At 58.7% G+C, this 53507-nt stretch carries 53 protein-coding genes and 1 pseudogene; 41 read left to right on the plus strand and 13 right to left on the minus strand.

The features are described from left to right. The first annotated feature begins 179 nt into the window (after positions 1-179). The 7 genes from KQI17_RS09790 to KQI17_RS09820 all read left to right on the plus strand — a co-directional run bounded on the left by KQI17_RS09790 (position 180) and on the right by KQI17_RS09820 (position 8189). Positions 180-1073, plus strand: a complete 894-nt coding sequence (locus KQI17_RS09790; RefSeq protein ID WP_216495976.1) for a hypothetical protein — start codon at positions 180-182, stop codon at positions 1071-1073. A gap of 22 nt (positions 1074-1095) precedes the next feature. Next, positions 1096-5346 carry a hypothetical protein gene (locus KQI17_RS09795; protein ID WP_216495978.1) on the plus strand — a complete coding sequence of 1417 codons (4251 nt, stop codon included), beginning with the start codon at positions 1096-1098 and terminating at the stop codon, positions 5344-5346. Between the two features lie 124 nt (positions 5347-5470). Continuing rightward, entirely contained in the window at positions 5471-5713 is a 243-nt protein-coding gene (locus KQI17_RS09800) for a type II toxin-antitoxin system Phd/YefM family antitoxin (RefSeq protein WP_216495979.1), read from the plus strand. Then, positions 5710-6093: a type II toxin-antitoxin system death-on-curing family toxin gene (locus KQI17_RS09805; protein WP_216495981.1), complete on the plus strand. Its 384-nt coding sequence runs from the start codon at positions 5710-5712 to the stop codon at positions 6091-6093. The genes KQI17_RS09800 and KQI17_RS09805 overlap by 4 nt, the downstream gene beginning before the upstream one ends. A gap of 205 nt (positions 6094-6298) precedes the next feature. Beyond that, positions 6299-6763: a hypothetical protein gene (locus KQI17_RS09810; protein WP_216495983.1), complete on the plus strand. Its 465-nt coding sequence runs from the start codon at positions 6299-6301 to the stop codon at positions 6761-6763. Between the two features lie 243 nt (positions 6764-7006). Continuing rightward, positions 7007-7453, plus strand: coding sequence for a hypothetical protein (locus KQI17_RS09815; protein WP_216495985.1), 447 nt, complete (start codon positions 7007-7009; stop codon positions 7451-7453). Further along, positions 7419-8189, plus strand: a complete 771-nt coding sequence (locus KQI17_RS09820) for a hypothetical protein (RefSeq protein ID WP_216495986.1) — start codon at positions 7419-7421, stop codon at positions 8187-8189. The genes KQI17_RS09815 and KQI17_RS09820 overlap by 35 nt, the downstream gene beginning before the upstream one ends. 39 nt (positions 8190-8228) lie before the next feature. Here the strand turns inward: KQI17_RS09820 and KQI17_RS09825 are convergent, their stop codons facing one another. The 3 genes from KQI17_RS09825 to KQI17_RS09835 form a co-directional block, all read right to left on the minus strand. Then, the gene (locus KQI17_RS09825; RefSeq protein WP_216495988.1) at positions 8229-8750 is read right to left on the minus strand and encodes an SLOG family protein; all 522 of its coding nucleotides are present in this window, start codon (positions 8748-8750) and stop codon (positions 8229-8231) included. A 148-nt stretch (positions 8751-8898) separates the two neighbouring features. After that, on the minus strand, positions 8899-9231 hold the full coding sequence (locus tag KQI17_RS09830) for a helix-turn-helix domain-containing protein (RefSeq protein ID WP_216495990.1): 333 nt from the start codon (positions 9229-9231) through the stop codon (positions 8899-8901). 175 nt (positions 9232-9406) lie between these two features. After that, on the minus strand, positions 9407-9613 hold the full coding sequence (locus KQI17_RS09835) for a hypothetical protein (RefSeq protein WP_216495992.1): 207 nt from the start codon (positions 9611-9613) through the stop codon (positions 9407-9409). 85 nt (positions 9614-9698) lie between these two features. Between KQI17_RS09835 and KQI17_RS09840 the strand changes: the two genes are divergently transcribed. The 10 genes from KQI17_RS09840 to KQI17_RS09885 all read left to right on the plus strand — a co-directional run bounded on the left by KQI17_RS09840 (position 9699) and on the right by KQI17_RS09885 (position 21336). Next, positions 9699-9893: a hypothetical protein gene (locus KQI17_RS09840; RefSeq protein ID WP_216495994.1), complete on the plus strand. Its 195-nt coding sequence runs from the start codon at positions 9699-9701 to the stop codon at positions 9891-9893. A 174-nt stretch (positions 9894-10067) separates the two neighbouring features. Beyond that, positions 10068-10763, plus strand: a complete 696-nt coding sequence (locus tag KQI17_RS09845; RefSeq protein ID WP_178252767.1) for a polyphosphate polymerase domain-containing protein — start codon at positions 10068-10070, stop codon at positions 10761-10763. Positions 10764-10775: 12 nt separating this feature from the next. Continuing rightward, complete coding sequence (locus KQI17_RS09850; RefSeq protein ID WP_118623185.1) at positions 10776-11453, plus strand: DUF4956 domain-containing protein; 678 nt, start codon at positions 10776-10778, stop codon at positions 11451-11453. A 30-nt stretch (positions 11454-11483) separates the two neighbouring features. Then, positions 11484-12956 (plus strand): CotH kinase family protein, encoded by a 1473-nt coding sequence (locus KQI17_RS09855; protein WP_216495996.1) that lies wholly within the window; start codon positions 11484-11486, stop codon positions 12954-12956. A gap of 18 nt (positions 12957-12974) precedes the next feature. Then, positions 12975-15206, plus strand: coding sequence for a hypothetical protein (locus KQI17_RS09860; RefSeq protein WP_216495998.1), 2232 nt, complete (start codon positions 12975-12977; stop codon positions 15204-15206). 23 nt (positions 15207-15229) lie between these two features. Continuing rightward, on the plus strand, positions 15230-16351 hold the full coding sequence (locus KQI17_RS09865) for a HEAT repeat domain-containing protein (protein WP_216495999.1): 1122 nt from the start codon (positions 15230-15232) through the stop codon (positions 16349-16351). Then, positions 16336-17739, plus strand: a complete 1404-nt coding sequence (locus KQI17_RS09870) for a glycosyltransferase family 2 protein (RefSeq protein WP_216496001.1) — start codon at positions 16336-16338, stop codon at positions 17737-17739. Before KQI17_RS09865 ends, KQI17_RS09870 begins: the two co-directional genes overlap by 16 nt. Positions 17740-17754: 15 nt before the next feature. Next, positions 17755-19647, plus strand: a complete 1893-nt coding sequence (locus KQI17_RS13915) for an EAL domain-containing protein (protein ID WP_216496003.1) — start codon at positions 17755-17757, stop codon at positions 19645-19647. A 10-nt stretch (positions 19648-19657) separates the two neighbouring features. Beyond that, a complete protein-coding gene (locus KQI17_RS09880; protein ID WP_216496004.1) occupies positions 19658-21070 on the plus strand; it encodes a sensor domain-containing diguanylate cyclase in 1413 nt (470 codons plus the stop codon). Positions 21071-21159: 89 nt separating this feature from the next. Then, positions 21160-21336: a hypothetical protein gene (locus tag KQI17_RS09885; protein WP_216496006.1), complete on the plus strand. Its 177-nt coding sequence runs from the start codon at positions 21160-21162 to the stop codon at positions 21334-21336. Positions 21337-21574: 238 nt separating this feature from the next. Here KQI17_RS09885 and pta read toward each other — a convergent pair whose 3' ends face one another. Next, positions 21575-22549, minus strand: coding sequence for a phosphate acetyltransferase (gene pta / locus KQI17_RS09890; protein WP_216496008.1), 975 nt, complete (start codon positions 22547-22549; stop codon positions 21575-21577). A gap of 334 nt (positions 22550-22883) precedes the next feature. On the opposite strand from pta, the gene KQI17_RS09895 reads away from it, so the two are divergent. The 12 genes from KQI17_RS09895 to KQI17_RS09950 all read left to right on the plus strand — a co-directional run bounded on the left by KQI17_RS09895 (position 22884) and on the right by KQI17_RS09950 (position 36137). After that, positions 22884-24611, plus strand: coding sequence for a M23 family metallopeptidase (locus KQI17_RS09895; RefSeq protein ID WP_216496010.1), 1728 nt, complete (start codon positions 22884-22886; stop codon positions 24609-24611). Positions 24612-24839: 228 nt separating this feature from the next. Beyond that, on the plus strand, positions 24840-25295 hold the full coding sequence (gene rimP, locus KQI17_RS09900; RefSeq protein ID WP_216496012.1) for a ribosome maturation factor RimP: 456 nt from the start codon (positions 24840-24842) through the stop codon (positions 25293-25295). A 40-nt stretch (positions 25296-25335) separates the two neighbouring features. After that, positions 25336-26400, plus strand: a complete 1065-nt coding sequence (nusA, locus tag KQI17_RS09905; RefSeq protein ID WP_216496014.1) for a transcription termination factor NusA — start codon at positions 25336-25338, stop codon at positions 26398-26400. Positions 26401-26420: 20 nt separating this feature from the next. Continuing rightward, positions 26421-26693, plus strand: a complete 273-nt coding sequence (gene rnpM, locus KQI17_RS09910; protein WP_022017948.1) for an RNase P modulator RnpM — start codon at positions 26421-26423, stop codon at positions 26691-26693. Next, complete coding sequence (locus KQI17_RS09915; RefSeq protein ID WP_216496015.1) at positions 26686-27348, plus strand: ribosomal L7Ae/L30e/S12e/Gadd45 family protein; 663 nt, start codon at positions 26686-26688, stop codon at positions 27346-27348. Before rnpM ends, KQI17_RS09915 begins: the two co-directional genes overlap by 8 nt. An 84-nt stretch (positions 27349-27432) precedes the next feature. Continuing rightward, the gene (infB, locus tag KQI17_RS09920) at positions 27433-29793 is read left to right on the plus strand and encodes a translation initiation factor IF-2 (protein ID WP_216496042.1); all 2361 of its coding nucleotides are present in this window, start codon (positions 27433-27435) and stop codon (positions 29791-29793) included. A 202-nt stretch (positions 29794-29995) separates the two neighbouring features. Beyond that, positions 29996-30391, plus strand: coding sequence for a 30S ribosome-binding factor RbfA (gene rbfA, locus KQI17_RS09925; RefSeq protein ID WP_022018897.1), 396 nt, complete (start codon positions 29996-29998; stop codon positions 30389-30391). Next, complete coding sequence (locus KQI17_RS09930; RefSeq protein WP_216496016.1) at positions 30388-31332, plus strand: bifunctional oligoribonuclease/PAP phosphatase NrnA; 945 nt, start codon at positions 30388-30390, stop codon at positions 31330-31332. Before rbfA ends, KQI17_RS09930 begins: the two co-directional genes overlap by 4 nt. A gap of 497 nt (positions 31333-31829) precedes the next feature. Continuing rightward, positions 31830-32690: a tRNA pseudouridine(55) synthase TruB gene (gene truB, locus KQI17_RS09935; RefSeq protein ID WP_216496017.1), complete on the plus strand. Its 861-nt coding sequence runs from the start codon at positions 31830-31832 to the stop codon at positions 32688-32690. A gap of 12 nt (positions 32691-32702) precedes the next feature. Beyond that, entirely contained in the window at positions 32703-33626 is a 924-nt protein-coding gene (locus tag KQI17_RS09940; protein ID WP_216496018.1) for a bifunctional riboflavin kinase/FAD synthetase, read from the plus strand. 119 nt (positions 33627-33745) lie between these two features. After that, entirely contained in the window at positions 33746-35803 is a 2058-nt protein-coding gene (locus tag KQI17_RS09945; RefSeq protein ID WP_216496019.1) for a SpoIIE family protein phosphatase, read from the plus strand. Between the two features lie 61 nt (positions 35804-35864). Continuing rightward, positions 35865-36137, plus strand: coding sequence for a hypothetical protein (locus KQI17_RS09950; protein ID WP_022017853.1), 273 nt, complete (start codon positions 35865-35867; stop codon positions 36135-36137). A 299-nt stretch (positions 36138-36436) separates the two neighbouring features. Here the strand turns inward: KQI17_RS09950 and KQI17_RS09955 are convergent, their stop codons facing one another. Then, positions 36437-37819 carry a radical SAM protein gene (locus KQI17_RS09955; RefSeq protein ID WP_216496020.1) on the minus strand — a complete coding sequence of 461 codons (1383 nt, stop codon included), beginning with the start codon at positions 37817-37819 and terminating at the stop codon, positions 36437-36439. Between the two features lie 268 nt (positions 37820-38087). Here KQI17_RS09955 and KQI17_RS09960 point away from each other — a divergent pair, with 268 nt between their 5' ends. Together KQI17_RS09960 and KQI17_RS09965 are read left to right on the plus strand one after the other, a co-directional pair. Then, complete coding sequence (locus tag KQI17_RS09960; protein ID WP_253285766.1) at positions 38088-38420, plus strand: helix-turn-helix domain-containing protein; 333 nt, start codon at positions 38088-38090, stop codon at positions 38418-38420. Position 38421: 1 nt separating this feature from the next. Next, a complete protein-coding gene (locus tag KQI17_RS09965) occupies positions 38422-38976 on the plus strand; it encodes a TetR/AcrR family transcriptional regulator (protein WP_216496022.1) in 555 nt (184 codons plus the stop codon). Positions 38977-39026: 50 nt separating this feature from the next. On the opposite strand, the gene KQI17_RS09970 is transcribed toward KQI17_RS09965, so the two are convergent. Then, complete coding sequence (locus tag KQI17_RS09970; protein WP_216496024.1) at positions 39027-40790, minus strand: Na/Pi cotransporter family protein; 1764 nt, start codon at positions 40788-40790, stop codon at positions 39027-39029. A gap of 157 nt (positions 40791-40947) precedes the next feature. Beyond that, the gene (locus KQI17_RS09975; RefSeq protein WP_216496026.1) at positions 40948-41841 is read right to left on the minus strand and encodes a hypothetical protein; all 894 of its coding nucleotides are present in this window, start codon (positions 41839-41841) and stop codon (positions 40948-40950) included. 217 nt (positions 41842-42058) lie between these two features. Here KQI17_RS09975 and KQI17_RS09980 point away from each other — a divergent pair, with 217 nt between their 5' ends. Genes KQI17_RS09980 through KQI17_RS10000 form a run of 5 tightly spaced genes read left to right on the plus strand, consistent with a single transcriptional unit; the run spans position 42059 to position 45686 of the window. Then, the gene (locus KQI17_RS09980; RefSeq protein ID WP_216496028.1) at positions 42059-43132 is read left to right on the plus strand and encodes an FAD-binding protein; all 1074 of its coding nucleotides are present in this window, start codon (positions 42059-42061) and stop codon (positions 43130-43132) included. Positions 43133-43134: 2 nt separating this feature from the next. Then, on the plus strand, positions 43135-44052 hold the full coding sequence (locus KQI17_RS09985; protein WP_371821984.1) for a PfkB family carbohydrate kinase: 918 nt from the start codon (positions 43135-43137) through the stop codon (positions 44050-44052). Positions 44053-44075: 23 nt separating this feature from the next. After that, on the plus strand, positions 44076-44996 hold the full coding sequence (locus tag KQI17_RS09990) for a pseudouridine-5'-phosphate glycosidase (protein WP_216496029.1): 921 nt from the start codon (positions 44076-44078) through the stop codon (positions 44994-44996). Further along, a complete protein-coding gene (locus KQI17_RS09995; RefSeq protein ID WP_371821985.1) occupies positions 44993-45334 on the plus strand; it encodes a DUF1294 domain-containing protein in 342 nt (113 codons plus the stop codon). The genes KQI17_RS09990 and KQI17_RS09995 overlap by 4 nt, the downstream gene beginning before the upstream one ends. A gap of 19 nt (positions 45335-45353) precedes the next feature. Then, positions 45354-45686: a hypothetical protein gene (locus KQI17_RS10000; RefSeq protein WP_216496031.1), complete on the plus strand. Its 333-nt coding sequence runs from the start codon at positions 45354-45356 to the stop codon at positions 45684-45686. 52 nt (positions 45687-45738) lie between these two features. On the opposite strand, the gene KQI17_RS10005 is transcribed toward KQI17_RS10000, so the two are convergent. Beyond that, positions 45739-46119, minus strand: a complete 381-nt coding sequence (locus KQI17_RS10005) for a metal-dependent transcriptional regulator (protein WP_022017843.1) — start codon at positions 46117-46119, stop codon at positions 45739-45741. Between the two features lie 210 nt (positions 46120-46329). On the opposite strand from KQI17_RS10005, the gene KQI17_RS10010 reads away from it, so the two are divergent. The 5 genes from KQI17_RS10010 to KQI17_RS10030 all read left to right on the plus strand — a co-directional run bounded on the left by KQI17_RS10010 (position 46330) and on the right by KQI17_RS10030 (position 49926). Continuing rightward, the gene (locus KQI17_RS10010) at positions 46330-46542 is read left to right on the plus strand and encodes a FeoA family protein (RefSeq protein WP_253285767.1); all 213 of its coding nucleotides are present in this window, start codon (positions 46330-46332) and stop codon (positions 46540-46542) included. A gap of 35 nt (positions 46543-46577) precedes the next feature. Further along, complete coding sequence (locus KQI17_RS10015; protein WP_022017841.1) at positions 46578-46799, plus strand: FeoA family protein; 222 nt, start codon at positions 46578-46580, stop codon at positions 46797-46799. Between the two features lie 57 nt (positions 46800-46856). Continuing rightward, a complete protein-coding gene (locus tag KQI17_RS10020) occupies positions 46857-49334 on the plus strand; it encodes a ferrous iron transporter B (protein WP_216496033.1) in 2478 nt (825 codons plus the stop codon). Between the two features lie 40 nt (positions 49335-49374). Continuing rightward, on the plus strand, positions 49375-49548 hold the full coding sequence (locus KQI17_RS10025; RefSeq protein WP_022017839.1) for a FeoB-associated Cys-rich membrane protein: 174 nt from the start codon (positions 49375-49377) through the stop codon (positions 49546-49548). 117 nt (positions 49549-49665) lie between these two features. Continuing rightward, a complete protein-coding gene (locus KQI17_RS10030) occupies positions 49666-49926 on the plus strand; it encodes a heavy-metal-associated domain-containing protein (RefSeq protein WP_216496034.1) in 261 nt (86 codons plus the stop codon). A gap of 55 nt (positions 49927-49981) precedes the next feature. On the opposite strand, the gene KQI17_RS10035 is transcribed toward KQI17_RS10030, so the two are convergent. The 5 genes and pseudogenes from KQI17_RS10035 to KQI17_RS10055 all read right to left on the minus strand — a co-directional run. Then, positions 49982-50947, minus strand: coding sequence for a helix-turn-helix transcriptional regulator (locus KQI17_RS10035; protein WP_216496036.1), 966 nt, complete (start codon positions 50945-50947; stop codon positions 49982-49984). A 79-nt stretch (positions 50948-51026) separates the two neighbouring features. Beyond that, positions 51027-51857: an RNA methyltransferase gene (locus tag KQI17_RS10040; RefSeq protein ID WP_216496052.1), complete on the minus strand. Its 831-nt coding sequence runs from the start codon at positions 51855-51857 to the stop codon at positions 51027-51029. Between the two features lie 91 nt (positions 51858-51948). Beyond that, complete coding sequence (locus tag KQI17_RS10045; RefSeq protein WP_216496038.1) at positions 51949-52878, minus strand: nucleoside recognition domain-containing protein; 930 nt, start codon at positions 52876-52878, stop codon at positions 51949-51951. A gap of 96 nt (positions 52879-52974) precedes the next feature. Continuing rightward, positions 52975-53256, minus strand: coding sequence for a Dabb family protein (locus KQI17_RS10050; protein ID WP_216496040.1), 282 nt, complete (start codon positions 53254-53256; stop codon positions 52975-52977). Continuing rightward, positions 53253-53507 (minus strand): annotated as a pseudogene (locus KQI17_RS10055) (pyridoxal phosphate-dependent aminotransferase); the annotation flags it as partial. The gene KQI17_RS10050 and the pseudogene KQI17_RS10055, both read right to left, overlap by 4 nt.

The raw sequence follows: 53507 nt of genomic DNA on the forward strand, positions 1-53507 counted from the left end.
ATGCCCTGGTCCGAAAACCTACCGGATATTTGCAGGAAAGACTCTTAACTGAAGGTCGGCAGCCATCTTTGCGTGGCCGCCGACCTTCTTTGTCAAGGTACGGGTTATTTACCGCTTACTAACTAAATATAAATTTTATAAACTTATTTTGAGATTTTGTATAACGGTGGAATGTAGGCATGAGTAAGAAAAACTATGGGTCGTATGCAGCAGCTGCACTGCTTGCCGGTCTGGCTGTTCAATCATTGTATAATTACTCAAAGACAAGTGAGAAGGCATCTATAAACGTTAATTACTTCTATGAGTGCTTACTTGTTGCTTTAGGGCAGGTAGTTTGGGTGATTATTGCAACTTGCTTTATAGAAGATACACAACAATTAGGTAATGCACTAATTGTGATACTTATTTTTGGCATAGTAGCAATGATAATACTTAATAAGGATAGAAAAAAGCAGATATATAATGCTCTGTATACAAAATGGATAATTGCAGCAATAGGCGTAGTCCTGTTGGCTGTAGTAGCAGGTGCATTGCTTTTTAAGACAATGGCACCTAAGGAAGATGCAAAGTCCAATATTGAAGAGGTACTGCCAGATATGACTGAGCAGGACATTTTGGACATGATGAATGAGAAGCTGCCGGACAGCATGGTTGATGCGATAAACAGTTCAGATGATAGTGTGACAGTTGAGCCTGATAGCATACTTGAGTTCTTGGATGACGGTAGCATTGTTTATTTAGATGAGAATGGTGAGAAGAAAACCATTACTCCAAAAACAACAGAAATGACACCGGAAGAAATTGATGAGTACTATGACAATCTGATCAATAACGGCGGTGAAACAGCAGAGCAGCCGCAACAGCCTGAGCAGCCAAATGTAATCATTCCTGATGATGCAGGTGCTTATGACGAACACTTTACAGAGTTTAACGGTGTGGACGAGCCAACGGGTGAGAATGACCAAACAAAGAAAGATTACTCGGTTGAAGGTATTCTGATTGATGACTCCTTGTGGGATGTTGAGATGCCAGAACAGGAGCACACTACTCAGCACGGCTACACTATTAACTAAGTGGCAATTGGAGGTAAATGGAATGAAGGTAAAGAACATAGTGGCTGCAATGCTTGCAGCCGTAATGATGTTTTCTAGCATGACAGTGTCATTTGCAGCTGTAGATGCAGAGGGGCACGGCGGTTCTGGAGGTTCTGGAGGTGGCACAGCAAAGGGTACATTCTCCACTTCCCTGTCCGGCTACCGTATTTATATATATGATAGCAAGACTGGTGAAATAGTTTCAAACGTAGTTGATTTTGTTAGAACGGCAAACGGTGGAACAAATGAACTAAAGGCTGCTGAGGCTCACCTTGAAACAAAGCTTGGAGTGCCCAGCGCATATAAGAGGATACCTCAGGAGCAAATCAAAGGTACTACCTCTGAGTGGCCGTTGCCAATGGTTTATACCTCAACATTCGTTGGCAATGGTGACTCCGTTAAGTCATGGATGCTGAATGGTGAGGGTAACATTGGATCCTATGTAGCTCCGAGCTGGGGCGGCAGTGATTATAAGGGTGGAAATTCTGGAGTACCACTGACACCATCAAAGCAGGATCCTGTTACACCAGACAACAGCATATATGACCTGATGGAAAGACTGGCTGGATACGATATAGGCACTAAGGCTGATTACTATTATAACCTTGGTATTTTTACTTCAAGTGATGCTCAGTCTGCCATTCAAGGTGAGATTGCCAGTCTGGTCAGTGCAATTAAGAGTTCATATAGCGGCAATAATGCTGCAATGATTGAGAAGTCATTGAACATGGCATATAGCAACAAGGTTTCTGCTCTGAAATCCAATATTGCGGCTAGAACATGGCCCACGAGAGATCAGATAAGGCTTTATCAAGGACTGTACAACCTGACTGTAGATATGCAGGATGGAAAGATTGAGGACAAGAGTAAATATAGAGCCTACTCACCTATTTCAACTTCCCTTTCAGACAGCGATTTCTACACAAGTTTTTATAATGTAATTCTTCCGTCATTGACAGGAAGGCAGCAGACCAACATCAATAATAAAAAGACAACATTGAGAGTATCTGCTAAGAACGCCGTTGACAGTTGGTTCAACATTTCATACGCAGCTGTAGACAAGTCCACCGGCAACGGAAACCTGTTTGTGATACTGAATTTCAAATCGCCTGACGGGTACATATTCCAGTTTACAAACGGCGTTGATGCAAAATCAGAACTTGAAGCTACGGGCAGTGGGGATGCAAATGATGCTATCACCTATACCTGCTACACCAACGAGTATGATATTGGCATTGAGCCTGTGTTCTGGTTTAGACCGGCAACGGCTGGCTGTGCAAGCACTTATTCCTCATGGTTCTATGGAACACCTACTAACTATGGTAAGTGGCAGGTGGAACAAGCCTCAAAGGCAGGTGGTTGGACAGATGGCGGTAAGGGTGGGCATTATAACAATGCTATCAATAAGATTGGTGCTGCCTGTCTGATTTTGAAGGACTCCGAGGATGCTCTATCCTTTGAAGGTGGAAAGCATGTTGACACAGTGAACGTTCCAAGTTCAAGCCTAACAAATTCGACACTTGGCAATTCGTCACTCGGATACGCAATGCACTGGTACACCTTTGCAGGTAAGGGTGGCGTTCCGACTTATGATAAAGACATTGGAGATACCCCGCACCCTGCACCGGATCCGACAAAGCCAGACCCGGGTGACGGTAGTTACAACATAAATATTGTCAAGGTTTATGACTATCAGCATGAGGATGGCAGTGTTGAACACGTGACTACGACATATAAGACTAACGAGCCTGGTATGATACACATTGAGCATGAACCTACCTATAAGGTGATTGCCTACTTCACAAGTAACACTCTGCATAGCAACGCAAGGAGTGAGAGCCTAACTTGGGAAGATGTTAATACAATGCCAGTAATAAGTGGTTCAGAGTATAGTTGGAGCACGGTCAAGGGCAAACCGGCTGGATCAGCGGCAAATACCGTTTACATTGGAAAATATGCCGAGACTTCCTCGGCTGAGTCAATGGCTACCACCTTATATGTGAGACTTCTGAAAACCGATGTTGCTACTCAGGTTGAATATGGAGCCAACATTATAAGCGAGTCACAGCTGAACCGTGCTATTGGTACAGACAAGAAGTTTGGCGAGGATGCAACGCAAAGTTCAAACTGGGGCAGTTACATATTTAATTGTAAACTTGAACCCATTGGTGACCACACCTATTCTGTAAGACATAGCTACACTGATAGCAATGGAAAGTCACATAGTTACACAACCTATCATACCTGCCATCGAGAGTACGTTGGTGATGCAGTATTTACTTACAGCGTAGGCCAAACACCGACCTCTGTTGAAACTCAGTCGAAGAGTGGGGCAGCAAGTGTATTTAAGCCGATTGTGGTGACAAGCAGTGGAGCTGGATCAACAGCAACGACAAAGATAGCAGCTGCTGGAGGGTTTAACTGGGACAATGGCCCTGAATACCATAATGATGATGGAGTAGCGCAGTTTACTACAATTTGGCGCGGTTGCGTGGACACTGTGACCTTGGCAAAATATAAGCAGTCTGATATGAGCGGTTACAGTAACTTGGCAACTCTATTTGGAAGCGCAAATAGTAATCCTGCTAAGCGTGCTACTGGTGCTGAATACACAAGGCCGATCACGCTGACTTTGAACGGAACTCCGTCCTCTGTCGTTATTAGCCACAGTTACAGTGGACATGCTCCAGGTTCAGCGACACCAACAATGACACCTGATACGATTGATTTTACTGGCTCGGTGAAAATCTTCTGCTATGCCGGTGTAAGTCACGGCCTGTCCAGTACCGATATTGGAGCAATTCAGGGTGTAACCTCAGGCAGATTTCTTATTAACTCGTTCAATAAGAAGTGTGAAACCACCTTAAAGTTCAATCCTTATATCAGAATGAGTTTCCAGTATACGCAGGACGGTTATGATACTACCCAATATAACACCGAAGGAGCAAAGTTATTTAAGCAATTGGCACAGCCTGGAAACACTTTCAACGGTGCTCTTGGTACTTATCTGAAAGATAGAACGGCGTATGTGCTGTCTGATAAGCAGTCTTCAATCCTCCCGACAAATGCTATTGAGGTTGGCTGGTACAATCCGACACAGACTTCTGGTAAGTATGGATTGCAGATGACTTCTCAACAGTGGTCAATCCATAATAGAGCGACAAACGGAAGTGAGTGGAGGAAGCCTAACCAAGTTCTCCCTGGCGGTGCAATGTATCAGTTGAACACGACTGGAACTGAGACTACATTGAGAGCCATTACATACAGTGCAATGGTGAACCCGACAGATACTTGGATTGATGGTGCTACCGCTAATGAGTACAGTGCAGCTCAGGTAACCAAGAATAACAATGAGTTTATTGAGCAGTACCGTGACATTGTTGAAAACTACAAGGTAGTTCAGTGGGTGAACAAAGATTGGTCTTTGAATATGCCTTGGGATAACAATAATGCAGTGAAGATTGAGCGTGGCGGTGAGTCACTGTCCAAGCTTGGTCTAAGTACAAAGGCTTCTACTGATAGCAAGTACCTGTTGTTTGCTGGCAATTCCGGTAATGGTGCTTCTGAGGGTGATATTGATATTCTGAGTGAGTCTTATGTAGTGACAATGTACAAGATTTTCACTGACTCAGAAGGAAATGTGTACTTCGCAAAGCAGCAGAGCAGTCCTTCTAAGACACCTGCTACGGAAGATACATTCAGTGGCCTGATGACACAGCTGGCTAACACGAACGGAACAAATCCGACAGGTGCAATCTTGTTAGGTACAAGAACTCAGAATGTTGACCAAGTGATGGCAAGTATCCAGACCTCAAATAATGAGGTTTATCAGTTAGACCAAAAGACTGGTGCAGTGAGAAATGTACTCAATGCTATTTCTCGTAACCGTGGTAACGATGAAAATGCAGCCTGGGTCACTGATAACAAGTGGTACAATGAGGCATTTGATGGATACTATGTAGCGATGCAGACAATGACCTACAAGGTTGGCTTTAAGGATCCTTCTCGTAGAGTAAGTGTACTTGACCCGAACCTCTGCCCTGCTAAGAGTTCTACAAGTAACATTTTCACAAATGCTCATGTCAGTGCTTTCCGTCTGAATGACAAGAGTGACAGTGCAAAGGCATCTGGTAAGGGTTCAGGATATATGGGAACATTCTTCGGCATTGACGCGTTTATGCCAGATGTTGAAAATATGTTCTACACTCGTCCGTTCTACATCCCCAACGCAAACGTCCAAGACCTCACATAAAGCAATAACAATACTGAATGGCCTGTCACAGTTATTGTGACAGGCCATTTCTGTGAGCTTCAAAAAAGTAGGTTGTATTTATCCTACTATTGGTATATAATAAATGTGAAAGGAGTGACTGGTTATGATGGTCAATACAAATAATTTGGTTTCTCTCACAGAAGCGAATCGTAATTTTTCTAAAGTGGCACGGCTAGTTGACGAACACGGATCGGCAGTTATTCTGAAAAATAACACTCCAAGGTATCTTGTGATTGAGTTCAGTCAGGCAGAATCTGTGCAGGAGGCGGATGACGATGACCTGATGAAGATTTCCAAACGACTCATAGATAAAAACCGTGTGGCTTATGAGGTGCTTGCAAAGTGAAAATAATCACTGAAAGACAAGTTCTAATGCTGCATGACCAGTTGATTGCTTCAACCGGCGGTTCAAACGGACTTAGGGATGAAGGTCTATTGCAGTCGGCCCTGGCAGCACCCTTTCAGAGTTTTGACGGTGCAGATGCTTTTCAGTCTATTCAGCAAAAGGCGGCAAGACTGGCGTATGGCTTGGTAAAAAATCATCCGTTTGTAGACGGGAACAAGCGAATCGGAGCACACACAATGCTTGTGTTCCTCGCGCTGAACGGAATTGACCTTGATTACACACAGGAAGAACTGTCTGAGATAATTTTATCTGTGGCCGCAAGTGAGAGCGGATATGATGAACTCCTGAGATGGCTGTTAGAGCATGAAGTGAAAAACTGATGAAGATGGCTGTTGCACATACAGTGCAGCGGCCATCTTCATTCTTTTATATACATTGAGACTTAGAGTGATTGTGATACATACATTGCGGAAGAGATGAGAGCATTGCAGAAAGATAGGTACTCATTGAATATTTTGTGATCGTCTAAGCGATATACATTCCAGTAATAGAAAGTAAATTCTTTAATAAAGGTGGTAATTGATAATGTTAAACAGTGATATGAATTTGGCAAATGGATACATGGAGCAGGTTTGCCATCAGAAAATGATTCATCGTGAGTGGCCTGTTAGTGATATGTATTTATATGTTTGTGGCATAGAGTTTGTTAATACCGGCATGGCACCTGCAGATATAATTAAGCTATTTATGGGCAAGGACATTAAATCTATTAAGGCTCTTACTGGTATTGAGATTCGTACAGTGCCTATGACTCGTAAGCTACAGGGTATTGATAAGAAGCGGATTCTTAAAAATGCCTATAATGTTTGCAAATCAGGTCTTGGAAAGAATGACTTTATGCAGTATCAGACTGTAGGCCCTTTCAAATGTTTACAAGTTGGGCATATTGATGATAACGGAAGACCTGGCTTTGATATGGAGGCCATTTATAACAGTCAAACCAATACTCTAAACGTATGCATGTGCGGTGTATTCAAAGGAGCAAAGTAAGTTATTAAACAGAGTAAAATCTATAACTTAACACAATAATAAATGACCCCGCCTCCAATTTAGGGGGTGGGGTCATTTCAAAGAAACAGGCGAGTTTATGGGAAAGTAATTGTGGTACATACATTGCGGAAGAGATGAGAGCATTGCAGAAAGATAGGTACTCATTGAATATTTTGTGATCGTCTAAGCGATATACATTCCAGTAATAGAAAGTAAATTCTTTGATAAAAAGGAGCTGGTATTATGGCTGATGTCAATCTGATTGAGAAAATTCCCGTAACTAAATTCAATATAGACACAATTAAGGGCCAGATATCATACGGATGCGGTGATCCAAGCAAGTTACGCAGAGGCGACAATGCTTATCACATTGATTGTCTAGGAGATGAGCGTATTGCAACCCGTGACTACATCGTGAACCTGATTCGTGCTGGTACAAGCGTTTCTGGCTTAAAGCTTAGTTCAGATGGTCGTTTGATTGAGAGCTATACAGAAGTTGAGCAGCTTGATAAGAAAAAGGAAAAGGCTGCTGATACCATTAGAAAAATCATTGAAAAAGAAGTTGAGGCAAAAGGATTATTCAGGTACAGCTTAAATACTGATGGCAATCGTGATCTACTCCCGATTGAAAAGTTAGCAGCTGAATATTCGGACTATGATGATTTATATGAAATCGCATGTACCATGTGATGTTAGAAGTATTCCGGCATGGCAATTTGAGTTGATGGGCATGTTGGTGTTCAAGGGCATCTGGAAGACACACTTTGATGCTGTGATAAATGCTTTTGATGAAATGGACGAGCGAGAGCAAGAAAAGAAAAGCAGTACTATCAGCATTGCTGATAGGTGTGAGGCTCAGATAAGAAAAATTACAAGGCAAAGAGACCGATTACTAGACCTTTACACCGATGACAAGATTGATCATGATGTGTTCACGTCCAAGTATGCTGCATACACGGCGGCGATTGAGAAGCAAAAGGAAATCATCAGCGAGTGTGCCGAAGAACAGAAGATTGACAAGGATGAGGCAGGGGCATTCCTCAAGAAGATGCAGAGAATGATAAATGTGTCTGGCACTCAGCTAGACAATGAAACGGTGGAGAAGTTTATTGATCGTGTGATTGTGCAAAGCGATCATTGCTTTGAGTGGCTTGTGAATGTTACTGGCGATGCACAGACGGCAACACCGGAACTGTTCCCGATGCGGGGGTATGGCTCTGATAAGACGAGCACACGCATAGTGAACTATGCTGATGCAGCCAAAAATGCTATAGAGGTCAGAGATAAATATTACGCTCACGCTTTTGCTTTCACAATTCCCTTTGAAGAGGCTCAAAAGCTTAGGGATAAGTGTGGTACTCATGTGAGACCAGGAAGGTGGACAGACCTTCTGGTTGATGTGTATGTTAGGACAACAAAGGTCTAAAAAGGACGCTGCTCAGTTTGTGGGCAGCGTCTTTCTTTTTTATAGTTTGTCCACATTAAGGGTTACTGGGTTGATTGCTATGACAGGCTTGCCTTGGCGAATGGCATAGTTTACTGTGGCACCGGTTCCGCTGTGACTGCCATTCCAAACGGATAGAACATAGTCGGCATTATCAACCATATATTTGTTTCTCTTGTCCATGCAGTCAATAGAATACTGGTGCTGAATAAGTGTCTCCTTGTCGCATTTAGATGCAATGTCAAAATAGCGGTCACGCAGGTTTTCTGACCATTTAGCAGCCTGAGTTTCGCAGGGGAAGGCACACTCGAGCGTAATGTTTGGGTATATGGCCTTTAGGCCAAGGACGATTTCAGCGGCAAACATATCAACTCCGATAGCCATGCCAGAGATGAAATGAGTGACACCATTAGTCTCAATGAGATTGATGATTTGGTCGTGTAAAGCCCTTTTAAGAGCAATACAACGGCTGTCAGTTTCATTGAAACCAAACGGCAAGCTTTGTGGGCGGTGGCCGGTAAAAGCACAGGAGACGGTTTTCATGTAAGTCCTTCTTTCTGTATATTAGCGTTTGTTTATCGTTCTCTAATACACAGTATAGCAGAGAGATTTGTCGAATTGTAGCGGAAATTGAAAGAACCTGCTAAAATTTCTAGCAGGTTCTGGACTAGTTAATTTCATTTTGGACTTGTTATTTATTTTCGGACTCTTGCTTGATCATAAGCTCTACCATTTGTAAGATACGCTTTTGAGCATCTGGGGATAAGCTTGAAAGAGATTTCGACAATTCACTTGCCTTGTATTCACTAGCATAGTCAAGTACATCACAGAAAATGGAGTCGGCAGAGGTTTCAAGGCCGTTGAGTAGAATGATGAGCTTTTCGCAGCGAGGAAAGGACATGCCACGTTCAACAGTAGAAATGTAGTTCGTGGTCAAGCCGGTCTTTTCGGCAAGCTCCTCTTGCGTGATGCCAAGACGCTCACGGCATTCTTTTACTCGTTTTCCGATCCGCTTATCAATCATAGTGGTTACCTGCACTTCCTCTATAATGCTTATAAGCATTATATGGATTAGAACCACACCAATACAGATTTGCTAATGCAGACAGTCAGTATTAGCGAATGACAATGTATAGAGAAATATCACTATGGCACCCTGAAAGGCACATGGAAGGGTATAAACAGTTAACTTGCCATAGTTATATTGCTGCACAGGCTGCAATCAAGGAAATGTGAGCGATCTTTTGAGCGTTCACAAAGCGGCTTGAAACTTGCAAACCTTTGATGTGACTGCGTTTGCAGACATCATTAGTTGAAAACAGACAAAAATCCGGTATTGTTCCGTTTGGAGCGATACCGGATTTTTTTGCATCTTTTGCGGGGCAGGTTGAGAAAAACTGCGTCATGGAGAGATTCCGTGTGCCGCCGGTACTCGGAATGGCACCCTGAATGGCACGCGGAAGCGGCACTCGGAAGGGTTGGGGCATCGACATGACAAAGGAGGACACAGACAAGGAGGATGACGGTGGAACCGGCGGTGATGATGCTCCTGGAGGAGATCGGGCAGAGAGTGGAGGCACAGTCGGTGCTGCTGATAGCCAGATTTCTGATGCTGACAGTGGCACTGCTGACATTGCTGATGAAATGCCAGAAAGGACTTTACTTATGCGGCGCAGCCCTGTATAATCGTTTAAGATGGAAAATTGTCGAAAGACTATGCTGCAGGGCCATACGCCTGAGCGGAAGAGCCCCTATGATCGACCGACCGCACTCTTAAGGCAACACCGCGCAGTGAAAGCTGCGGTATTGCCTTAGCAGGACTGCGGTCAGTTTCTTTCTCTGCGAAAGGAGGGAGCATCGGTGAACCGCGTGTTCCGCGAGGAAAAGAAATATCTGATCTCGCTGCCGGAGGCGCTGCAAGCCTGCCATCGGCTCGCGCAGGTCATGCACGAGGACCCGCACAACGGCATAAGCGGCTACCCTGTCCGCTCGCTTTACTTCGATACGCTCGACGACAGGGACTTCCGCGAAAAGGCTGCGGGCGTAGAGCTGCGGCGCAAGCTGCGCCTGCGCTGCTATGATCCGGCGGCAGACTTCGCCATGCTGGAGATGAAGCAGAAGCAGGGCGCAAGCCAGCTCAAGCGCTCTCTGCGCGTGACACGGGAGGATGCCCAAGCGCTCACGCGCGGCGACTACGCGCCGCTGCTGCGGTATCCGGAGTCTTTTGCCGCGGAGTGCTACGCGCTGATGCACAGCCGGTGCTATCGCCCCAAAACGATCGTAGAATACGATCGCAAGGCATTTATCGCCAAGGAGAACAAAATACGCATTACCTTTGACAGCCGCATTGTTTCCGTCGAGAGCTGCTTCGACCTCTTTTCGCCGCGGCTGAACATGAACCCCGTGCTCGATCCGTACTGCGTGGTGCTTGAGGTCAAGTACAACGGCTTTCTGCTCGATTATCTTCGCGAGCTGATCAACAGCGTGGATCGCAGTGAGCTTTCTGTCAGCAAATATGTGCTTGCCCGCCAAAACGGATGTCAGACGCGGCTATAGGAGGAAAACACCATGAGACAACAGATCCTGAACCTTTTTACCACACCCCGCGATATGTCGTGGGAGGATATTCTGCTCAATATCGTCCTTGCCGCTGTGCTGGGCTTTTTTATCTTCCTGTCCTACGCCATCTCCCACCGCGGGACGATCTACAGCCGCAAGTTCAACGCCTCACTCGTCATTCTCGCGGTGCTGACGGGGACGGTCATGACCGTCATCGGCAACAACATCGCGCTGTCTCTCGGTATGGTGGGCGCGCTGTCCATCGTCCGCTTCCGCACCGCCATCAAGGACTCGCGCGATACGGTTTATATTTTTTGGTCCATCATTGTCGGCATCTGCTGCGGCGTGGGCGATTATGCCGTGGCCTGCATCGGCAGCGCCGTGACCTTCGCGGTGATCCTGCTGCTCGGCTGCATCAAGAGCGATAACCGGATGCTGCTCATCATCCGCGCCCACCGCAGCAAGCAGGAGCCGATCAAGGCGCAGGTCTACAAGCTCTTTCGCGCCAAAGCGACGCTGCGTGTGGAAAACACGACGGAGGATACGGTCGAGCTGATCTACGAGATCACGCAAAAGCTCCTGCGCCGCGCGGAGCAGACAACGCCGGACATTCCCGGCAGCATCTATTCGCTGGGAAGCATCGACTATGTCAATCTTGTCATGCAGAACGACGAGGTGTCGAACTGAGAAACCGGAAAGAGGGGAGCGGAGACGAACATGAAATACAAGCGAATGGCTCTTGCGGCCTGCGCGCTGCTGCTCCTCCTATCCGCAACAAACCTGTCAGCCGTGCTGACCGATGAGCACCCACGCTATCATCAGCATCTTGAGCGCCCCGCCTATACACCCTGTGCCGACCACGGAGAAGATCTGCTCTGCTCTCATCTGCCGCTCGTTCTCATCGACACCGGCGGCGCGGAGATCCCCGGCGTTCCCATCCCCGATGCGGACAGCAACATCGAAAACAACCGCTTCACCACCACCGCCGATGGCAGTACGCTGCTGCGCGCGTCCGTCTCGGTGGTGGATCACGCCGAGGGCAACAATCACCCCGCGGACGCGCCGACGCTTCAGAGCGTCATTGACATTCGCGTGCGAGGCAACTCCTCGCGCTATTTTGATAAGCACAGCTATCTTGTCAAGACGCTGACGGACGACGGTGTGGCCTCGCGCGATGTCGCCATGCTGGGCATGGATGCCTTCGACGAGTGGGCGCTGCATGGGCCGTACCTCGATAAGACGCTCATCCGCAATTATATGTGGTACAATCTTGCGGGCGAGATCATGGACTACGCGCCGAATGTGCGCTTCTGCGAGGTGCTGCTCAACGGAGTGCATCAGGGGCTTTATGTTATGACGGAGACTGTCAGCTCCGGCGCGGATGCCCGCTTGAAGCTCACGGAGCCGTCGAAGGACACGGTGCAGACGAGCTATGCTCTGCGCCTTGACCGCGGCAGCGGCAACGAGGTCAAAAACATCGAGACCTTCTCCCAATACGCCCTGCGAAATCTGCAGGATATGGACATCGTCTATCCGGGAACAAAATGGCTTACGCCGGAGCGCGCGGCGTGGATCGCACAGGATTTCTCCGACTTTGAAAAGTCACTCTACTCCTATGACTATGATACCGAGCCCTATGCATGGTGGGAGCAGGCGGACATGAGCTCTTTCGTGGACTACTTTATCCTCAACGAGTTTACCTGCAACTATGATGCGGGCTGGCTTTCCACCTATATCTACAGGGATGTGCGCGGCAAATACAAAATGTGCATCTGGGACTTCAACTCCGCCTGTGACAACTACAGTCATCCGGTCACAGAGCCGCAGCATTTTGAGCTGCAATACAATGTCTGGTACTATATGCTCAGCAAGGACGAGGACTTTATGAACGCCGTCATCGACCGCTACCGCGAGCTGCGTCAGGGCATCCTCAGCGACGAGTATCTCTGCGCCTACATGGACGACGTTACCGCGTGGCTCGGCGATGCCGTCGATCGCAATTTCTCCGTCTGGGGCTACGCGCTGGATAAGGATATGCTCTCCCCCGCAGAGCGAAACCCGCACACGCACACCGAGGCCGTCGCGCAGATGAAGCGCTTCTGCACGGAGCGCGGCGCGTGGATGGACGAGAATATCGACATTCTTCGCCAGTACAGCCACGAATCCAAAAACAAGAAATTCAACCACTGAGAAAGCGAGGGCGGAGCCGTGAAAAAATTTATCATCGCGCTTTCCGCTCTGATCCTGCTCTATCTTGCTTATGACACGGCGCGCTACCGGCTGGGATGGTACATCGACCTGAAGCCGGACGAGCCGGTGACGGCCTTTATGACCACGGATACGCAAAGCATTTACATGGATCGCGGCAGCGGTCCCGAGCCGTTTATCGTTAAGGGCGTAAACCTCGGCGTCGGCCTTCCGGGCGAGTGGGCGACGGACTACGCCATCGACAGGGAGACCTACCTGCGCTGGTTCGGGCAGATGCAGGAGATGGGCGCCAATACCGTACGCGTTTACATTACGCTGCATGACGATTTTTATAATGCCTTCTATGAATACAACACGCTGCGCGAGGAGAACGGCGAGGAGCCGCTCTGGCTGATCCACGGCGTGTGGGTCAACGACTATGTGCAGAATTCCCACCGCGACGCCTACGATAAGGACTTTCTCGATGCGTTTATCGAGGACGGGCGCACGCTGGTCGACGTCCTGCACGGAAACCGCAAAATATCGTTGGGGCGCGGAACGGGCTCCGGCTTCTACACCAAGGACGTTTCCCGCTGGGTCATCGGCTATATTCTCGGTGTGGAGTGGGAGGATGTGACCGTCGCCTACACCGACCACAAGTATCCCGATATGGCGCCTTATCAGGGCGCGTATCTCTCCGCGACGGAGGACGCCTCCGCCTTTGAGTCCATGCTGGCGCAGGCGGGCGACCGGATCATTGAATACGAGAGCCGCCGCTATAAGAGCCAGCGGCTCGTCGCCTTCTCCAACTGGCCGACCACCGATCCGTTCCTCTATCCGGAGGATATCACGACCTTTTTTATGAAGTGCGCGCAGGTGGATGTGGAGCATATCCGTGCGGAGGACGCCTTTCTTGCCGGGCAATTCGTTTCCTATCATGTCTATCCCTACTATCCCGACTATCTCAACTATATCCTCAACCCCGCGGTGATGGACCGCACGCCCATCTGGGACGGCAAGGCCGTCATCTCTCGTGTGGAGACCGGTCCCGGCACGCCCATCGGTTCCGTGCTGCGCCGATCGGACTTCTACGATGAGACCGGCACGACGAACACCTACCTTGCCTATCTGCGCGCCCTGCGGCGGCATCACACGATGCCCGTCGTCATCTCCGAGTTCGGCGTTTCCACCGGGCGCGGCATGGCGCAGATCGACCGGAACACCGGACGCAATCAGGGCCATATGTCCGAGCAGGAGCAGGGGCAGGCGCTCGTGGACTGCTGGCGCGACATCACCGCGGCAAACTGCGCGGGCGGCTGCGTCTTTACCTGGCAGGACGAGTGGTTCAAGCGCACCTGGAACACCATGCACGCGGTGAATCTCCAGCGCACGCCGTACTGGAGCGACTATCAGACCAACGAGCAGTATTTCGGTCTGCTCTCCTTCGACCCCGGCGCGGAGGAAAGCGTCTGCTATGTGGACGGCGACCTCTCGGAGTGGACGGAGGAGGATAAACTCTTCGATACCGGCACGCGCGCCCTTTCGATGAAATACGACGAGAAGTTCATCTATCTGCTCGCCTATGAAAAGGGCTTTGCGAACGGACAGAAAGCGCTCTACATCCCCATCGACACCACGCCCAAGACGGGCAGCACCTACTGCGAGAACTTCGGCCTGCGCTTTGAGGACCCGGTGGACTTCGTCCTCGCCATCGACGGCAGGGACAACAGCCGCCTCCTGGTGCAGGAGCGCTACGAGGTGCTGCGCGCCATGTTCTACCACGAAACGCACGACGCGGACGCTTACCTTGACCCGCCCGACGCGGACACGCCGCTTTTCAAGCCCATCGAATTGATGCTCCAGACGGCGATGCCGCTGCTCACGGGCAACTGGCAGGCAAGCTCTGAGACCTACGAGACGGGTGATCTTGCCTACGGCAACGCGAACCCCGCCGCGCCGGACTACGATTCCCTCGCGGACTTCATCTTCGCGGGCGACTATGTGGAGCTGAAGCTGCCCTGGCAGCTTCTGAACTTTGCCGATCCCTCGCGCATGACCATCCACGACGATTACTATGAAAACTACGGTGTGGACTACATCACCATCGACACGATGTACCTTGGTCTTACCGACGGCGCGGCGCAGGAGCGCACGCCGCTCTATCCCGCCGCGCTCAAGGGCTGGGGGAACAGGGTAGCTTATCACGAACGGCTGAAGGCTTCGTATGATGCGATGCGGAGACTCTGGCGGTAAGAAAGAGAAAGGGGAGAGCGCCGGTGCCTGTTGAAATTCTGATCTACATCTACCTCGGTATGTGCGCCGGCATGATCCTCTTTAACATTGCAACGGCGCTCCTTTCGCGGCGCAGGGAGCATCGGTCCTTCCGCGACGGCATCCGCCTTGAGCTGACGGTCTCGCGGGAGCTTGACCGTCTCGCGGAGACCGGAGCGGTCAGCGAGAGGCATCTGCGCTTCATGGAGCGCAGACTGCGCCGCGTGAACGGCATGGCGGCCTTTGATGCCGCGCTGGAGCGCCTGTGCGTGAGGCGGCCAGAGCTGACCCGCTCCTATCTGACGGCGCTTAACGGTGTGACGATCACGCTGGCAGAGGATTACTGCCGCCGCGATGAAATCGAGGCGGCGTATTTTCCGTATATCATCCGGAAATACCGGCTGCTCGACGGGCAGGAGAACGAGGCGCTGAAAACGATGCTGCTCGACCTGCTGCATGAATCGAGCATCTACTGCCGCGAGAACGCGATGCAGGCGCTCTACACCTCGGGCGACGCGCAGATCATCGTGCGTGCGCTGCGGATCATCGACGCAAGCAGCCTCTATTATCACAGCAAGCTCCTCTCCGACGGCTTGCTGAACTACACGGGCGACACATGGGAGCTTGCCGACGCGCTTTGGGAGGCGTTTGATGCGTTTCAGCCGTGGATGCAGGTGACGCTACTCAACTATTTCCGCTTTTCCTCCGGCGCATACTGCGAGAAAATACACGCGCTCCTCAACGATCCCGCGCAGGACGACGAGGTGCGCTTTGCCTGTCTGCGCTATCTTGGCCGCTATCCCTATCCGCCCGCCTACGCCGATCTGCTGCGCTATGCGACGCCCTCGGAAAATGCGCGCTGGGAGTATGCAGCCATTGCGTCCTTTGTACTGGCGAGCTATCCCGGGGCGGAGACTGCGGCGGTGCTGAAGAGGAACCTCTATCATCCCAACTGGTATATCCGCTTCAACGCATCAAAAAGTCTGGAGCAGCTCGGCTTCGGCTACCGCGATCTGATCGACGTGATCGAGGGGCACGACCGCTACGCCTCCGAGATCCTGCGCTATCGCTTTGATGTGCGGGAGCTGGAGGAGCGAAAGGAGGACGCAGTATGTACGACGGTATAAAGCTGTTTCTTGAGTGGGTGGGCTACTTCTTTATCGCTTATCTGATCGGCTACTCGACCTTTCTGTTTCTGTCGGTCGTCGTCGGCTCGCTCGACCTCTATAAGAGGAACCGGCAGGAAATGCTCAAAAGCATTCTGCCTTCGGATTACTACCTGCCCATCAGTATCATCGTTCCCGCCTACAATGAGGAGGTCACCGTGGCAGACACCGTGCGCTCACTGCTTGCGCTCGACTACCGCTCCTATGAGATCATCGTGGTGGACGACGGATCGAAGGACCGCACCTCGGAGGTGTTGGCCGAGACATTTGATATGCACCTTGTTCACCGGCCCATTCGCCGGCAGATCAACTGTCAGCGCGAGGAATACGTCTATGAGACACGCGCACAGAAGGTAGCGGTGACGCTCATCCGAAAAAAGAACGGCGGCAAGGCAGACGCGCTGAACATGGGCATCAACGCCGCAAATTTCCCGTACTTTATCTGCATGGACGCGGACTCCGTTTTGCAGTACGACTCTCTGCGCCGCATCGCCCAGCCAATATTGGAAAACGGCAATGTGGTGGCGGTTGGCGGCATCGTCCGCATCTCCAACGATGTTGAGCTGGAAAACGGACGGGTGAAGCATTACCGGCTGCCGCGCAATATTCTCGCCTTCATGCAGGTGCTGGAATATGACCGTTCGTTTCTTGCCTCCCGCATTCTCTTTGACCGCTTCAACGGCTCGCTCATCATTTCCGGCGCCTTCGGGCTGTTCAAAAAGGATACCGTCATCGCGGCAGGTGGCTATGACAGCGGAACGATGGGCGAGGATATGGAGCTTGTGGTCAAGCTGCACGAATACTGCACGGTCAACAACATCGACTATGCCATTCGCTACGCATCCGACGCGATCTGCTGGACGCAGGCGCCCGAGCGGCTGCGCGATCTGTGCAAGCAGCGCAAGCGCTGGCATCTGGGCCTGTTCCAGAGTATGTACAAGCATCGCGTCATGTTTTCCAATCACAGGTTCGGCGCGGTGAGCTTTGTATCCTATCTCTATTTCCTCATTTACGAGCTGCTTTCGCCGTTTATTGAGATATTCGGCGTTTTTACAATGGTACTCGCATGGTGGTTCGATTTGATCAACGTCCCGTTTATGCTGCTCTTTTTCCTGATCTACGCCGTGTTCGGCTCGGTCCTGACGCTTACTGCCTTTTTCTCGCGCATCTACACGGCGGACCTCACGCTCTCGTTCGGCGACGGCCTCAAGGCCGTCTGTCTGTGTCTCTTTGAGCTGGTGTTCCTGCGCTTTATTCTCGCATGGGTGCGCTGCACGGCCTTTATCGGCTATAGGAAGAAAAAACTCAGCTGGGGGCGCATCGAGCGCCGCGAGATCGATTTGAAATAAAGGGGGGTGCCGCCTGTGCGCCGAAAAAAGCTCTTGGGAATCACGCTCTGCGCCGTGCTGACGATCGGAGCGCTGCTGTGCTGTATGCAGGATGCAAGCGCGAGGGAGACGCTTCTGATCTCGGGAAACGCCGATCTCTATCCCATCGAGTCCTATGACCGCGGCAGGGAATGCTATGTCGGATTGCTGCCGGAGCTGTACGAGCGCCTGAGTGAGCAGACAGGGTACGATCTTGTCTATCTTCCGTACAGCAAGAACACAACGCAGGCGCAGCAGACCGCAAACCGGCAGGCGGACATTATTTCCGCCTATCCCTCCGGCGCGGTCGACAGCGGCGCGATGCGCCGTCAAGTGCTGCTCTGCACGATAGAACATGACGGCGCAGAGCGCGCGATATATGTTGGCTTTACCAACGCACTCACGCCGGAACTGGCCGGCGCGCTTGCACAAGCGCTGGAGGACCTCTCCGGCGCGGAGAGCATCGGCGTCCTGGCAGACTATACGAATAGCAGCGGCGCGGAAGCCTACCGTACCAGGTGGCTCATTACGCTCGCCGCATTGATCGCGGCGATGCTTGCCGCGGCGGTCGCGCTGATAGTCTTTGCGCGAAAAAAGCGCGCCGAGCAAAAGACCAACGCCCTCATCGATCCGCGCTACGGCATCGGAAATGACCGCTTTTATCTGCATTGCGTGGAAACGCTGCTCCCCGCCCCGCTGCGGAGTCTTACCTATGTTGTCTGCGTCGGCTGCGATATGCCCTCGCTGGAGCATCGCTTTGGCGAGGCGGAGCGCGAGGAGATCTTCTCCCGCGCGGCGGAGTTTCTCCGGCGCGGCTGCGCCCGCGAAGATTACCTTGCCTGTGTGGGGCGCGGAATGTTCGCCCTGGTGTGCCAACGCAGCAGCCGCGAGGCGGCACAGCAGCGCGCCGAGGGGCTTATCCGCGGGCTGGACGGCTACCTTGCGGGCTTCCGCGCCGAATATGCCGGCGCGTTCCGCGCGGGCATCTGCTCACTGGAGGAAAACCCGGACTACAGCGGCGAGGCCGCGCTCTATAGCGCGCGGCAGGGCTGCGCCTATGCGTTCGGTCACGGTATGCTCTGCGCGTTCGGCAATAAGCGTATGGTCGGTGAAAGCGAGCAGCTCGACCGGCTGCGCCGCCGCACGGCGGAGGCTGTCGCCAAGGGCGAGTTTGAGCCGTACTTCCAATTTGTGGTGGATCGCGGCGGCACGATCATCGGTGCGGAGACCATATCCCGCTGGCAAAGCCCCGAGGATGGACTGCTGCCGCCGTCCAAGTACATCGACCTGATGATCCGCGCCGGTACGGTCACAGAACATGATCTCTATATGCTCCGCTGCGCCTGTGCACAGCTCCAGTCATGGAGACGCGAGGGGCTGGAGAAGCTCTGCCTGTCCTGTAATTTTACGCGCCAGTCGCTCTCGGACGAGCGGACCTTGCCGCGTGTGCGTGAGATCGCGGAGCAGTATGACTTTTCACATGACTGCCTTATTATCGAGATCACGGAGGATTGCCTTGTGCATGACCGGAGCGCAGCAGCGGAAACGCTCAACGGTCTGATCGCGCTGGGCTTTCATATCGCGTTGGACGATATGGGTGCCGGTTACTCCTCACTTTCGGATCTGTGTACCTACCGGTTCGACTATGTAAAAATCGACCGCAGCATCCTCCTCGATGCGGAGGAGGAGCGCGGAAGGGCATTGCTTGCCGGTTTGGTGCAGCTTGCTCACAGCATGGGTATCCGAGTGCTGTCTGAGGGCGTGGAAACAAAGGAACAGTTGGATATTGCGCTTGCGGCGGGCTGCGACTTCATTCAGGGCTTTTATTTCTCGCGCGTCCTGCCGAAGCGGGAGGCGGAGCGCTATCTGCGCGAGCTGACAGAGCAGTAAGGAGAAAGAAATGGAAAACAAAACGCGTTCGCGTGTCATGCTGGCGATCACGCTGTTCAGCGCGATCGTATTGTCGGGTACGGTCTTCGTCTGCGCAAGGCGCGCAGGTGAGGAGGTCACACAGCGCTCCTTCGATGAGCTGACGACCGCAACAAAGCAGCTTGCCAAGGACATCAACAATGCCACACGCACGGACCAGATCATTCTCTCCGCCATGGCGGAGCTGATCGCCGGGCAGGACGAGGACGATCTGGATTCTGTGCTGCGCATCATGAACACCTTCAGCCTTGATAAGACCTTTGTCTCCGCCGTCGCGCTGCTGCGACCCGACGGCACACTGCTGCTGACCGACGGCGCCCGCTACGACGTTTCCGGCGCATTCGATTTTGAAACAGAGGCGGCGCGGGGCGCGTACATCTCCGACCGCGTCACAAGCTACTTTGCGCCGGAAAAGCTGGTGGTGCGCAACGTCGTGCCGGTGAAGCGTGGCGGCGAGACCATCGCCATCCTCTATGGCATGGTGCCGTTGCAGGAGCTCTCGCGCAGCTACAAGACCGACCTTTACGGCGGCAACGCCTTCGTTCTCATCGTGGATGGAAATACCGGCGACATCCTGCTGGATACCTGGCATGACTCGCTCGGCAATCTCTCCGACCTGCGTGGCCGCAAAATGCTCAAGGGCTACACCTACGATCAGGCCATGGAGAATATCCCCAACGGTATCGGCGGCGATATGTGCATCGTTTCCCGCTCCACGGGGCTGACGCTCTACCTGCACTACGAGCCGGTCGGTATCAACAACTGGAGCGTCGTTCTCGGCGTCAGCGAGCAGGACGCGCTGGCGGGAACGCGCGGCGTGGTGAAGATCCTCTACCTGATGTCGGTCATCGTCGGCGCGATTTTGCTGAGCTATCTTGCCTACATCAGCTGGTACCTGATCTCGGCGCGACGCGGCGTTTGCCGTATGAGCATTACGGACCAGGGCACGGGCCTGATGAACCGTGTCGCCTATGAGAAGTGTCTGCGCAAGAGCGACCAGCGCGTTATCGCTCCGGCCGCCTGCATTTATATCGACGCGAACGGCCTGCACGAGATCAACAACGAGCGCGGTCACGAGGCGGGCGACCAGCTGCTGCGCGCGGTCGCAGAGCGTCTGCGGGAGCAGTTTCCGAGGGACGATCTCTACCGCGTCGGCGGCGACGAGTTCGTCGTGTTTCCCGCGCCGGCGGCAGAGGCGGAATACGAGGCGCGGATGCGGGCGGTTTCTGAAAGCCTTGCCGCGCAGGGCCACAGCATCTCCTACGGCATCGCCGTCTGCGAGGCGGCAAACGGGCTAAGAGAGCTGGTCCGCGAGGCGGACGAGAAGATGCTCGGGAGCAAGCGCGCCTACTACGCCGAGCACGATCGCAGAAGGCCGAGATAACGCCAAGACGACAAAACCGCTTTTGTATGGGAGTGTAGTAGAATGGCTTCGAGGCAGGAAACAAACCGGAGACCGCAAACGGAGGAAACATGAAAAGAAAAGGAACGATCATTCTTACGATGCTTCTTGTATTTGCCATAGAGGTTTGCCTGATCTACACACTCAAGGGCAAAATGGACACGCTTTTGCAGTTTACAAAAATTTTTTCGGTGTTCCTGCTCGTCCTGCTTGCGGGTCAGCTGAGAGATGCGGGAAAGAGAGAGTAAGCGTTTCAATCTGCTGAAGAGTGACAGAAGCCATGGATAATAAGAAAAAGAGGAGCGCCGCTTGGCGCTCCTCTTTGCTGTGCAGTTTTATTTCGCTTATGCCAGAGCAGCAGTGATAATGGCCATCGAATAGCAGCGCAAGGCTGCGCCTTGTCTGCTGTATGCCCGATTTGATTCACGGCGCTGCCGCGCCGCCCCGCCGTTGGCGGGGCCCCGGCCGCTCCGATGGCTCGGAGTCTCACGCGAGAGCGGCGGTGATAATGGCCATCGAATAGACCTCCTGCGCGTTGCAGCCGCGGGAGAGGTCGTTGATGGGGGCGTTCAGGCCGAGCAGGATGGGGCCGTAGGCGTCGAAGTTGCCGAGACGCTGGGCGATCTTGTAGCCGATGTTGCCCGCGTTGATGTCGGGGAAGATGAAAGTGTTGGCGTGGCCGCCGACGCCGTCGGAGATATGCTTGGTCTTGGCGACGACGGGGGAGACCGCCGCGTCGAACTGGAACTCGCCGCCGATGGGGGTGTTGGGCATTTCGGCCTTGGCCTTCTCGCAGGCGTTGCGCATCTTGTCGACGTCCTCGCCCTTGCCGGAGCCGAGCGTGGAGTAGCTCAGGAAAGCGACCTTGGGGTCGACGCCGAAGATCTTCGCGCACTCGACGGTCTCGCGGCAGATCTCGACCAGCTCGTCCTCGGTGGGCTTGATGTTGATGGCGCAGTCCGCCATGGCCAGCACCTCGTTCTCACCGGACGCGGCGGGACGGACCATGATGAAGCAGGAGGAGACGATGTTGCTGCCGGGCCTGGTCTTGATGAGCTGCAGCGCGGGACGCACGGTGTCCGCGGTGGAGTAGGTCGCGCCGCCGAGCAGGCAGTCGGCCACGCCCATCTTGACGAGCATGGTGCCGAAGTAGTTGCCCTTCTTCAGCGCGTCGCGGCACTGCTCGGGCGTCATCTTGCCCTTGCGCAGCTCGACCATCTGCTCGACCATCGCGTCCATCTCGGGATAGTTCGCGGGATCGGCGATCTCGGCGCCGCGGATGTTGAAGCCGGCGTCCTCGGCGGCCGCGGCGATCTCCTCGGGATTGCCGACGAGCACGGGCTTGAGGAAGTTACCGGACAGCAGACGGGCGCTCGCCTCGAGGATGCGGGGGTCGGTGCCTTCGGTAAAGACGATGGTTTTGGGGCTCTTTTTCAGGGTTGCGATCAGTTGACCAAACATATAGAGATTCCTCCGAATTTCTGTGCCGCAGGGGGGCGGCAGGAATTAACGGGAACAGTATACACCTCTTTTTTTCGCGTCTCAACACCAAATCATAAAAAATTTACAATTTTTCCATGATTTTTTGAAATGACGAAAAACAGCCGAAAATCCGCAGATGTTGTGCCGAAGGTGTACAAAAACGCGCAGATGTGGGGCGGCGCCCCGCCGCCGCGCACCGCAGGCGGCGATTCCTTGCGGAAAGCGGGGGTTGACGCGGCGGGAAAAAGAGGGTATCATAGCATTTGTTACAAATTGTAACCTTTTTAACGTCTTATGAGTTTGCGGAGTGAACATGGAACAGCGCAAAGGGAAGAGGCAACTGAATCAGGGCGTGCGCGTCAAGCGCACGGAGGAGAAAGAGAAGCGCGCCGACCGGAGCGCGGAGCGCACCCGGGAGGCGACTGCCGTCAGAGCGAAGCGGACGACGGAGAGCAGAGCGGCCCGCGGCGCGGAGACGTCGCTGGGGCAGAAGCTCAAAGCGATCCACGGCAAGGTCCGCAAGGCGGTGCACGAATCCCGCGAGCGGAATTTCCCGGAGTCCAACGGCGTGGCGGGGCAGCTGCTGCTTTTGCTGTGCGGCCTTGCGGCCTACTGGGGCGCGCTGGGACGCGAGAAGCTGCGCCTTGCGCGGCGCAGCCATATCCGCCGCACCGGCGGAACGTCCCGCGCCGCAAAATGGTGCAGAAAGAAGTATTACCCGCTTGCCTTCGGCGGTGCGGCGCTGGTGATCGCGGCGACAGCTGTTTTTGTCTCGCGCTATACCTTCGGCACCACCGTCATTTACGAGGGACAGGCGCTCGACACCGTGGCGAGCGAGCTTGAGGCGAAGCGCGTCACGGCGAGCATCGCGGACATCACCTCGGAGACGCTGGGCAAAACGTTTACGTTCTCCGACAGCTCCATTCAGTACACGAGCGGCCTGGTCGAGCGCAGCGCGATCGTGGACCGCGCCGAGCTGGAGGAGGAGCTGACCGACGAGATGGGCCTTGTCACACAGGGCTACTCCCTCTACATCAACGACGAGCTGATCGGCTCGACGCAGTATGAGGGCGCGCTGGAGGGCCTGCTCGACCAGCTCAAGGAGAGCTATATCTCCGAGGATACGCTGACCGTTGACTTTGTCGAGGACGTCCGCATCGCCAAGGGCTACGTCCCGACCGAAAGCATTATGAACCTCGGCCAGATCGCCGAGATCCTCAACTCCACGAAGGAGGGTGAGGTGACCTACACGGTCGTCAAGGGCGACACCTGGAGCGGCATCGCCAACAGCCATGGCATGACGACCAAGGAGCTGCTGGCCATCAACCCCGACTTCGACATCAACCGCCTGCAGATCGGCGATGAGCTGACGCTCTCCAACGCCGTGCCATATCTGACCGTTATGGTCACCGAGCGGCAGAACTACGTCGAGGATATCCAGTACGACATCACCTACACCGACGACGCGACCATGTACAAGGGCGACTACAAGGTCCTCTCCAAGGGCGTCTACGGCACGGCGGACGTCGTGGCGGACGTCACCTATGTCAACGGCGAGGAGACCGAGCGCACCGTCATCTCCAGCGTCACGCTCACCGAGCCGGTCACCGAGCAGCGCGCACAGGGCACCAAGGCGCGCCCGAGCTGGTATCCCACCGGCAGCTTCCGCTGGCCGACGAGCGGCCGCATCACCTCCTACTTCGGCTACCGCAACACCGGCATCCGCGGCGCGTCCACCAACCATAAGGGCGTTGATATTGCGGTACCTTACGGCACGCCGATCTACGCGGCGGACGGCGGCGTGGTCAGCTTCTCGGGCTACAAGGGCGCGATGGGCTATGTGGTCATTATTGACCATCAGAACGGCTTTAAGACCTATTATGAGCACAATTCCTCGCTCCTAGTCTCCGCCGGACAGACGGTGTACAAGGGCCAGCAGGTCGCCAAGGCCGGTCGCAGCGGCGTCGCCAGCGGCGTCCACTGCCACTTCGGCATCATGTACAACGGCACCTATTATAACCCGCTGAACTATCTATCCTGACCCGAATTTGAAGGGGCGTCCGGTCGGACGCCCCTTTTTCCCGGCAAAACGGCAGTTTTTTCATAAAAAATGAGCCGCCGTGGCAATAAAAGGCTTGCAATCGGCATAAAGCTATGGTAATATGCTTATGTTATTTCAGTCGGTCAGGCAGAGTGGACTTTCGGTCCGCTCTTTCTTTTGCAATTTTTGCCTTGAACAAACACTTTTGCACACGAAAGTGAGGGAGCTATGAAAAAGGTAACGGAGATCGTCGCGGAGCTCGCCCGCCCCGTTGTGGAGGAGCACGGCTGCACCCTGTGGGACGTGGAGTATGTCCGCGAGGCAGGGCAGTGGTACCTGCGCCTTTTGATCGACAAGCAGGGCGGCGTGGACATTCTGGACTGCGAGGCCATCTCGCGCGTCGTGAGCGACCTGCTCGACGAGGCGGATCCCATCGAGGGAAGCTATGTCTTTGAGGTCGGCTCCGCGGGAGCCGAGCGCCCGCTCAAGCGTCCCGCGGACTTTGAACAGTTCATGGGCGCGGACGTGCTGCTCAAGACCTACAAGCCGCGCGACGGGCGCAAGGAGTTTTCCGGTGTGCTCGCGGGCTATGACAACGGCGCTGTGAGCCTGACCGTCGGCAGCGAAACGCTGCGCTTTGAAAAGCCGGAGATCGCGCTCGTGCGTCTCCGCTGCGACTTCTGACAACCACCACTTTATCATAAATAATAAGGAGCTTATTTCCATGAAATGCGATGAAATCTTTGCCGCTCTTGCAATGCTCGAAAAGGAGCGCGGCATTTCCCAGACCTTTATGATGGATAAGATCGTGCAGGCACTCACCACCGCCTACAAGCGCGACCACGAGGGCGTGGAGAACGTGATCGTGGATGTGGACGAGGCAAAGCGCGATCTGAAGATGTATGTGCAGAAGGAGGTTGTCGAAGAGGTCGAGAACCCCGGCACGCAGATGTCCCTCGAGGACGCGAAGAAGCTCTCCGCCAAGTACGAGGTGGGCAGCATCGTCAATCTTCCGGTCGATAACGTCGAGTTCGGCCGCATCGCCGCCGGCAACGGCAAGCAGGTCATCATCCAGGGTCTGCGCGAGGCCGAGAGCGGCATGGTCTACGAGGAGTACAACTCCAAGCAGCATGAGATCCTCACCGGCGTCGTCACCCGCATCGACCCGCGCAACGGCAGCGTCGCCCTGCGCATCGGCACGGGCGCGGAGGCGACCGACGCCATCTTGACCGCCGGCGAGCAGGTCAAGGGCGAAACGCTCGTCGAGGGCCAGCGCATCAAGGTCTATCTGGTGGACGTGCGCCGCCAGTCCCGCGGCCCGCAGGTCGTCATCTCCCGCACGCATCCGGGCTTGGTCAAGCGCCTCTTTGAGCTGGAGGTCCCCGAAATTTATGACGGCACGGTGGAGATCCGCTCCATCGCGCGCGAGGCGGGCAGCCGCACGAAGATGGCGGTGTGGAGTAACGACGCCAACGTCGATCCCATCGGCGCCTGCGTCGGTCCCCGCGGCCAGCGCGTGAACAACATCGTGGAGGAGCTGCGCGGCGAGAAGATCGACATCATCAAGTACAGCGACGACCCCGCGGAGTACATCGCCGCGGCGCTCGCGCCCGCCGACGTGGTCGAGGTCCGCATGGCGGACGACGGCAGCAAGGCCTGCCGCGTCATCGTGCCGGACGACCAGCTCTCTCTTGCCATCGGCAAGGAGGGTCAGAACGCCCGCCTCGCGGCGCGTCTGGTCGGCTATAAGATCGACATCAAGCCCAAGTCCTACAAGGACGAGGAGTAATTCGGAGGGGAGGCAGTCCCGTGCAGAAAGTGAAAAAGCTCCCGCAGCGCCAATGTGTGGGCTGCCGCGAGAGGAAGGAGAAGCGTGAGCTGATCCGCGTGGTCCGCTCGCCCGAGGGCGGGATCTCGCTGGACTTCAAGGGCAAAAAGCCGGGGCGCGGCGCGTACCTCTGCCCCGACCTCGAGTGCCTGAAGCGGGCGAGAAAGTCCCGCGCGCTGGAGCGGGCGCTGGAGACCGCCATCACGCCGGAGCTTTACGACGAGCTGGAAAGGGAGATGGTGAGCGGTGGATAAGCTTTTGAATCTCATCGGCCTTGCCCAAAAGGCGGGCCGGCTGGCCGTCGGCGAGGAGCCGACCGGCGCGGCGGCGCGGGCGCGCGACGCGCGGCTCATTCTGGTCGCCGCCGACGCCGCGGAAAACAGCGTGCGCCGCGTGCGGCACTTTGCCGACGCGGGACAGTGCCTCTGGTGCCGCATCGGAGCGGATAAGGACGCGCTTGGCCGCGCGGTCGGCCGTTCGAGCTGCGCGATGCTGGCGGTCACGGACATCGGCTTTGCCGAGGCCATCGCCAGGAAGCTCGCCGAGGGCGACGAGCGCTTTGCCGAAACGGCGGAGAAGCTCGCGGTCAAGGCCCGGCGCGCCGCCGAGCGGCGCAGGGAGGCCGAGGCGCACGAAAAGAACGTCCGCACCGGCAAGAAGCGTCCGGCGAAGAAAGCGGCGGAGGCAGGCGAAGCGGAGCCGAAGCGGACGGAAAAGCGTCCCGCGCTGCGGACTGCCGCGGGAGCGGGCGGAAAGCGCCCGACCGGCGCGCAGAGCCGCGGCGACGCGAAGAAGCCAAGCCGCGAGGAGCGTAAGCGCAGCGCCGTCAAGGCGGCGGCAAGAGCGCGCTACGCGGATTCCCGTCCGGTCAAGCGCGGCAAGGGCAGCTTGAAAAAAGAGAAGCAGTAATTCGGTCCCATCACATTTGGAGGTGTTATATTGGCTATTACGGAGAATAAGAACAAGGTAAGCAGTCTGGCAAAGGACTTCGGTATGCAGTCGAAGGATATCATTGCCATCTTGAAGGACTACACGGAGGCCCCCAAGGGTCACTCCCAAGTGCTGAGCGACCGTGAGCTGTCGATCGTATTCGACTATCTGACGCTGCACCATCAGGTGAAGATCGAGACGATCTTTGCCGAGACCTACACGGAAAAGAAGGAGGAGCCGAAGGCGGCTCCCGCTCCGGCTGCGAGCGCACCCAAGGCCGCGCCCGCTCCGGCGGCGAACGCACAGCCGGACGCCGCGAAGACGGCGGCTCCGCAGACAGCCGCGCCCAAGGCGGCTCCCGCCGCGGGGCAGACCGCGCCGGGCAAGTCCACCGCCACGCAGCAGCCGACCACCCGCGTGCCGGAAAAGAAGATCGTGGATACCCGCAAGTCCACCAACGTCAACCTCGACAAGTATGATGAGAAGCTGCAGGACATGGCCGAGCGCAGCAGCGCCGGCGGCGGACGCCGCGACAATCTGAGCGCCGGCAAGGAGAAGTTCCGCAGCGCCGCGAACAAGAAAAACGGCAGGGGCGCGCCGACCTTCTCCAACAAGCGCCGTCAGGAGGAGGCCGAGAAGATGCGCCGCCTCCAGCTCGAGATCGCCAAGAAGACCCCGCTGACCGTCAAGATCCCCGACGAGATCTCCGTCGGCGAGCTGGCGAGCCGCATGAAGAAGACCGGCGCGGAGGTCGTCAAGTGCCTGATGAAGAACGGCGTCATGGCGTCGCTTTCCCAGATGATCGACTTCGATACCGCGTCCTTTGTCGCCGAGGAGCTCGGCTGCAAGGTCGAGAAGGAGGTCGTCGTCACCATTGAGGAGAAGCTCATCGACGACCATGAGGATACCGCCGACGAGCTCAAGCCCCGCGCCCCCGTCGTGGTCGTCATGGGCCACGTCGACCACGGCAAGACGAGCCTGCTCGACTATATCCGCAACGCGCACGTCGCCTCCGGCGAGGCCGGCGGCATCACGCAGCACATCGGCGCCTATCAGGTGCAGATCAAGGGCAAGCCCATCACCTTCCTCGATACCCCGGGCCATGAGGCGTTCACCTCCATGCGTGCCCGCGGCGCGATGATCACGGATATTGCCATCCTCGTCGTCGCCGCCGAGGACGGCATCAAGCCGCAGACGGTCGAATCCATCAACCACGCCAAGGCCGCCGGCATCCCCATCATCGTGGCGATCAACAAGATGGATAAGCCGGACGCGAACCCCGAGCGCATCAAGGAGCAGCTCACGAAGTACGACCTGCTGGCTGAGGACTGGGGCGGCGACACCATCGTCTGCCCGATCTCCGCCAAGACCGGTATGGGCGTGGATAACCTGCTCGAGATGGTCGCGCTGACCGCCGAGGTCGGCGAGCTCAAGGCCAACCCGAACCGCGCCGCCAGCGGCGCCGTCATCGAGGCGCGCCTTGACAAGGGCCGCGGCCCCATCGCGACGCTCCTCGTGCAGAACGGTACGCTCCATCAGGGCGATATCATCATCGCGGGCACGGCGGTCGGCCGTGTGCGTATGATGACCAACGATAAGGGCCAGAAGCTCACGAGCGCGGGTCCGTCCGTTCCCGTGGAGATCACGGGCCTCGGCGAGGTGCCGGGCGCGGGCGCGAACTTCAACGCCGTCGCCGACGAGCGCCTGGCGCGCGAGCTGGTCGAGCAGCGCAAGGCAGAGGAAAAGGCCAAGGCGAACGAGCCCATCTCCAAGGTCTCGCTGGAGGATCTGTTCAGCCAGATCCAGGCGGGCGAGATGAAGAACCTGAACATCATCGTCAAGGCGGACGTGCAGGGCAGCGTCGAGGCGGTCAAGGCCTCGCTGGAGAAGATCTCCAACGACGAGGTCCGCGTGCGCGTCATCCACGGCGCGGTCGGCGCGATCAACGAGAGCGACGTCATGCTCGCTTCCACCTCGAACGCCATCATCGTCGGCTTCAACGTCCGTCCCGACGCGGCGGCCCGCGACAGCGCGGCCCGCGCCCACGTCGATATGCGGATGTACCGCGTCATTTACGACGCCATCAACGAGATCGAGGCGGCCATGAAGGGTATGCTCGCACCCAAATTCCGCGAGAACGTCATCGGCCACGCCGAGATCCGCCAGACCTTCAAGGTGTCCAACGTCGGCACCGTCGCCGGCTGCTATGTCACCGACGGCAAGATCCAGCGCTCCTGCGAGGCGCGCATCGTGCGCGACGGCATCGTCATCCACGAGGGCCATCTCGCCTCCCTCCAGCGCTTCAAGGACGCCGTCAAGGAGGTCGCCTCCGGCTACGAGTGCGGCCTGAACTTTGAGAAGTTCAACGACATCAAGGAGGGCGACGTGGTCGAGGCCTACGTCATGGAGCAAATCGAACAGTAAGATGTTTTCAAAAATACGCATCGCGTATTTTTGAGCAGGATGCAGGGTGCTGCGGCGCACGCGCTGTGCTCGCACACCTGCACCCTGAGCGGTATTTTTTCAACGATCACAATTTTTGCGCCGTGCGCGGCGCAATTCTGCGAAGCCTTAGGTGAGGGCGGGCGGTCGCCCGTCCTCACCTTTCTCAAAGGAGGTCATTTTTATGGCAAGCAATCGCATCGGGCGCATCAACGAGGAGATCCAGCGCGAGCTGAGCTCTCTGTTCCGCACCCTCAAGGACCCGCGCGTGCAGGGCGGCATGGTCACCATCACGCACGTTGACACCACCACCGACCTGCGCTACTGCCGTGTGTTCGTGAGCGTGCTGGATAAAACGCAGGAGAAGGACGTGATCCGCGGCCTGAAGTCCGCGGCGGGCTATCTGCGCCGCGAGCTGGGCATGGCGATGAGCCTGCGCTACACGCCGGAGCTGCAATTTACGGCGGACGATTCCATCGAGTACGGCGCGCACATTCTGGAAATGCTGCGCGACCCGACGAAGGTCAAGCCCGCGAACCCCGCAAACGAGCATATTGTACTGGACGGTGAGGAAGAATGACGGTCAAGGAGGTCGCCGCCTTTCTGCGCGCGCATGACAGCTACCTGATCCTGACCCACCGCCGCCCCGACGGCGACACGCTCGGCTGCGCCGCGGCGCTGTGCGCCATGCTGCGGCAAATGGGCAAAACGGCGGCGCTGCTGCCGAACGCCGAGGTCACGAGCCTCTATGCCGATTACGTCGCGCCCTATTGGGCGGCGGAGGACTACCGCTATGAAACGGTCGTCTCCGTCGATCTCGCGGCGCTGGGGCTGTTCCCCGACAATGCGGAGCGCTTTAAGAACAGGGTCGATCTTGCCATCGACCACCATCCGAGCTATGAGGGCTTCGGAAAGGAAAGCTGCGTCCACCCGGAGTGTGCCGCCTGCGGCGAAATTCTCTATGAATTGGCGGTCGAGCTGGGACAGCTCACGCCTGCCGTCGCCCTGCCGCTCTATGTCGCGGTCAGTACGGACACAGGCTGCTTCGTCTACTCCAATGTGACGGCGAACACGCACCGCGTAGCCGCCGCGCTGATGGAGACGGGTATCGACTACCGCGCGGCGAACAAGCGCCACTTCCGCACCAAAACGAAGAAGCGGCTTGCGCTGGAGGCGGAGCTGCTGCGTACGATGGAGTTTTACGACGAGGGGCGCGTGGTCGTCGTCACGCTGCCGCTGAGCCTTGCGGAAAGACTCTCGCTCACCGAGGCGGACATGGACGATGTCTCCGCCCTCGGCGGCGTGGTGGAGGGAACGGACTGCTCCATCACGATGAAGGAGACGAAGGACGGCGCGTGGAAGATCAGCGTGCGCACCGGCGCGCGCGTCAACGCGACGAAGGCCTGCGCCGCGCTCGGCGGCGGCGGGCACCGCGCGGCCTCGGGCTGCGTGTACCACGGCCCGCTCGCGGAAGCGAAGGCGGCGATCCTCGCCGCCGTGCAGGCTGCGGCGGAGGAGTAAAGAGCAGTTCCGCCTTGCGGCGAAACGCTTGAACGGCGAAAACGCGCCGAATGCTTGGCGCAAAGGAGGCGCGATCTATGCCGGATGGCATTCTTATCATCGACAAGCCGACAGGCTGGACGAGCATGGACGTGTGCCTCCCCACGCGGTCAACGACCGCGCGGGGACCCCTCTGATTTTTCATCCTCGGCGGAAGTGAATTCCGCCTGCGGCAAGGTTCCGCCTTGCGGCGAAACGCTTGAACGGCGCAAACGCGCCGAATGCTTGGCGCAAAGGAGGCGCAGCCTATGCTGGATGGCATTCTTATCATCGACAAGCCGACAGGCTGGACGAGCATGGATGTGTGCCTCCCCACGCGGTCAACGACCGCGCGGGGACCCCTCTGATTTTTCATCCTCGGCGGAAGTGAATTCCGCCTGCGGCAAGGTTCCGCCTTGCGGCGAAACGCTTGAACGGCGCAAACGCGCCGAATGCCTGGCGCAAAGGAGGCGCGATCTATGCCGGACGGCATTCTCATCATCGACAAGCCGACAGGCTGGACGAGCATGGACGTGTGCGCCAAGCTGCGCGGCATCCTGCGCGAAAAGCGCATCGGTCACGCGGGAACGCTCGACCCCATGGCGACCGGCGTCCTGCCCGTGTTTGTGGGCCGCGCGACCAAAGCGGTGCAGTTTGCCGAAAATGGGCGAAAGGAATACCGCGCCGTTTTGAAGCTCGGCACGGTCACCGACACGCAGGATACGACCGGCGCGGTGCTGGAAGCGCATCCGGTCACCGTCGGCGCGGACGAGGTGCGCGCGGCACTGGAGCACTTTACCGGCGAGCTTTTGCAGCTCCCGCCGATGTACTCCGCGCTCAAGGTCAACGGACAGAAGCTCTACGCCCTTGCGCGGCAGGGCAAGACCGTGGAGCGCAAGGCGCGCGCCATCACCGTTTACGAGCTGGAGCTGCTGGAGCAGTCCGCACCGGACGAATTTACCCTGCGCGTGGTGTGCTCCAAGGGGACCTACATCCGCACGCTCTGCCACGATCTCGGGCAGGCGCTCGGCTGCGGTGGCTGTATGGCGGCGCTGCGGCGCACGATGGCGGCGGGTTTCCGCATCGAGGAGGCCGTGACGCTTGAGCGGGCGCAGGAGGAGCGCGAAGCCCTGCTCCTGCCGCTGGACGAATATTTCCGTGCCTACCCGCGCTTTACCGTGCAGAATGAGACGCAGGAAAAACGCGCCTACAACGGCAACGCCTTCACCGCGCGCGGCGTCGCGGATGGGGAATACCGCGTTTACGACCGCGCGGGGAACTTCCTCTCGCTCTCCCGCGCGGAGGGCGGCGAGCTGCACGCCATCAAGAATTTCTTTTGAGGAAAACCGACCATGAGTGAAGCAACTGTTATCGCCCTCGGCTTTTTTGACGGGGTGCATCTGGGCCACGGTGCGCTGCTGCGAAAAACGGCGGAGCACGCCCGCGAGCTGGGCGTCACGCCCGCGGCCTTTACCTTCGACCGCTCGCCGAAGGAGTTTGTCACCGGCGTTCCCGTGCCGCTGCTCACAAGCGCGGCGGAGCGCGCGGAGATCATCCGTGAGTATTATGGCATCGGCACAGTGTTTGTCGAGCCGTTCGACCGCGCGATGATGACCATGCCGTGGGAGGACTTCATCACCGAGCTGCTGGTGAAGAAGTACCGCGCCGTACACCTCGTCGCGGGGCACGATTTCCGTTTCGGCTACAAGAATCAGGGCGATCCGGAGAAGCTGCGCGAAAAATGCCGTGCGCTCGGCCTTGGCTGCGACATCATTCCCAAGGTGGAGCTGGACGGCGTGACCGTCAGCTCGACCTATATCCGCTCGCTCATCGAAGCGGGCGAGGTGGAGCGCGCCGCGCGTTTTCTCGGGCATCCGCACCGCATGAGTGGCACGGTCCGCCACGGCGAGGGCATCGGCAGAAAGCGCCTTTTTCCGACGGCAAACCTTGTGCCCGACGCGCACATCATCGTCCCGAAGCGCGGCGTATACGCCACGCGGGCGCACCTGCCCGACGGCACGCAGCGCGTCGGCGTGACGAACGTCGGCGTGCGCCCGACGGTCAGCGAGGCAAACCGCGTGACGGTGGAGACCTACCTGGCGGGCTTTGACGGCGACCTCTACGGGCAGGAGCTGCGGCTCGAATTCTGCGCCTATCTGCGGCCGGAGAAGAAGTTTCCCTCCGCACGGGAGCTGCACGACCGGATCGCCGAAAATATCCGCGAGGCGGCGTCGCTCGTTTCCCTGACAACGTATGACGAAAAAACCGATAAATAGCATAAGAAAAAAGAACGGAGTCTTTCCGTTCTTTTTTGTTATTTCACGGCGCTTTTCCGACGCGCTTTTTGCCGCCTCTCCGCTACAATGAGGAAAAACGACCGGGAGGTGGACAAGCCTTGAAGCGTGGAGAGCTTGCCGTAAAATTGGAACGATGGGAGCCGCTGGCCCCCTGCGCCGCCTGCTTCCTGCTGACCGCTGTGCTCTGCGGCGCGCAGCTTTTCGGCGGCTATGCGCCCTTTGCCCTCGGGCTTGTCGCCGCGGCGGGAAGCGGGAAGCGCGGCCTTGCCGCGCTGCTCGGCGGCGTGGCCGGAGCGCTGGTGTTCCTCGATTTTTCCCACGCGCTGCGCACGCTGGCGGTCGCGGTGCTGCTCTACACGGCGAACAACGCCTTCTGCGAAACGAGGTGGTATCGCTCGCGGCGCTTCCTGCCAGTGATGACGGCGCTGATGTACCTTGCGGTGGAGCTTGTGTATCTGCTGCAGGCGGGGGCGGACCGGGCGGCGCTGTGCCTTTTGAGCATTGCGCTTGCCGTGCTGGCGGCGGTGTGCGCCCGCGCGGTGCTTGAGGGGAAAACGATGAATGAGGAGCAGCGGCAGGCGGCGCTGCTGGTGGTCGTCACCGGTGTGCTGATGGCGGCGTCCGCGCTGCGGCTTGAAAACGGCTTTGCACCGGGGCGCATCCTTGCGATGCTGCTCGTGATGCTGCTCGCCTACGACCGCAGCGCCGGAACGGCGCTGGCGGCGGCGCTCGGCATCGGGCTTGCCATGGATCTGACGGCGCAGCCGGGGAGCTTCCTCCACGCGGCGGTCTACGGCTTCGGCGCGCTTTCGATGGGAAGGGAGCGCCGGGGACGGCGCGTGGGCGCGGCGCTGCTGTGGTGCGTGCCGCTCCTCCTGCTCTCTCTGCCGCTGGACGCGGAGCAGGGTCTGATTCTGCTCTACGAGGGCCTTTGCGCGACGCTCCTCTTCCTCGTGCTGCCGAACCGGCTGTTCGGCGGCAAGCGGCTTGCGGTGGAGAAGCCGGAAGCGGATACCGCGGAGACGGAGGAGGCCGAGCGCTCTACGGCGCGCCGCCGCCTGAGCGCGACCGCGCTCGCGCTGCGCGAGCTGTACGACAGCCTGATGCGCACGCCGAAGGCGGAGGACGAGAACCCCGCGATGATCTTCGACCGCGCGGCGGAGCGCGTGTGCCGCGGCTGCTCGCTGCGCACGATCTGCTGGGAGCGCGACTATGCCAAGACCTACAACGCGCTCAACGACGCGACGCCCGCGCTGCTCACGCAGGGGCGCGGGCGCGGCGGCGACTTTCCCTCGTATTTTACGGACCGCTGCATCCGCTTTCCGAGCTTTCTGTCGGCGGTCAACAGCGAGCTGAGCGCCTTCCTGCTGCGGCGGCAGTACCGCGGGCGGCTCGCCGACACGCGCGCGCAGGCGGCGGGGCAGTACGCCCAGCTCTCCGAGCTGCTCAGCGGCGCGGCGGAAACGCTGGAGGCACAGCCGACGGCGGCGGAGACGCTGCTGACCTATCGCGTGGGCGCGGCGCTGCGGCCCAAGGAGGGCGAGAACGTCAGCGGCGACAGCGTGACGCATTTCGAGACCGAGGACGGACGGCTCTGCCTGCTGCTCTCCGACGGCATGGGCTGCGGGGAGGAGGCGCGGCGCGAGTCGGCGCTGGCGGTGCGGCTCTTAGAGCGCTTTCTGCGGGCGGGCGTGGAGACCTCCGGTGCGCTCAAAACGCTCAACAGCGCCCTGACGCTGCGTGCCGAGGTGTCCGAGAGCTTTACGACCATCGACCTTCTGACGCTTTCGCTGCGCGACGGCGCGGCGGAGGTCTATAAGTACGGCGCGGCGCCGTCCTACGTCAAGCGCGGCGCTCGGGTGCGGCGCATCACCGGTTCCTGTCTGCCGGCGGGCCTGCAAAGCGCGGATACCCGGCCGGAGACGACCGGCTTCACGCTGGAGAAGGGCTCCTTTTTCGTCATGCTCAGCGACGGTGTGGCCGACGTGAACGACGACGGCTGGCTCATGGCGCTGCTGGAAAAATTTCAGGGCGACGATCCGCAGACGCTTGCCTCGGCGATTCTTGCCGCGGGCCGTGAGCGCCGCGGCGGCGATGATGATTGCGCGGTGCTGGCGCTTTATCGGGATAAGGACGGCGGCGCGGTGGAGGTATAAGCGGGGCCGCGCGGGGGAATACTTTCCTTGTCAAAATTATGTGGGCAAGGAGTGATGCGCCATGGTCAGGGGTACGTCCCGACGGGTGATCGTTGTGGAATCACCGGATACCAATTTGTTTGAGCAGGCAATTTTCATCGTGCGCAACGATGCGCTGAGTAAGGACGGCGTGACGGCGCAGCAGCTCGTGGACGAGGCGTGCCGCGTCGCCCGGAGCTATACGCGCTCGCACAGCACGCGCCGGCCGCTGCTGCGGTGCGGCTCGCCCGTGTTTTGGAGCGCGGCGGGCGCGCTCGGCATTGCACTGGTCTGGCTTTTGACTGCGCTGGTCTGAGGAAGACCGGTCTCCTCCTTGGCGGGACGCTTTGGGCGTCCCGCCCTTTTTGTACTGTCGAAAAAGTGGCAAAACCACTTTTTCGAGAAGGCTTCGCTGCGTTCTGCGCCTCGGTTGTCCGCTGAAAGCGGACAATTCGACGCTCACTCCGCGCAAAGTGTTTTCTGCCACGCGCAGGTCGCAGCAGAAAACGGATCATATCGCTTTCGCGTCTGCGGACGCGAAACTCTGCGAGGCTTTTCAATAGGCTGAAAAAAGAGCCGCGGAAGCGGCTCTTTTCGCTTGATCGGAAGGGGGACTCAGACCTCGTGGCCCTCCTCGGCCCAGAGCTTTTCAGCCTCCGGCTTCCAGCACGCGGCGTAGGCATGGCACTTATCGCACAGGTGCTCGGCGCTCTCGGGCGCTTCGAGGTCGGTGGAATGTGCGCCGGCGCGCTTGACCATCTCGGGCAGGCGCTCGGGGTTTTCCAGCATCGGGCAGGGGCGCAGCAGGTTATCGTTGAAGGGCTGGCCCCTGCGGTACTCCAGGAAGAGAGGCTGGCGCAGGCAATCCAAAAAGCTCTTTTCGCGGATGTTCGCGCCGGAGTAGTGGATGAAGACGCAGGGCTCGACGTCGCCTGCGGCGTTGATGTGGCAGTAGAGCTTGCCGCCGGCGATGCAGCCGTGCGTGAACTCGCCGTCGTTCTGGAAGTCGATGGCGAAGATCTCCTTGCCGCCGGTGAGACCGCGGATCTCGCGCACGCGGTCCTTCATATAGGCGCGTTGCTCGGGCGTGAGCAGCAGGTCGGTCGCCGCGCCCATGCCGACGGGCATATAGTGGAAGTACCACGCGAAGTAGCAGCCCTTGGAGATGAGCAGGTCAAGGAACTCGTCGCTCGTGACGACCCGGTAGTTCTTGCTCGTGTAGCAGATGGACACGCCGAACGGGATGCGGTTTTTCTGCATCAGCTCCATCGCCGCGAGCGCCTTTTCAAAATGGCCCGCGCCGCGGCGGCCGTCGTTGGCGTCCTCGAAGCCCTCAATGCTGACCGAGACGATGAAGTTGCCCACGCGCTTGAGCTCGTCGCAGAACGCCTGGTCGATGAGCGTGCCGTTGGTGAAGGCGTGGAAGGCGATGTCGCGGTGCTTTTCGCACAGACGGAAAATGTCCGCCTTGCGCATGAGCGGCTCGCCGCCGGTGAAGAGACAGGCGTGGGTGCCGAGCGCTGCGCCCTCGGTCAGCACGCGGTCCATCTCCTCGAAGGTCAGGTTCTGCTTGTAGCCGTACTCCGCCGCCCAGCAGCCCGCGCAGCGCATATTGCAGGCGCTCGTCGGGTCCATGAGGACGATCCACGGGATGTTGCAGTCGTATTTTTCGGAGTTCGCCCGCGCCTGCTGGAAGCCGCGGAAGCCGCCCTCGTAGGCGGCGGCCGTCAGGAAGGTCCGGAGAAGATACGGGTCGCACTCGCGCAGCAGACGCTCGGCATAGTGCGCCCACTTGCTGCTCGGGTCGTTTGCGATCTTGTGCAGCATCGCAAAGGTCTCCGGCTCCCAGACGCTCGAGTGGATCCTCTGCACCATACTGACAAGGTCGTCGGCGACCTTGCCGACGTCCTGCGTCCGGCTTTTCCTGATGAGTGAGTCGAGCATCGTCTCAAACGCCTTGCGTTCGGCGGCGTGGGCGAGCTTTTCGGTTACGGTCATGGTTCCGTGCGCTCCTTTCAGCGTCCTGTTTGTGATCAAAATTTTGCCGTGTTCGGCGGGCTTGCCATTTGTTCCCTCATGGTAGCATTTGCAAAGAGGGACAAAAATAGACAAACAGGCGCATTTCACACAAAAACCGGGCACTCGCCGAAAATTGCCCAAATCGGCTCTCTTGCGGAAATTACGGAAGCAGCGCTATAATAATGCCGCAGAACGAAAAAAATACCATTGCTTCCGTTTTGGAAAGCGATGGGGAGGAGGGATCACTTTGGAGCGGAATACAGCCTCTGTGAGAGCGGCGGACGAGCAGCTTGACGCGCTGCTCGGCCATCGCGGCGCGGCGACCGTTTCGCTGCTGTTTGCTTTGTCGGACGGCGCGAAGCGCTTCGGCGTGCTCCGCTCACAGATGGGGCGGATGTCGCAGAAAACGCTGGTGGCGGAGCTGCGGGCGCTGGAGCAGCTCGGCGCGGTGGAACGCATCGTTTTCGCGGAGATCCCGCCGCGCGTGGAATATTCGCTGACCGCGGCAGGCGAGGAGTTGGTCCCGCTGCTGCGCGCGGTGGAGACATGGTGCGCGAGGCGCACGGGAAGGGTGGAGTGACATGGCAGTACGCACCAAGCAGGCGATCCGGCAGGCGTTCATTGAGCTGCTCAACGAGCGCCCGCTCGACAAGATCTCCGTGAAGGATATCGCCGAGCGCAGCACGGTGAACCGCAACACGTTCTATTACTACTACGCGGACATTTACGCGCTGGTGGAGGAGATCTTCCAGACGGAGACGCAGCTTTTCATGGAAAAGCTGCACAGCTATGCCTCGTGGGAGGAGGCGTTCCGCGAGGCGACCGCCTTCGTGTCTGAGAACAAGCGGGCGGTGCACCACCTGTTCAACTCCGGCAACCGGAACATTCTGGAGCATTATTATCATAAGGTCACCTACGCCGCCATGCTCTCCTATGTGCGCGGACAGGCCGAGGGTCTGAGCGCTGCTGAGGAGGACATTCAGGCGCTCGCGCAGTTTTACGCCGCGGCGCTCTCCGGTATGACCGCCGACTGGCTGCGCGGCGGCATGAAGTCCAACGTGAATGACCACATCGACCGGCTGGGACGGCTGCTGGAGGGCAACATCCGGCAGGCGCTCGAGCGCAGCTGCCGTTGATACAAAAAAAGGAAGGACCGACCCCGGCGGGGGGCGGTCCTCCTTGCACCTTACTGTGCGCTTGCGGGAGCGGGCAGGGCGTATTTGGCGGCGTAGCGCTCAAACTCGCTGCGGAAGGCGTGCGTATCGCTGTGCGCCGCGCGGAGCGTTTCGTGCAGATTGAGATTGTGCTGCGCGGCGTCGATGACGCAGCCGGCGATGTTGGAGCAGTGGTCGGAGGTGCGCTCGAGGTTCGTGAGCAGATCGGACCAGACGAAGCCGGCTTCAATGCTGCAATGCCCCTGCTGCATCCGCAGGATGTGGCGCGTGCGCATCTGCTCCTTGAGCGTGTCGATGACCTGCTCGAGCGGCTCGACCAGCTCGGCGAGGGCGACGTCCTGCCGCTCGAACGAGCGCAGCGAGAGGTCGAGGATCTCCCCGATGGCGGCGGCGAGCACGTCGTATTCGCGCGTGGCTGCGGCGGAGAAGGCGAGCGACTTGCCGCGCAGCTCCTCGGCGGATTCGAGAATGTTCACGGCGTGGTCGGAAATGCGCTCAAAGTCCCCGATGGACTTTAAGAGCTCGGTGGCCTCCTCGCTCTCGTCCACGCCCATTTTGCGGGCGCTGAGCTGAACGAGATAGGTGCCGAGGATGTCCTCATAGTGGTCGCAGCGCTCCTCGTCGTCGCGGATGCTTCGGGCGAGCGTGTCGGTGTATTCGGTGAAGGAGCGCAGAGCGTTGTTCAGCGCACGCACGGCGCATTGCGCCATTTCGCAGGCGACGGCGCGGCTGCGGCTGAGCGCCAGCGAGGGCGCGGCGAGCAGACGCTCGTCCAGCTCGGAAACGGTTTCCGCGCTCTTGCTGTCGGGGACGAGGCGGATGGCGAGCTTTTCGAGCAGATCGCCCGCGGGCAGCAGCATGGCTGTGCAGAGAAGATTGAACACCGAGTGCGCCACGGCGATGCCGGCGCGCGTGGCGCTTTCATCGAGCAGCGCGGGAGCAAGGACGGCGCGCACGATGCAGAACACGCTCAGCAGCACGGCGACACCGATGACATTGAACAGCAGGTGGACGACTGCCGCGCGGCGGGCGTTCTTATTCGTGCCGACGGAGGAGAGCATGGCGGTGACGGTAGTGCCGATGTTCTGTCCCATGATGATGGGGATGGCGGCGGCATAGCTGACCGCGCCGGTGGCGGAGAGCGCCTGCAGGATGCCGACGGAGGCGGAGCTGGACTGGATGATGCCGGTGAGCACCGCGCCGACCAGCACGCCGAGGATCGGATTCTTAAAGGCGAGAAAGAGGTTCGTGAACGCGGGGACCTGCGAGAGGCCGGAGACCGCGCCGCTCATCGTCTCCATGCCGAACATGAGCGTGGCAAAGCCGAGGAGAATGGTGCCGGTGTCCTTTTTCTTTGCGTCCTTGCAGAACATATAGAAGACGATGCCGATGAGCGCGAGAACGGGCGTGAAGGAGCTGGGCTTGAGCAGCCGCAGCCAGACGCTCGAGCTCTCGATGCCGCCGAGGCTCAGAAGCCACGCGGTGACGGTGGTGCCGACGTTCGCGCCCATGATGACGTTGATGGCCTGCCGCAGCGTCATCAGCCCCGAGTTGACAAAGCCGACGACCATGACGGTGGTGGCGGACGAGCTTTGAATGATGGCCGTTACGCCCAGACCGGTCAGAAAGCCGACGAGCGGCTTGCCGGTCATCTGGTCGAGCAGCGAGCGCAGCCTGCTGCCCGCGCGACGCTCCAGCGCCGAGCCCATCAGGCTCATGCCGAACAAAAACAGCGACAAGCCGCCGAGCATCGTCAGAAAATCAAAAATATCCATATTCCATCCCTCTTTTGTTTCCTTGATCTTACCCATTCTTGACCAAGCTAAAGCATAAGGGAGAAATGTCAAATCCGTTACCGCTCTTTTGTAAAATCCGTGTAAAATGAACAGCACCTGCCGGAAGGCAGGCGCTGCTTTGCGATGTGCGCTTCGTTCAGCTGATCCACTCGGGGCCGTTGATGCGGTAGTCGCCCCACACGCCGTCATTGTTCTGCACGGCGACACACTCCGAGAAGCCGTAGGCGCCCAGCGCCGTGCGCCACTTGCTCGCGTCAAAGCTGACGGTGTTTTTGATGTTGTACTGCGTCATGGACGGGAGTTCCCCGCCCTCCGAGAGGCTGGGCAGATTGAATGTGACCGGATCGTCGGTCTCGGTGATGGTGAAGAGAACGCCGTTCTCCCACGCGGGGAAGATGTCCTCGCCCTCCAGACCGCTGATGTAGCCCTCCTCACAGAGCTGCTCGTAATTCAGCTCCATCGGCTCCGCGCTGTGAGACTGCGCGAAGGTCCACGCCACCGCGCTGCGCTCGGCGGGCGTGAGCGAGGTCGCGGCAAGATCGACGCTGATATATTTTACGTCGCCGTTCAGCCCCTCGTCCTTGCCCCACAGGTCGTTCAGCACACGCAGATAGAGCGCGCAGCGGTCGTCAAATTCGTCCGGCAGGACGGTGATGCGCTCCACCCCGCCGAACAATGCGGGATAGCTCTCCAAAATATCGCCGCCGAAGGCGACCTCGACCAGCGCGCCGACCGCAAGCTGACCGTCGTCGAGCAGCTCGCCGCGCTCCGTCGGCTCGCGGTACAGGGGAAGCCCGCTCGCGTCAAGCGTGTAGATGTCGCCCCGCTCGCTCTCTACATCCGCGAGCAGCAGCGTGTTGCCCTCGCCGACCGCGACCACGCGGCAGCGCGCGACTGCGCCTTCTGTTTTGGGCGAAGGCTCCTGATTGCCGCCGTCCGACGCAGGCGGGCAGGCCGCCTTCCCCGCGCAGCCCGCGAGCAGGGCGCAGAGCAGGGCGAGGGCAAGCAAAAGGGAAAGACTTCGTTTCATGGAAGGTACCTCCTCGAATGGTTTCTGTTTCCTTAGACGGACGGGAAGAAAATTTTGTTCCCAAAATTTTTACAAAATCGCGGGAAATCGGGCTTGACATTCCGAAGAAAAGGTGGTATTTTGACCTTTCTTAATTGGGCAACGCCCAATCGGGAGTTGAAGAAAGCGCCCTGCTGTGCTATGCTGAAGAAAAGAAAAGCACAAGGGAGGACGCTCCATGCAATACGATGCCGCCATCATCGGCGCGGGCCCTGCAGGCGCGACCTTTGCCCGCCGCCTCGCGCAGCAGAGTCCCGAGCTGAAAATTCTGTTGCTCGACGCGCAGGACGAGGGACACAAGAAGCCCTGCGGCGGTCTGCTCGCGCCCGACGCGCAGAAGACGCTCGCTCACTTCGACCTTGTACTGCCCAAAAGCGTGCTTGCCGATCCGCAGATCTTCGCGGTGGAGACAATGGACCTGCGCACGCGCCGCGTGCGCTACTACCAGCGCTATTATCTCAATATGGACCGCTACGCCTTCGACCGCTGGCTCGTTTCGCTCGTGCCGCCGACGGTCGAGATCGTGCGGGGGCGCTGCACGGCCGTGTCGAGAACGGACGGGGGCTTCGTCCTCACCGTGCGGACGGCGGAGGGCGCGCGGTCGTTCACCTGCCGCTGCCTCATCGGCGCGGACGGCGCGCGGTCCATCGTGCGCGAGACCTTTTTTGACCGTCCTATCTACCGCTATGTGTCGCTGCAGCAGTGGTTCCGCGCGACGGACAAAGCTTTCCCCTTTTATTCCTGCATCTTTGATCCCGAAACCAGTGAAAGCTGCTCGTGGCTGATGCACAAGGACGGCTTCGTGATCTACGGCGGCTGCTTTGAAAAGACGAACTGCCGCGAGGCGTTCGAGCGGCAGAAGGCGCGGCTCGCGGACTTCCTCGGCCACGACTTCGGCGAGCTTGTGAAGACCGAAGCCTGCCTTGCCGACCGGCCGAGGCATTGGCGCGATTTTGTCACCGGCGCGGACGGCGTGTACCTCATCGGTGAGGCCGCGGGCTTCATCAGCGCCAGCTCGTTTGAGGGCATCTCAAGCGCCATTCGCAGCGGCAGCGCGCTGGCCGACGCATTCCGGAACGTAAAAAACACGTCGAAAATTACAAGAAGTTATCGGAAAAAGACCTTTTCCCTGCGCTGCAAGCTCTTTCTGAAGATCTGGAAGCGCTGGTTCATGTATACGCCGTGGGTGCGCTCGCTCATCATGCGAAGCGGCATCGAGAGCATCCGCGTGCGCCGCTCAAAGGAGGACTGACTGTGACCGCATCACCCTACATTGCCGTCGTCGGCGGCGTGAACATCGACATCGGCGGGCGGAGCGACGCCCCGCTCGTCGCCGGAGACTCGAACCCCGGACGCATCCGCTCGAGCCTCGGCGGCGTGGGCCGCAACATCGCCCACAACCTCGCTCTGCTCGGCGCAAAGGTCAAGCTCATCACCGCGCTCGGCGCGGACGACGGCGCGAAGCGCATCGAGGCGTCCTGTGCCGATCTCGGCATCGACTTGACGGACAGCCTGTATGTTCCCGACGGCGCGACCTCGACCTACCTGTTTCTCGCGGACAGCAACGGCGATATGGCGCTTGCCATGAACGATATGGCTATCTACGAGCACCTGACACCCGCCTTTCTGGAGACGAAGCTAATTACGCTCAACGCCGCCGCGCTCGTCGTGCTCGATACGAACCTCAGCGCGGAGAGCATCCGCTATCTCGGCGAGCACTGCACCGCGCCGCTCTTTGCCGATCCCGTTTCGGCGGCGAAGGCCGGCAAGCTCGAGCCGGTCCTCGGGCGGCTCCACACGCTCAAGCCAAACCGTATGGAGGCGGAGCTGCTCTCCGGCGTGACGGTCACGGACGAGGCGGGCCTGTATCGCGCAGCGGATACGCTGCTCGCCGCGGGCTTGCAGCGCGTCTTTCTTTCGCTCGGCGCGGACGGCGTGCTTGCCGCCGACCATGAGAGAAAGGTGCATCTGCACAACCTCCCCGCGCGTATGGTCAACACCACCGGCTGCGGCGACGCCTTCATGGCTGCCGTCGCCCGCGCGTTCCTCGACGGCGCGGACCTTGAGACCGCCGCGAAGCGCGGCCTTGCCGCCTCCGCCATCGCGATGGAGAGCGCCGACACCATCAACCCCGCCATGAGCCTTACGGCCGTGGCTGAAAGAATACAGTAATTTCAGAAAAGGAGTCATTCGCTATGAACCGTTATCTTGACATTGCCCCCGAAGTAAAGGAAGCGCTGGACGCCGGCAAGCCCGTCGTCGCGCTTGAGTCCACCATCATTTCCCACGGTATGCCCTATCCCCAGAACGTGGAGACCGCCCTCCAGGTCGAGAGCATCATCCGCGAGGCGGGCGCGGTCCCCGCGACCATCGCCATCATCGGCGGCCGCCTGAAGGCGGGCTTGACCCGTGAGGAGATCGACTACCTCGGCAAGACCGGCGCGGGCATCCCCAAGGCGTCCCGCCGCGACCTGCCCGTGCTCGTCGCGCAGGGCAGGGACGGCGCCTGCACCGTCACCACCACGATGATGATCGCCGACATGGCGGGCATCCGCGTGTTTGCCACCGGCGGCATCGGCGGCGTGCATCGCGGCGCGCAGGAGACATTCGATATCTCCGCCGACCTCGAGGAGCTGGCCAACACCTCCGTCATGGTCATCTGCGCGGGCGCGAAATCCATTCTGGACCTCGGCCTGACGCTCGAATACCTCGAGACCCACGGCGTGACCGTCATCGGCTACGGCACCGACGAGCTGCCCGCGTTCTACACGCGCAAGTCCGGCTTCGGCGTGGACTACGAGCTTGATACTCCTGCTGAGCTTGCCAAGGCGTTCCACGTCAAGCGTGAGCTGGGTCTGCGCGGCGGCCTGCTCGTCACCAACCCCATTCCCGAGGAGTATTCCATGGATAAGGCCGTGATCGACAAGGCCATCGCCGAGGCCGTCGAGGACGCGAAGAAGGACGGCATCCACGGCAAGGCCACCACGCCCTATCTGCTCGCCAAGATCAAGGATCTCACCGGCGGCGACAGCCTCGATTCCAACATTCAGCTCGTGTTCAACAACGCCCGCCTCGGCGCTGCCGCCGCGGTGGAGCTGGCGAAGCTCGAACGGTGAGCGGGGCGCTCTCGCTCGGCGTGATCGGCGGGGCAGACGGCTCGACGGCGGTATTCGTTACGGGCAGCCCTGCACCGCTCGTCATCTATCTGCTTGCCATCAACGTGCTGGCCTTCGCCGTCTACGGCTGGGATAAGGCGCGGAGCAAGGTGCAGGGCGCGCGCCGCGTGCCGGAAAAGACGCTCTTTCTGCTTGCCATCCTCGGCGGCAGCGTGGGAGCCATTCTCGGGATGCGTGTCTGGCACCACAAGACGCGCCACTGGTACTTCAAATACGGCCTGCCGGCGATCCTGCTCGCGCAGCTCGCGCTGGCCTGGTATCTCGGCGGCCTGCATTAAAACAAAGGAGGACCTTTCCATGAAGCGGATCACAAAGCAGGAGACCCTGCCGGCGCTCGCCGTGCCGGAAGTGCTGAGCGTGCCGGAGTTGACCTACCCCGCGAGGCTCGGCAAGCGGGCGGTCGTGCAGGTGCTGCGCAAGGCGGACGTGAAAAAGGCCGCGCTGGCCGTCGGCGGGACGGCGCTGGTGCTCTCCGCGATCGGCGCGGCGGGCAAGCGGCAGTTCTATAAGCGCATCGTCGCCTCGGAGCTGAAGCGTCAGCTGGCGGTTGTGAACGGCAAGCTCGACAATCTGCAGGCGCAGAATGAGGCCCTGCGCGCGGAGCTCGCGCGGCTGAAGCAGGAAAAGTGAACCGGACAGAAAACGGGAGCCGAAGCATCGCTTCGGCTCCCGTTTCGGTTTCTTATCGTTTCGGCTGCAGGTTGGCGCGCGCGTGCGAGCAGATGGCGTCATAGGTCTGCTGGCTGATGTCGTGCTCGATCTTGCAGGCGTCCTCCTCCGCGGTCCTGGCGTCCACGCCGAGGGCGATGAGGAAGGCGGTGAGCGTTTTGTGGCGGTCGAGCATTTTGGCGGCAACGGCCATGCCGGTCTCCGTGAGCGTGATGAGCCCATCCTTATCCATCGTGATATGCCCGCTCTCCTTGAGACGGCGCGTGGCATAGGTGACGCTCGGCTTTGTCACGCCGAGGTGCTCCGCCACGTCAATGGAGCGAATGTATCCGTGCTTGAGCTTCATCATCAGCATGGACTCGAGATAGTCCTCCGACGCGCGTAAAATTTCCATCGAATTGCACGACCCTTCCGGTTAAAAGTATTCTTAGGTTAACACAGTTTAACCAAAATTGCAAGTGGCAAAAAGTTTTTGAAAAAGGCTATTGACAAAAGGCGGTTAGACGTGCTAAACTGCACAGCGGTTAGAGGAGATTAACACCTTGACCATTCTTTTTTCAATATCGGTTAGAGATTGTTAACTGAAGAACGGGGAGGGAATACCATGATGCCGCTTGCACTTGCCAATATCGGCGAGGAAAATCTGATCCTCCGAGTCGGTGGGAGTCCGGAGCTGCGCAAGCACCTCGAGGATCTCGGCTTTACCCCGGGCGGGACCGCCACCGTGGTCGCCGCGATGGGCGGAAACATCATCGTCAAGATCAAGGAATCCCGCGTGGCCATCAGCGAAGAGATGGCGCGTAAGATCATGATTTGAGCGCAAATATTTTTGAAATAGAAGGAGAGAGGAACATGAAAACTCTGCGAGACGTCCGGATCGGCCAGACCGTCAAGGTCGTGAAGCTGCACGGCGAGGGCCCTGTCAAGCGCCGCATCATGGACATGGGCATCACCAAGGGCACCGAGGTCTTTGTCCGCAAGGTAGCGCCTCTGGGCGACCCGATGGAGGTCACCGTGCGCGGCTACGAGCTGAGCCTGCGCAAGGCGGATACCGAAATGATCGAAGTGGAATAAAGCGAGTCATAAATTTTTGCAGATCGGTTCAAGCGCTTGAACCGGAAGGAGCATGATATGGAAAAGCAGATCAAAATTGCCCTTGCGGGCAACCCCAACTGCGGTAAAACGACATTGTTCAACGCGCTGACGGGCTCCAACCAGTTCGTCGGCAACTGGCCCGGCGTCACCGTGGAGAAAAAGGAAGGCAAGCTCAAGAAGCATGACGACGTCATCATCATGGACCTGCCCGGTATTTACTCCCTGTCCCCCTACACGCTGGAGGAGGTCGTCGCCCGTAACTACCTCATCACCGAGCGCCCCGACGCCATCCTGAACATCATCGACGGCACGAACCTCGAGCGCAACCTGTACTTAACGACGCAGCTCACCGAGCTGGGCATCCCCGTGGTCATCGCCATCAACATGATGGACGTGGTCCGCAAGAACGGCGACCAGATCAACGTTGCCGAGCTCTCCCGCGAGCTGGGCTGCGAGATCGTTGAGATCTCCGCGCTCAAGGGCGACGGCGTGATGCAGGCGGCGGAGGCCGCCGTCAAGGCCGCCGAGGGCGCCAAGACCGTCCCGATGCACACCTTCTCCGGCCCCGTGGAGCACGCCATCGCGCACATCGAGGAGGCGGCGGTCCACAATATGCCCGAGGAGCAGCAGCGCTGGTATGCCATCAAGATCTTCGAGCGCGACGATAAGGTGCTCGAAAAGCTGACCATCCCGGCCGAGACCATGCAGCACATCGAATCGGACATCAAGGCCGCCGAGGCCGAGCTGGACGACGATGCCGAGAGCATTATCACCAACGAGCGCTACGTTTACATCGCGCAGATCATCAAGGGCTGCTACAAGAAAAAGAATCACGGTCAGCTCTCTGCCTCCGATAAGATCGACAAGATCGTCACCAACCGCTGGCTTGGTCTGCCCATCTTCGCGGTCGTGATGTTCCTTGTGTACTGGGTCGCTATGGTCGGCGTGGGTGCGCCCGCGACCGACTGGGCGAATGACGGCCTGTTCGGCGACGGCTGGCACCTGTTCGGCATCGGCACCGCCGAGTACACCGAGGTTGCCGATAACTACACCGCCGCGATGGACGCCGTCAGCGGCTATTATGAGCTGGACACCGAGGCCGAGAACTTCGACGCCGACGCCGCTCTTGCGGACATGAAGGCCGTTCAGCCCGACGCCGACTCCGCCACCATCGAGGTGGAGGATGAGGAGACTCTGGCCCGGAACGAGATGACCGTCTACTATGACGCCATCCCCAAGAACGCCGACAAGGAGACCACGGTTGGCATGACCTATGTGGACGCCGTCAGCTATCTGGAGGAGAACGGCTTTGACGAGCCCGACCCCGCCGATTACGGCGTGTGGGTGCCCGGTATCCCCGTTCTCATCGGCAACGGTCTGGAAGCCGCCGGTACGGCGGACTGGCTCAACGGACTGATCTTAGACGGTATCGTCGCCGGTGTCGGCGCGGTGCTCGGCTTCGTGCCGCAGATGCTCGTGCTGTTCCTGATGCTCGCCTTCCTCGAGGCCTGCGGCTACATGGCCCGTATCGCCTTCGTGCTCGACCGTATCTTCCGCAAGTTCGGCCTGTCCGGTAAGTCCTTCATCCCCATGCTCATCGGCACCGGCTGCGGCATCCCGGGCATCATGGCATCCCGTACCATTGAAAACGAGCGTGACCGCCGCATGACGATCATGACCACGACCTTTATCCCCTGCGGCGCGAAGGTGCCCTTCATTTCCATGGTCGCCGGCGCCATCTTCGGCGGCGCCGCATGGGTCGCCACCTCCGCCTACTTCGTCGGCATGGCCGCCATCATTATCTCCGGCATCATGCTCAAGAAGACCAAGATGTTCGCGGGCGATCCCGCTCCCTTCGTGATGGAGCTTCCCGCTTACCACTGGCCGACTGTCGGCAATGTCCTCCGCTCCATGTGGGAGCGCGGCTGGTCCTTCATCAAGAAGGCCGGCACCATCATCCTGCTTTCCACCATCGTTATATGGTTCACCACCTACTTCGGCTGGGTCGACGGCACGTTCCAGATGCTCTCTGAGGAGCAGATCGACGCCTCCATCCTCGCCAAGATCGGCAACGCCATCGCGTGGATCTTTGCGCCTCTCGGCTGGGGCACCTGGCAGGCGGCTGTCGCCTCCATCACCGGCCTGGTCGCCAAGGAGAACATCGTCGGCACCATGGGCATCCTGTATCCCGACGGCTGGACCGAGATCGGCGCGGCCTTCACGCAGATCAGCGGTTATTCCTTCCTCGTCTTCAACCTGCTGTGCGCTCCGTGCTTCGCGGCCATCGGCGCCATCAAGCGCGAGATGAACAACGCCAAGTGGACCTGGTTCGCCATCGGCTATCAGTGCGGCTTCGCCTATCTTGTCGCCCTGATGATCAACCAGTTCGGCGACGCCTTCACCGGCAGCCTGAACGTCCTCGGCCTGATCGCTGCCGTCGCGGCGCTCGCGCTCATCGTGTATATGCTCTTCAAGCCCTACAAGGAGGCCACGAAGCTCAGCGCCAAGGTCTGATTCCCCATTTGATTATTTTCTTCCGAAGGAGTGAGCTTTCATGTTGAACTGGATTACCGCAAATCTGTCAACGATCGTTATCTCTGCCATTTTGCTTGCCATTGTCACCTCAATCTCTCTCCATTTGATCCGGCAGAAGAAACAGGGAAGATCCTCCTGCGGCTGCAACTGCGCACACTGCGCCATGCATGGCGAGTGCCACGGTAAGCAGTAAAGCAGAAAAGGCGGCATCGCATGAAACGGTGTGATGCCGCCTTTATTCCGCCCGGAAGGTTAAGGATGACCGGCTGCGGAGGCTGCCGGACCGATCGAAAAAGGAGTGCATATTGCCATGACTGAAACAACGGTAAAGATCAGCGGCATGATGTGCGGAATGTGCGAGGCGCATATCTGCGACGTCATTCGCGCCCGGTTTGCGGTCAGGAAGGTCACCGCCTCCCACAGCAAGGGACAGGCGGTCATCCTCTCGGAAAGCGGGCTGGACGAGGCGGCGCTGCGTCAGGCGATCGCGGAGACCGGCTATGAGGTCACCGCAGTGAGCGCGCGCCCCGCCGGGGAAAAGAAGGGTCTGTTCGGCTTCCTGAAAAGGTGAAGCCCTGACAAGAAAAAGAAAAAGCTCTGTCTGCCGATGGCAGGCGGAGCTTTTTTCACTTGTCGAGCCGCTTCACCGGGCGGATGTACTTGAAATACTGCCCGGGATTGAAGTAAAAGTAGGTGACGCGCCCGGGCGTCTGCGTGTCGAGGGCGCAGCCATCGGCGGCGTAGTCGAAGCCGTGCATCGCCGTCTCGACCTTTTCCTCCACCGTGCGGCACTCCTGCTCGTAGTCGAACGGGCCGTGCTCAAAGACGAGGTATTCCCCCTCGGGAATGTCCGTGAGGAGCATCTGCGCGGGCACCTCGCCGCGGTAGTCGGCGGGAAGCCGCGCACCGTAGCACTCCGTGCGCAGATAGCCCCAGTCGCACAGACGGCCCGTCGCGTCGTTGAGATAGCCCATGACCTGCCCGGCGTACTCGCCGCCGTCGTCGTCGAGCTTGCCCTGAATGCTCTCGAGCAGGCCGCAGATCGTTTCGCAGTCCTGCCCGGGAATGAGCGCCTGCTTCTGCCAGAAGTCCCAGTAGCCGTTGCTCTCGCGGTTTTCGATGTGCAGGAACTTGTGCGCGGGGATCGTCACGAAATATGTTTTGACGCCGTCCTTTGATGTTGCCATACCAATTTCTCCTAAACCAAGAAAGTAGCGGTCAAACGGGTGGATCTTGGTGCGCAGGACCACGGGCCTCGGCACGGCGCGGTACGCGCTGGGCGTGACGCCGTAGGCGTCCTTAAAGGCGCGTGTGAACGCCTCATGCGAGGAAAAGCCATAGTCGAGCGCGATGTCGAGAAGGCTGCGCTCGCTGTCGCGCACCTCGCGCAGGGCAAACGCCAGCCGCCGTCGGCGCAGATAGTCGCGCAGCTGCATCCCGGAGATCTCGCGGAATTTCCGCGTGGTGTAATACTCCGAGTAGCCCAGCGTGCGCGAAAGCGAACGCAGCGTGAGCGCTGCGTCGTCGTGGCTGCGGATGCAGCCGTCGATCTCATCGACGATCTGCTGGATCTGCCTGCGCCATTCATACATCCTTGCTCACCCCGTTCCGAACCGCTCTGCACGCAGTATACCGCGCGGCGGCGCTCGGCGCTTGATTTGACTTGCAAAGTTAGTCTTCCATCTCGGAAAGCCCCGCGAGCAGCGCGAGCTGGTAGAACGCCACCGCGCTCGCTGCGGCGACGTTCAGCGAGTCCACACCGTGCGTCATCGGGATGCGCACCGTGCAGTCGCACGCGGCGATGGTCGACTCCGCGAGGCCGTCGCCCTCCGTGCCGAGCACGACGGCGAGGCGGTCCGCCCTTTTGAGCTGCGGGGCGTAGATGGGCAGCGAAGCATCGCACAGCGCCATCGCCGCCGTCGTGAAGCCGAGGGCGCGGAGCGTCTGCGGCCAGATCTCCGGCAGGTATGTCCACGGCACCTGAAAGACCGTGCCCATGCTCACGCGGATGGCACGGCGGTAAAGCGGGTCGCTGCACGCCTGCGTCAGCAGCACGGCGTCGATGCCGAGCGCCGCCGCGGAGCGGAAGATCGCGCCAACGTTCGTGGGGTTCATCACGTCCTCCAGCACGGCGACGCGCTTTGCGCCCGCGCAGACCGTCCCGATCGCCGGCAGCGGCCGGCGGCGCATGGCGCAGAGCATCCCGCGCGTGAGCGGGAAGCCGGTGAGCTGCTTGAGAACGTCCAGCGGCGCGGTGTAGACAGGCACCTCGCCGCAGCGCGCGAGAATGTTCCGTGCCTGCGTTTCCACATGGCGCGGCTCCATTAGGAACGAAACGGGCACACAGCCCGCGTTCAGCGCCCGCTCGATGACCTTGGGGCTTTCCGCGATGAAAAGTCCTTGCGACAAGTCCTCACGGTTCACGAGCTGATTTTCGGTCAGGCGTGCGTAAACGTCCAGCGCGGGATCGGCAAAATCGGTGATGGGGAAAAGGTTCGGCATGGCGGCTGTCCGCCTTTCTTTCATAGAGTAAGGGGCGCGGCGAAGGCCGCACCCTCAGTATAGCCCCTCCCACGCCGCGGCGCAAGACCTTTCAGAAAAGCCGCTGCGCCGCGATCAGCGCGAGCGGGACGCCGGCGAGCGCCTGCACCGCCTTTCCGATCACACACCGCCGCGCGGACAGGGCGCTCCCCGCAAGCATCGCGCGCGTCTGCGCCTGCACGCTCAGCCCGCCCCAGTTCATGATAGCGGCGCAGAGCACAAAGCCCGTGCGCGTGGCGGGCAGGGCGTTCACGCCGTTCGTCATCTCCACAAAGCCGAACAGCGCCGCACGCGGCAGCGGCGGCAGCGCAGCAAGCGCGGGTACGAGCGACAGGAGCCGCAGCAGCACCATGAAAAAGATCACAAAGGCGCTGACGCTCCCGACCGCCGCAAACGAGCCCTGCACCGCTGCGGGGAGCGCCGCGGCGAGGTCGAACGGCGCGCGCTGCCGCGAAACGGCCTTCCGGCGCGGCAGGCCGAGGTCGCGCCGCAGCAGGACCCCGGTCACAAGCGCCGCGCCGACGTGAATGAGGTAGAGATACGCTCCCGCCCGCGCGCTGCCGAACACCGCCGTGCCGCACACGCCGAGAAAAAAGCCGGGGCCGGAGTTGTTGCAGAACGCCAGCAGCTGCTCAGCCTCCTCCCGAGCGATCTCGCCGCGTCCGTACAGCTCCGCGACCGTCCGCGCGCCGACCGGATACCCACCCAGCAGTCCTAAAATGAGCGCGCTTGCGCCCGCGCCGCTCACGCCGAAGAGCGGGTACATGACGCCCGCCATCGCGCGGGAGAGCAGCCGCGGCACGTCGCTCTGCACGAGCAGCGACGAGAGCACGAAGAACGGAAAGAGCGACGGCAGCACCGTTTGCAGGCACAGCGCCACACCCTCCCGCGCCGCCGCCGCGCTCACGTCGGGGAAAAGGAGCAGCGCCGCGCCGAAAAATACCGGGAAAAACAGCGCCGCCGCGCCGCGCAGTCTTGCCACAGCCTCGCCCCCTTTCGGAAGAGCGTATGAGCGCCGTGTGAAAATTATCCGCGCAGCGAAGAAAAGAGAGCCGGCCAAACGGCCGGCTCTCCTGCATTAGATCTCGTAGTCCGCGGCGACGCGGTCGGTTCGGATGGACTTGCAGAGGGCGCTCACGGCCTTGTGCCGCGGATCGTCCTTATAGGTTTGCAGATCCTCCATCGACGCAAACTCGGAGACGAGCACGGCGTCGTAATTGTCCTTGCCGACGCAGCGCTTCACCTCGCAGCGCTTGAGCTGGGGAATGACCCCGAAAAGCCCACGCAGTCCGGTGAGGAACTGCTCCTGCTCGCGCTCCGTTCCCTCGCGGAATTTCCACATGACGATATGGCGGATCATTTCGCGTTATAGACCTCGATGGCCTTCTTGAGGATATCCATGGCGCGCTCGATCTTCTCCGCTTCGAGAACGTAAGCCATGCGGACCTCGTTGAGACCCTTGCCGGGCGTCGCGTACATCGGCGCGCCGGGAGCGAACATGACGGTCTCGCCGTTGTCGTTGAACTCCTCGAGCAGCCAGCGCTGGAAGGTGTCGGCATTGTCCACCGGCAGAGCCGCCATCAGGTAGAACGCGCCCTTCGGGCAGTCGAA

Origin of the sequence: Oscillibacter sp. MSJ-31, from assembly GCF_018918025.1 — a bacterium.
Lineage (GTDB): Bacteria > Bacillota > Clostridia > Oscillospirales > Oscillospiraceae > Hominicoprocola.

What these genes read in the sequence shown, in the direction of transcription:
- KQI17_RS09790 (WP_216495976.1), top strand. Translation starts at nt 180, where the DNA reads ATGAGTAAGAAAAACTATGGGTCGTATGCAGCAGCTGCACTGCTTGCC.
- KQI17_RS09795 (WP_216495978.1), top strand. Translation starts at nt 1,096, where the DNA reads ATGAAGGTAAAGAACATAGTGGCTGCAATGCTTGCAGCCGTAATGATG.
- KQI17_RS09800 (WP_216495979.1), top strand. Translation starts at nt 5,471, where the DNA reads ATGATGGTCAATACAAATAATTTGGTTTCTCTCACAGAAGCGAATCGT.
- KQI17_RS09810 (WP_216495983.1), top strand. Translation starts at nt 6,299, where the DNA reads ATGTTAAACAGTGATATGAATTTGGCAAATGGATACATGGAGCAGGTT.
- KQI17_RS09815 (WP_216495985.1), top strand. Translation starts at nt 7,007, where the DNA reads ATGGCTGATGTCAATCTGATTGAGAAAATTCCCGTAACTAAATTCAAT.
- KQI17_RS09820 (WP_216495986.1), top strand. Translation starts at nt 7,419, where the DNA reads ATGATGATTTATATGAAATCGCATGTACCATGTGATGTTAGAAGTATT.
- KQI17_RS09825 (WP_216495988.1), bottom strand. Translation starts at nt 8,750, where the DNA reads ATGAAAACCGTCTCCTGTGCTTTTACCGGCCACCGCCCACAAAGCTTG.
- KQI17_RS09830 (WP_216495990.1), bottom strand. Translation starts at nt 9,231, where the DNA reads ATGATTGATAAGCGGATCGGAAAACGAGTAAAAGAATGCCGTGAGCGT.
- KQI17_RS09835 (WP_216495992.1), bottom strand. Translation starts at nt 9,613, where the DNA reads ATGACGCAGTTTTTCTCAACCTGCCCCGCAAAAGATGCAAAAAAATCC.
- KQI17_RS09840 (WP_216495994.1), top strand. Translation starts at nt 9,699, where the DNA reads ATGACAAAGGAGGACACAGACAAGGAGGATGACGGTGGAACCGGCGGT.
- KQI17_RS09850 (WP_118623185.1), top strand. Translation starts at nt 10,776, where the DNA reads ATGAGACAACAGATCCTGAACCTTTTTACCACACCCCGCGATATGTCG.
- KQI17_RS09855 (WP_216495996.1), top strand. Translation starts at nt 11,484, where the DNA reads ATGAAATACAAGCGAATGGCTCTTGCGGCCTGCGCGCTGCTGCTCCTC.
- KQI17_RS09870 (WP_216496001.1), top strand. Translation starts at nt 16,336, where the DNA reads ATGTACGACGGTATAAAGCTGTTTCTTGAGTGGGTGGGCTACTTCTTT.
- KQI17_RS09880 (WP_216496004.1), top strand. Translation starts at nt 19,658, where the DNA reads ATGGAAAACAAAACGCGTTCGCGTGTCATGCTGGCGATCACGCTGTTC.
- KQI17_RS09885 (WP_216496006.1), top strand. Translation starts at nt 21,160, where the DNA reads ATGAAAAGAAAAGGAACGATCATTCTTACGATGCTTCTTGTATTTGCC.
- pta (WP_216496008.1), bottom strand. Translation starts at nt 22,549, where the DNA reads ATGTTTGGTCAACTGATCGCAACCCTGAAAAAGAGCCCCAAAACCATC.
- KQI17_RS09895 (WP_216496010.1), top strand. Translation starts at nt 22,884, where the DNA reads ATGGAACAGCGCAAAGGGAAGAGGCAACTGAATCAGGGCGTGCGCGTC.
- rimP (WP_216496012.1), top strand. Translation starts at nt 24,840, where the DNA reads ATGAAAAAGGTAACGGAGATCGTCGCGGAGCTCGCCCGCCCCGTTGTG.
- nusA (WP_216496014.1), top strand. Translation starts at nt 25,336, where the DNA reads ATGAAATGCGATGAAATCTTTGCCGCTCTTGCAATGCTCGAAAAGGAG.
- infB (WP_216496042.1), top strand. Translation starts at nt 27,433, where the DNA reads ATGCAGTCGAAGGATATCATTGCCATCTTGAAGGACTACACGGAGGCC.
- rbfA (WP_022018897.1), top strand. Translation starts at nt 29,996, where the DNA reads ATGGCAAGCAATCGCATCGGGCGCATCAACGAGGAGATCCAGCGCGAG.
- KQI17_RS09930 (WP_216496016.1), top strand. Translation starts at nt 30,388, where the DNA reads ATGACGGTCAAGGAGGTCGCCGCCTTTCTGCGCGCGCATGACAGCTAC.
- truB (WP_216496017.1), top strand. Translation starts at nt 31,830, where the DNA reads ATGCCGGACGGCATTCTCATCATCGACAAGCCGACAGGCTGGACGAGC.
- KQI17_RS09940 (WP_216496018.1), top strand. Translation starts at nt 32,703, where the DNA reads ATGAGTGAAGCAACTGTTATCGCCCTCGGCTTTTTTGACGGGGTGCAT.
- KQI17_RS09950 (WP_022017853.1), top strand. Translation starts at nt 35,865, where the DNA reads ATGGTCAGGGGTACGTCCCGACGGGTGATCGTTGTGGAATCACCGGAT.
- KQI17_RS09955 (WP_216496020.1), bottom strand. Translation starts at nt 37,819, where the DNA reads ATGACCGTAACCGAAAAGCTCGCCCACGCCGCCGAACGCAAGGCGTTT.
- KQI17_RS09965 (WP_216496022.1), top strand. Translation starts at nt 38,422, where the DNA reads ATGGCAGTACGCACCAAGCAGGCGATCCGGCAGGCGTTCATTGAGCTG.
- KQI17_RS09970 (WP_216496024.1), bottom strand. Translation starts at nt 40,790, where the DNA reads ATGGATATTTTTGATTTTCTGACGATGCTCGGCGGCTTGTCGCTGTTT.
- KQI17_RS09975 (WP_216496026.1), bottom strand. Translation starts at nt 41,841, where the DNA reads ATGAAACGAAGTCTTTCCCTTTTGCTTGCCCTCGCCCTGCTCTGCGCC.
- KQI17_RS09980 (WP_216496028.1), top strand. Translation starts at nt 42,059, where the DNA reads ATGCAATACGATGCCGCCATCATCGGCGCGGGCCCTGCAGGCGCGACC.
- KQI17_RS09990 (WP_216496029.1), top strand. Translation starts at nt 44,076, where the DNA reads ATGAACCGTTATCTTGACATTGCCCCCGAAGTAAAGGAAGCGCTGGAC.
- KQI17_RS10000 (WP_216496031.1), top strand. Translation starts at nt 45,354, where the DNA reads ATGAAGCGGATCACAAAGCAGGAGACCCTGCCGGCGCTCGCCGTGCCG.
- KQI17_RS10005 (WP_022017843.1), bottom strand. Translation starts at nt 46,119, where the DNA reads ATGGAAATTTTACGCGCGTCGGAGGACTATCTCGAGTCCATGCTGATG.
- KQI17_RS10010 (WP_253285767.1), top strand. Translation starts at nt 46,330, where the DNA reads ATGATGCCGCTTGCACTTGCCAATATCGGCGAGGAAAATCTGATCCTC.
- KQI17_RS10015 (WP_022017841.1), top strand. Translation starts at nt 46,578, where the DNA reads ATGAAAACTCTGCGAGACGTCCGGATCGGCCAGACCGTCAAGGTCGTG.
- KQI17_RS10020 (WP_216496033.1), top strand. Translation starts at nt 46,857, where the DNA reads ATGGAAAAGCAGATCAAAATTGCCCTTGCGGGCAACCCCAACTGCGGT.
- KQI17_RS10025 (WP_022017839.1), top strand. Translation starts at nt 49,375, where the DNA reads ATGTTGAACTGGATTACCGCAAATCTGTCAACGATCGTTATCTCTGCC.
- KQI17_RS10030 (WP_216496034.1), top strand. Translation starts at nt 49,666, where the DNA reads ATGACTGAAACAACGGTAAAGATCAGCGGCATGATGTGCGGAATGTGC.
- KQI17_RS10035 (WP_216496036.1), bottom strand. Translation starts at nt 50,947, where the DNA reads ATGTATGAATGGCGCAGGCAGATCCAGCAGATCGTCGATGAGATCGAC.
- KQI17_RS10040 (WP_216496052.1), bottom strand. Translation starts at nt 51,857, where the DNA reads ATGCCGAACCTTTTCCCCATCACCGATTTTGCCGATCCCGCGCTGGAC.
- KQI17_RS10050 (WP_216496040.1), bottom strand. Translation starts at nt 53,256, where the DNA reads ATGATCCGCCATATCGTCATGTGGAAATTCCGCGAGGGAACGGAGCGC.